Annotated in this window: 45 protein-coding genes and 2 pseudogenes (1 of these 47 running past the window's edge); 16 read left to right on the top strand and 31 right to left on the bottom strand. The window is 72.5% G+C overall.

What is annotated here, in order from left to right:
* The 16 genes from ABZY91_RS18145 to ABZY91_RS18070 form a co-directional block, all read right to left on the bottom strand.
* Positions 1-257 carry the 5' portion of an ABC transporter permease gene (locus tag ABZY91_RS18145; RefSeq protein WP_329874632.1) on the bottom strand. It extends 670 nt beyond the left edge of the window, so the window shows 257 of its 927 coding nt (coding positions 1-257); it begins with the start codon at positions 255-257; its stop codon lies beyond the left edge, outside the window.
* An 84-nt stretch (positions 258-341) separates the two neighbouring features.
* Positions 342-1,964 carry an ABC transporter substrate-binding protein gene (locus ABZY91_RS18140; RefSeq protein ID WP_329874634.1) on the bottom strand — a complete coding sequence of 541 codons (1,623 nt, stop codon included), beginning with the start codon at positions 1,962-1,964 and terminating at the stop codon, positions 342-344.
* Between the two features lie 173 nt (positions 1,965-2,137).
* Positions 2,138-3,154 (bottom strand): dipeptide ABC transporter ATP-binding protein, encoded by a 1,017-nt coding sequence (locus tag ABZY91_RS18135; protein ID WP_355403467.1) that lies wholly within the window; start codon positions 3,152-3,154, stop codon positions 2,138-2,140.
* Complete coding sequence (locus ABZY91_RS18130) at positions 3,147-4,196, bottom strand: ABC transporter ATP-binding protein (RefSeq protein WP_329876241.1); 1,050 nt, start codon at positions 4,194-4,196, stop codon at positions 3,147-3,149. The genes ABZY91_RS18135 and ABZY91_RS18130 overlap by 8 nt, the downstream gene beginning before the upstream one ends.
* A gap of 19 nt (positions 4,197-4,215) precedes the next feature.
* Positions 4,216-5,157: an ABC transporter permease gene (locus tag ABZY91_RS18125; protein ID WP_329876239.1), complete on the bottom strand. Its 942-nt coding sequence runs from the start codon at positions 5,155-5,157 to the stop codon at positions 4,216-4,218.
* The gene (locus ABZY91_RS18120) at positions 5,150-6,094 is read right to left on the bottom strand and encodes an ABC transporter permease (RefSeq protein WP_329876237.1); all 945 of its coding nucleotides are present in this window, start codon (positions 6,092-6,094) and stop codon (positions 5,150-5,152) included. Before ABZY91_RS18120 ends, ABZY91_RS18125 begins: the two co-directional genes overlap by 8 nt.
* Before the next feature lie 90 nt (positions 6,095-6,184).
* Positions 6,185-7,819: an ABC transporter substrate-binding protein gene (locus ABZY91_RS18115; protein WP_329876235.1), complete on the bottom strand. Its 1,635-nt coding sequence runs from the start codon at positions 7,817-7,819 to the stop codon at positions 6,185-6,187.
* Between the two features lie 442 nt (positions 7,820-8,261).
* Positions 8,262-10,166, bottom strand: coding sequence for a translational GTPase TypA (gene typA / locus ABZY91_RS18110; RefSeq protein WP_355403464.1), 1,905 nt, complete (start codon positions 10,164-10,166; stop codon positions 8,262-8,264).
* 477 nt (positions 10,167-10,643) lie between these two features.
* Positions 10,644-12,410, bottom strand: coding sequence for an ABC transporter family substrate-binding protein (locus tag ABZY91_RS18105; RefSeq protein ID WP_355403462.1), 1,767 nt, complete (start codon positions 12,408-12,410; stop codon positions 10,644-10,646).
* 171 nt (positions 12,411-12,581) lie between these two features.
* Positions 12,582-15,056: a SpoIIE family protein phosphatase gene (locus ABZY91_RS18100; RefSeq protein WP_329876249.1), complete on the bottom strand. Its 2,475-nt coding sequence runs from the start codon at positions 15,054-15,056 to the stop codon at positions 12,582-12,584.
* A gap of 392 nt (positions 15,057-15,448) precedes the next feature.
* Positions 15,449-17,899, bottom strand: a complete 2,451-nt coding sequence (locus ABZY91_RS18095) for a SpoIIE family protein phosphatase (RefSeq protein WP_329876229.1) — start codon at positions 17,897-17,899, stop codon at positions 15,449-15,451.
* 858 nt (positions 17,900-18,757) lie between these two features.
* A complete protein-coding gene (locus ABZY91_RS18090; RefSeq protein ID WP_355403460.1) occupies positions 18,758-19,189 on the bottom strand; it encodes a (deoxy)nucleoside triphosphate pyrophosphohydrolase in 432 nt (143 codons plus the stop codon).
* A gap of 32 nt (positions 19,190-19,221) precedes the next feature.
* Positions 19,222-19,404, bottom strand: a complete 183-nt coding sequence (locus ABZY91_RS18085) for an SPOR domain-containing protein (RefSeq protein ID WP_355403458.1) — start codon at positions 19,402-19,404, stop codon at positions 19,222-19,224.
* 184 nt (positions 19,405-19,588) lie between these two features.
* Entirely contained in the window at positions 19,589-21,196 is a 1,608-nt protein-coding gene (locus tag ABZY91_RS18080; RefSeq protein ID WP_355403456.1) for a DUF4190 domain-containing protein, read from the bottom strand.
* Between the two features lie 206 nt (positions 21,197-21,402).
* Positions 21,403-22,218: a methyltransferase domain-containing protein gene (locus ABZY91_RS18075; RefSeq protein ID WP_355403454.1), complete on the bottom strand. Its 816-nt coding sequence runs from the start codon at positions 22,216-22,218 to the stop codon at positions 21,403-21,405.
* 161 nt (positions 22,219-22,379) lie between these two features.
* A complete protein-coding gene (locus tag ABZY91_RS18070) occupies positions 22,380-23,711 on the bottom strand; it encodes a hypothetical protein (protein ID WP_355403477.1) in 1,332 nt (443 codons plus the stop codon).
* A 247-nt stretch (positions 23,712-23,958) separates the two neighbouring features.
* Between ABZY91_RS18070 and ABZY91_RS18065 the strand changes: the two are divergent.
* Positions 23,959-25,103, top strand: a pseudogene (locus ABZY91_RS18065) (dihydrofolate reductase family protein).
* A gap of 74 nt (positions 25,104-25,177) precedes the next feature.
* Positions 25,178-25,840, top strand: a complete 663-nt coding sequence (locus ABZY91_RS18060) for an HAD-IA family hydrolase (RefSeq protein ID WP_355403452.1) — start codon at positions 25,178-25,180, stop codon at positions 25,838-25,840.
* Positions 25,841-26,158: 318 nt separating this feature from the next.
* Here ABZY91_RS18060 and ABZY91_RS18055 read toward each other — a convergent pair whose 3' ends face one another.
* The 3 genes from ABZY91_RS18055 to ychF all read right to left on the bottom strand — a co-directional run bounded on the left by ABZY91_RS18055 (position 26,159) and on the right by ychF (position 27,938).
* A complete protein-coding gene (locus ABZY91_RS18055) occupies positions 26,159-26,413 on the bottom strand; it encodes a Txe/YoeB family addiction module toxin (RefSeq protein ID WP_355403450.1) in 255 nt (84 codons plus the stop codon).
* Positions 26,410-26,691: a type II toxin-antitoxin system prevent-host-death family antitoxin gene (locus tag ABZY91_RS18050; protein WP_355403448.1), complete on the bottom strand. Its 282-nt coding sequence runs from the start codon at positions 26,689-26,691 to the stop codon at positions 26,410-26,412. The genes ABZY91_RS18055 and ABZY91_RS18050 overlap by 4 nt, the downstream gene beginning before the upstream one ends.
* Positions 26,692-26,864: 173 nt before the next feature.
* Complete coding sequence (gene ychF, locus ABZY91_RS18045; protein ID WP_329876211.1) at positions 26,865-27,938, bottom strand: redox-regulated ATPase YchF; 1,074 nt, start codon at positions 27,936-27,938, stop codon at positions 26,865-26,867.
* 278 nt (positions 27,939-28,216) lie between these two features.
* Between ychF and ABZY91_RS18040 the strand changes: the two genes are divergently transcribed.
* Positions 28,217-28,867, top strand: coding sequence for a DUF6542 domain-containing protein (locus ABZY91_RS18040; RefSeq protein ID WP_329949335.1), 651 nt, complete (start codon positions 28,217-28,219; stop codon positions 28,865-28,867).
* Positions 28,868-29,007: 140 nt separating this feature from the next.
* Here ABZY91_RS18040 and ppgK read toward each other — a convergent pair whose 3' ends face one another.
* Complete coding sequence (gene ppgK / locus ABZY91_RS18035; RefSeq protein WP_329876207.1) at positions 29,008-29,754, bottom strand: polyphosphate--glucose phosphotransferase; 747 nt, start codon at positions 29,752-29,754, stop codon at positions 29,008-29,010.
* Positions 29,755-29,891: 137 nt separating this feature from the next.
* Positions 29,892-30,869, bottom strand: coding sequence for a 4-hydroxy-3-methylbut-2-enyl diphosphate reductase (locus tag ABZY91_RS18030; protein ID WP_355403445.1), 978 nt, complete (start codon positions 30,867-30,869; stop codon positions 29,892-29,894).
* A gap of 87 nt (positions 30,870-30,956) precedes the next feature.
* On the opposite strand from ABZY91_RS18030, the gene ABZY91_RS18025 reads away from it, so the two are divergent.
* The 4 genes from ABZY91_RS18025 to ABZY91_RS18010 all read left to right on the top strand — a co-directional run bounded on the left by ABZY91_RS18025 (position 30,957) and on the right by ABZY91_RS18010 (position 34,722).
* On the top strand, positions 30,957-32,300 hold the full coding sequence (locus ABZY91_RS18025) for an APC family permease (RefSeq protein ID WP_329876203.1): 1,344 nt from the start codon (positions 30,957-30,959) through the stop codon (positions 32,298-32,300).
* Positions 32,301-32,430: 130 nt separating this feature from the next.
* Positions 32,431-33,651 carry an exodeoxyribonuclease VII large subunit gene (gene xseA / locus ABZY91_RS18020; RefSeq protein WP_329949339.1) on the top strand — a complete coding sequence of 407 codons (1,221 nt, stop codon included), beginning with the start codon at positions 32,431-32,433 and terminating at the stop codon, positions 33,649-33,651.
* A gap of 70 nt (positions 33,652-33,721) precedes the next feature.
* Positions 33,722-33,997: an exodeoxyribonuclease VII small subunit gene (locus ABZY91_RS18015; protein ID WP_329876199.1), complete on the top strand. Its 276-nt coding sequence runs from the start codon at positions 33,722-33,724 to the stop codon at positions 33,995-33,997.
* A 122-nt stretch (positions 33,998-34,119) separates the two neighbouring features.
* Complete coding sequence (locus ABZY91_RS18010) at positions 34,120-34,722, top strand: malonic semialdehyde reductase (RefSeq protein WP_329876198.1); 603 nt, start codon at positions 34,120-34,122, stop codon at positions 34,720-34,722.
* A 132-nt stretch (positions 34,723-34,854) separates the two neighbouring features.
* On the opposite strand, the gene ABZY91_RS18005 is transcribed toward ABZY91_RS18010, so the two are convergent.
* A complete protein-coding gene (locus ABZY91_RS18005; RefSeq protein ID WP_355403441.1) occupies positions 34,855-35,391 on the bottom strand; it encodes a DUF4245 domain-containing protein in 537 nt (178 codons plus the stop codon).
* 217 nt (positions 35,392-35,608) lie between these two features.
* On the opposite strand from ABZY91_RS18005, the gene glpX reads away from it, so the two are divergent.
* Entirely contained in the window at positions 35,609-36,649 is a 1,041-nt protein-coding gene (gene glpX / locus ABZY91_RS18000) for a class II fructose-bisphosphatase (protein ID WP_355403439.1), read from the top strand.
* A gap of 173 nt (positions 36,650-36,822) precedes the next feature.
* Here the strand turns inward: glpX and ABZY91_RS17995 are convergent, their stop codons facing one another.
* Positions 36,823-37,164, bottom strand: coding sequence for a WhiB family transcriptional regulator (locus ABZY91_RS17995; protein ID WP_329876247.1), 342 nt, complete (start codon positions 37,162-37,164; stop codon positions 36,823-36,825).
* 366 nt (positions 37,165-37,530) lie between these two features.
* On the bottom strand, positions 37,531-38,229 hold the full coding sequence (locus ABZY91_RS17990) for a DUF1707 domain-containing protein (RefSeq protein ID WP_355403476.1): 699 nt from the start codon (positions 38,227-38,229) through the stop codon (positions 37,531-37,533).
* A 255-nt stretch (positions 38,230-38,484) separates the two neighbouring features.
* Here ABZY91_RS17990 and ABZY91_RS17985 point away from each other — a divergent pair, with 255 nt between their 5' ends.
* Positions 38,485-40,152, top strand: coding sequence for a fumarate hydratase (locus tag ABZY91_RS17985; RefSeq protein ID WP_355403437.1), 1,668 nt, complete (start codon positions 38,485-38,487; stop codon positions 40,150-40,152).
* A gap of 122 nt (positions 40,153-40,274) precedes the next feature.
* Here the strand turns inward: ABZY91_RS17985 and ABZY91_RS17980 are convergent, their stop codons facing one another.
* Positions 40,275-41,033 carry a GntR family transcriptional regulator gene (locus ABZY91_RS17980; protein WP_355403435.1) on the bottom strand — a complete coding sequence of 253 codons (759 nt, stop codon included), beginning with the start codon at positions 41,031-41,033 and terminating at the stop codon, positions 40,275-40,277.
* Between the two features lie 213 nt (positions 41,034-41,246).
* Here ABZY91_RS17980 and ABZY91_RS17975 point away from each other — a divergent pair, with 213 nt between their 5' ends.
* Positions 41,247-41,678, top strand: coding sequence for a hypothetical protein (locus tag ABZY91_RS17975; protein ID WP_355403433.1), 432 nt, complete (start codon positions 41,247-41,249; stop codon positions 41,676-41,678).
* A 261-nt stretch (positions 41,679-41,939) separates the two neighbouring features.
* Here ABZY91_RS17975 and ABZY91_RS17970 read toward each other — a convergent pair whose 3' ends face one another.
* Entirely contained in the window at positions 41,940-42,227 is a 288-nt protein-coding gene (locus tag ABZY91_RS17970; RefSeq protein ID WP_329876186.1) for a hypothetical protein, read from the bottom strand.
* A 197-nt stretch (positions 42,228-42,424) separates the two neighbouring features.
* Between ABZY91_RS17970 and ABZY91_RS17965 the strand changes: the two genes are divergently transcribed.
* The 3 genes from ABZY91_RS17965 (at position 42,425) to ABZY91_RS17955 (ending at position 48,891) form a co-directional block, all read left to right on the top strand.
* A complete protein-coding gene (locus ABZY91_RS17965) occupies positions 42,425-45,403 on the top strand; it encodes a BTAD domain-containing putative transcriptional regulator (protein WP_355403431.1) in 2,979 nt (992 codons plus the stop codon).
* A 602-nt stretch (positions 45,404-46,005) separates the two neighbouring features.
* On the top strand, positions 46,006-46,773 hold the full coding sequence (locus ABZY91_RS17960) for a class I SAM-dependent methyltransferase (RefSeq protein ID WP_329949346.1): 768 nt from the start codon (positions 46,006-46,008) through the stop codon (positions 46,771-46,773).
* 213 nt (positions 46,774-46,986) lie between these two features.
* Positions 46,987-48,891 (top strand): ATP-binding SpoIIE family protein phosphatase, encoded by a 1,905-nt coding sequence (locus tag ABZY91_RS17955; RefSeq protein WP_355403429.1) that lies wholly within the window; start codon positions 46,987-46,989, stop codon positions 48,889-48,891.
* Between the two features lie 99 nt (positions 48,892-48,990).
* Here ABZY91_RS17955 and ABZY91_RS17950 read toward each other — a convergent pair whose 3' ends face one another.
* Positions 48,991-51,240, bottom strand: a complete 2,250-nt coding sequence (locus ABZY91_RS17950) for an MMPL family transporter (protein ID WP_355403427.1) — start codon at positions 51,238-51,240, stop codon at positions 48,991-48,993.
* A gap of 157 nt (positions 51,241-51,397) precedes the next feature.
* On the opposite strand from ABZY91_RS17950, the gene ABZY91_RS17945 reads away from it, so the two are divergent.
* Positions 51,398-52,024, top strand: a complete 627-nt coding sequence (locus ABZY91_RS17945; RefSeq protein ID WP_329876176.1) for a TetR/AcrR family transcriptional regulator — start codon at positions 51,398-51,400, stop codon at positions 52,022-52,024.
* Positions 52,025-52,070: 46 nt separating this feature from the next.
* Here ABZY91_RS17945 and ABZY91_RS17940 read toward each other — a convergent pair whose 3' ends face one another.
* Complete coding sequence (locus ABZY91_RS17940) at positions 52,071-53,021, bottom strand: LysR substrate-binding domain-containing protein (protein ID WP_355403425.1); 951 nt, start codon at positions 53,019-53,021, stop codon at positions 52,071-52,073.
* Positions 53,022-53,213: 192 nt separating this feature from the next.
* Between ABZY91_RS17940 and ABZY91_RS17935 the strand changes: the two genes are divergently transcribed.
* Positions 53,214-53,765, top strand: a complete 552-nt coding sequence (locus tag ABZY91_RS17935) for a peroxiredoxin (protein WP_030397082.1) — start codon at positions 53,214-53,216, stop codon at positions 53,763-53,765.
* A gap of 3 nt (positions 53,766-53,768) precedes the next feature.
* Positions 53,769-54,311 carry an alkyl hydroperoxide reductase gene (locus tag ABZY91_RS17930; protein ID WP_329876167.1) on the top strand — a complete coding sequence of 181 codons (543 nt, stop codon included), beginning with the start codon at positions 53,769-53,771 and terminating at the stop codon, positions 54,309-54,311.
* 87 nt (positions 54,312-54,398) lie between these two features.
* On the opposite strand, the gene ABZY91_RS17925 is transcribed toward ABZY91_RS17930, so the two are convergent.
* The 3 genes and pseudogenes from ABZY91_RS17925 to ABZY91_RS17915 all read right to left on the bottom strand — a co-directional run.
* Positions 54,399-55,799 (bottom strand): AI-2E family transporter, encoded by a 1,401-nt coding sequence (locus tag ABZY91_RS17925; protein ID WP_355403422.1) that lies wholly within the window; start codon positions 55,797-55,799, stop codon positions 54,399-54,401.
* A gap of 526 nt (positions 55,800-56,325) precedes the next feature.
* Positions 56,326-57,081 (bottom strand): transglycosylase SLT domain-containing protein, encoded by a 756-nt coding sequence (locus ABZY91_RS17920; protein ID WP_329876163.1) that lies wholly within the window; start codon positions 57,079-57,081, stop codon positions 56,326-56,328.
* 446 nt (positions 57,082-57,527) lie between these two features.
* A pseudogene (locus ABZY91_RS17915) lies at positions 57,528-57,671 on the bottom strand (PhoH family protein); the annotation flags it as partial.

Below are 57,671 nucleotides of genomic sequence, written 5' to 3'. Positions count from 1 at the left end.
GGCCGGCCGGTGAAGCTGGTGCCGAAGTCCCCCTGGAAGAGGTTCCCCATGTAGTGCAGGTACTGCTTCCAGAGCGGCTGGTCCAGGTAGTACTTGTGCTTGAGGTTGGCCACCACGGCGGGGTCGGCGGCCTTGTCGCCGAACAGCGCCGAGACCGGGTCGCCCGGCAGGGTGTAGACCATCAGGAAGATCAGCAGCGTGGTGCCGAAGAACACCGGGATCATCTGCAGTACCCGACGCAGCACATAACTGCCCATCCGAGCCTCCTTCCTAGCTATCTGACCGAGTGCCCGGGCCCCGCCCTCCGTGCGGGGAGGGCGGGGCCGGCGCAGGGGGGCTGATCAGCCCTTGACCTCGACCTGGGTCCAGGCGGGGTTGCCGAAGGAGTCGAACTCGACGTTCTGCACCTTGGTGGAGTAGCCCGAGTTGGTGCGGTAGTACCAGAGCGGGACCGCCGGCATGTCGCCCGCCAGCACGGCCTCGGCCTGCTGGTAGCCGGTCACCGTGTCGGCCACGCTGGGAGCCTGGTCGGCCTGGTTCGCCAGCTGGTCGAACTGCGGGCTGCTGTAGCCGAAGTCGTTGGAGGCGGCACCGGTGCGGTAGACGTCCGCGAGGAAGTTGGCGTTCAGCGGGTAGTCCTGCACCCAGCCGGTACGGAACGCACCGTTGATCTGGTGGCCGGTGATCGCCGCGCGGGCGGTCTTGAAGTCGGGCTTCGGGTCGCCCACGCAGTCCACGCCGGTGCTCTGCCGGATCGAGTTGCAGACCGCGTCGACCCACTCCTTGTGGCCGCCGTCCGCGTTGTAGGTGATCGTCAGCCTGTTGCCGGGCACGCCGCCGCCCTCGGCGATCAGCTGCTTCGCCTTGGCCGGGTCGAACGTGCAGTTGGCACCGCACTGGCCGTCCTTGTAGCCCTCGACGCCCTCGGCGACCCAGGCGGTGGCCGCCTTGCGCGAGCCCTGCAGCACCGTCTTGGTGATGGTCTCGCGGTCGATCGCCATCGACAGGCCCTGGCGGACCTTGGCCTTCTCCGGCGGGGCCCAGTCCGGCTGGTACAGGGTGAAGCCGATGTTCTGGATGGCGCCCTGCGGCGCGTCGATCGCCCGGTCGCCGAGGTCGCTCTTGTAGGTGGCCAGCGCCGACGGGGGCACCTGGTCGATCACGTCCAGGTTGTTGGACTGGAGGTCCGCGTAGGCGGCCTCCGCGGTGCTGTACATCTTGAAGACGATGCCGCCGTTCTTCGGCTTGTCGACGCCCTGGTAGTCCGGGAACGCCTTGGTGACCACCTGCTGGTTGTGGTCCCAGCTCACGAACTGGTAGGCGCCGTTGCCGACCGGCTTCTGGCCGTACCCGGCCGGGTCGTTGAAGAAGGCGTCGGGCAGCGGGGAGAAGGCGATGTAGCCGAGCTTGTACTCGAAGTAGGAGACCTTGCCGTTGAGCTTCACGGTGAAGTGCAGGTCGTCCACGACGGTCAGCCCGGACATCTTGTTCGTGGCGGGCTGGCCGCTCGTCGGGTGGACGTCCTGGTAGCCCTCGATGTCGGAGAACCAGGAGCTGTTGATCTGGTTGTTGCTGGTGGTCGCGGCCCAGTTCCACGCGTCGACGAAGTTCTTGGCGTGGACCGGGGTCCCGTCGTGGAACTTCCAGCCGTCCTTCAGGGTGATGGTGAAGGTCTGGGAGTCGCTCGTCTCGATGGTGTCGGCGACCTGCATCCGGATCTTCGCGTTGGTGGGGTCGTAGTCGACCAGGCCCTTGAACAGGTTCTGCAGGATGCGCCCACCACCCGTCTCGTTGGCGTTCGCCGGCTGCAACGGGTTCTGCGGTTCACTGCTCTGGTAGCTGAAGGTCTTGGTGCTGTCCGACGAACCGCTGCTGCTGCCGCCGCCGCTGCTGCACCCGCTGGCCACCAGGGCCACGGATGTCGCTGCGGCGAGGACCCATCGAGCACGGGTGGCTGCGGGCATGGAGGTCCCTCCTCAAGGTGTGTGACGCATCACACCCCATGAGAAGCGCGCCCGTGCGGCGGCGCGAGTCGGGTACCCCCGGACGGGTGCACCGGGGGCCGGAGGAGTTGACGGAACGCCGGAAGGGCCCGCAGCACGGGGCTGCGGGCCCTTCCGGGCGGAGTGAAGCGGGATCAGGCCGCAGCCGGCTCCCGGACCTCGGCGAAGTGGCACGCCGACTGGTGCTTGGCCGCACCGGTCAGCACCTCGGGGACCGCCAGCAGCGGGACCTCGGTGGAGCAGCGCTCCTCGGCCTTCCAGCAGCGGGTGCGGAACCGGCAGCCGGACGGCGGGTTGGCCGGCGAGGGGATGTCACCGGTCAGGATGATCCGGTCGCGGGTCTCGCGCGCCGTCGGGTCCGGCACCGGCACCGCGGAGAGCAGCGCCTGGGTGTACGGGTGCGTGGCGTTCTCGTAGATCTCCTCGTCCGAGCCGATCTCGACCATCTTGCCCAGGTACATCACGCCGACGCGGTCGGAGATGTGCCGGACGATCGAGAGGTCGTGCGCGATGAACATGTACGAGAGCTCGAACTCGCTCTGGAGCTGCTCCAGCAGGTTGATCACCTGCGCCTGGACGGAGACGTCCAGGGCGGAGACCGGCTCGTCGCAGATGATGATCTCGGGCTTGAGCGCGAGGCCGCGGGCGATGCCGATGCGCTGGCGCTGGCCGCCGGAGAACTGGTGCGGGTACCGGTTGATGTACTCCGGGTTCAGGCCCACCACGTCCAGCAGGTCCTGGACGGCCTTGCGGCGGTCGCCCTTCGGGGCCACCTCGGGGTGGATCTCGAACGGCTCACCGATGATGTCGCCGACCGTCATGCGCGGGTTCAGCGAGGTGTACGGGTCCTGGAACACCATCTGGATGTTCCGGCGGACGGCCTTGAGGCCCGCGCCGGACAGCTTGGAGATGTCCTCGCCCTTGAACAGCACCTGACCGGAGGTGGCCCGCTCCAGGTTCATCAGCACCTTGGCCAGCGTGGACTTGCCACAGCCGGACTCGCCGACGATGCCGAGGGTCTCGCCCCTCGCCAGGTCGAAGGAGACGCCGTCGACGGCCTTGACCGCGCCGACCTGCTTCTTGAAGAGGATGCCCTGGGTCAGCGGGTAGTGCTTGACCAGGTCCTTGACCTCCAGGATGGGCTCAGCCATGGAGGGTCTCCTTCCAGAGGTGGCACGCGCTGCGGCGGCCGGTGAGCTCCTTGCCGTCCTTGTCGGTCACCTGGTGCAGCTTCGGGATCTCCGAGCGGCACAGGTCGGTGGCGACGTCACAGCGGGGGTTGAACGCGCAGCCGGCCGGGACCTTGAGCAGGTTCGGGGGCAGGCCCTTGATCGCGTACAGCTCCTGGCCCTTCTGGTCCAGGCGCGGGATGGAGCGGAGCAGGCCCTTGGTGTACGGGTGCGCCGGGTTGGCGTACAGCTCGTGCACCGGCGCCGTCTCGACGATCCGGCCCGCGTACATCACGGCGATCTTGTCCGCGACGTCGGCGACCACACCGAGGTCGTGGGTGATCAGGATCAGGCCCATGTTGTACTCGGCCTGGAGCTCCGCGAGCAGGTCCATCACCTGGGCCTGGACGGTGACGTCCAGGGCGGTGGTGGGCTCGTCCGCGATGATCAGGTCGGGCTCCATGGAGAGCGCCATGGCGATCATGATGCGCTGGCGCATACCGCCGGAGAACTGGTGCGGGTAGTCGCCGACGCGCTGCCGGGCGGCGGGGATGCGCACCCGCTCCATCAGCTCGATGGCCTTCTCCCGGGCCTCCTTCTTGGAGGAGCCGCGGTGCACCCGGAACATCTCGCCGAGCTGGGCGCCGACGGTCATCACGGGGTTCAGCGAGGAGAGCGCGTCCTGGAAGATCATCGCGATCTTCTGGCCGCGGATCTGCCGGCGGTCCTCCTCCTTCATGGCGAGCATGTCCTGCCCGCGGAAGAGGATCTGGCCCTGGCTGATCTTGCCGGGCGGCATGTCGAGGATGCCCATGATGGTCTGGGCGGTCACGGACTTGCCGGAGCCGGACTCGCCGAGCACCGCCAGGGTCTCACCGGCGGCCACGGAGTAGTTGACGCCGTTCACGGCCTTGGCGACGCCGTCCCGGGTGTGGAACTCCACGTGGAGGTCCTTGACCTCCAGCAGCGGGGTGCCAACCTCCAGGCGGCCGGTCTTCTGGTTCTTCTCGATCACGGTGGTCATCGGGTCGTCACCTCTTCTCTCAGCGGAGCTTCGGGTCGAGGGCGTCGCGGACCGCGTCGCCGAGCATGATGAAGGCCAGGACGGTGACGCTCAGTACCGCGGACGGGAAGAGCAGCACGTGGGGTGCGTCGAGGAAGCGGACCGACGCGTCGCTGATCATCAGGCCCCAGGAGATCTCCGGCGGCTGGACGCCGATGCCCAGGTAGGACAGGGCCGCCTCGGCGCCGATGTAGACACCCAGGCTGATCGCGGAGACGACGATGACCGGCGCGATGGCGTTCGGCACGATGTGCCGGAAGGTGATCCGGCCGGAGCCGGCGCCGAGGGCGCGGGCCGCCATCACGTAGTCGTTGTTCTTGTTCGACAGCACCGAGGCACGCATGATGCGGAAGATCTGCGGCCAGCCGAGCACGGTCATCACGACCGAGACCGTCCAGGCGTTGCCCTTGCCGAGCATCGACATGATCAGCATGCCGCCGAGCAGCAGCGGGATCGAGAAGAAGATCTCGGTGAAGCGCGAGAGGATGCTGTCGACGATCCCGCCCTTCCACCCGGCCAGCAGGCCGAGGAGGGCGCCCACCAGGGTGACCATGGTGGTGGTCAGGACGCCGACGATGATCGAGTTGCGCGCGCCCCACACCGTGCGGGTGTAGATGTCGCAGCCCTGGACGTCGAAGCCGAACCAGTGGTCGCCGCTCGGACGCTTCAGCGAGTCGGCCAGGTCGCAGGCCCCCGAGTCGAACGGGCTGCCGTCCGTGAACCACTGCGGCACGACGGCCAGCAGGAGCAGGAACGACACCAGCACGGCGCCGATGATGAAGACCGGGTTGCGGCGCAGGTCGCTCATCGCGTCCGACCAGAGACTGGCGACGCGCTCCGGCTTCTGCTTCTTCTCCGGGGAGGACTTCGGGGAGTTGTCCTCGGAGGGGGCCTCGGCGCCCTTGGTGATGGTCTCACTCATAGCGGATCCTCGGGTCGAGCACGGCGTACAGCAGGTCCACGAGCAGGGTGGTGACGAGGTAGATCATCACCAGCAGCGTGACGACGCCGACGATGATCGTGCCCTGCTTCTGGTACACGGCCTGGGCGAGCAGACCGCCGATGCCGTGGATGTTGAAGATCTTCTCCGTGATGACCGCGCCGCCCATCAGACCACCGAGGTCGGCACCGAGGAAGGTGACGATCGGGATGAGCGCGTTGCGCAGGGCGTGCCGGCCGATCACCCGACGCCGCTTCAGACCCTTGGCGACCGCGGTGCGCACGTAGTCGGCGCGCATGGTCTCCATGAGGCTGGTGCGGGTCAGTCGGGCCACGTACGCGAGCGAGGTCGACGCCAGCACGAAGGCCGGCAGCAGGTACGCCCGCAGACCGTCCTCCTCGTTGAAGGAGACGGAGAAGATCTCGAGACCGTAGTCGTTCTTGAGCTTGACGCCGAGCACGAGCTGGAGCACGAAACCGGTGACGAAGACCGGGATCGAAATCACGAACAGCGTGCTGATCAGGACCAGTTGGTCCAGGAACTTGCCCTTGCGCAGGGCCGCCATGACGCCCGCCAGCACACCGATGATCGCCTCGATGACGAAGGCCACGATGGCGAGGTTGACGGTGAAGGGGAACGCCTCGCTGATCATGTCGCTCACCGAACGACCGGTCAGGCTCTCGCCCAGGTTGCCCTGGAACACGCCGGAGATGTAGTTCCAGTACTGGAGCAGGAACGGGTCGTTCAGGTGGTACTTCTGGCGGATCATCTCCGCCACGAGCGGGTCGGCCTTCTTCTCGCCGGCCAGCGCCTGCACCGGGTCACCGGGCAGGCTGAAGCACAGCCAGTAGATCAGGAACGTCGCACCGATCAGGACAGGGATTGCCTGTATAAGTCGGCGGATGACATAGCGGCCCATCAGACCTCCATACTTTCGGACAAGGAAGGGAGGCGGGAGGACCCGGACTGTAGTCCGGTCCGCCCGCCCCCGTTCGTCTGATTAACCGGATCAGCCGGCGAGCTCGACCTCGTCCAGGTTCATGCGACCCTGGGCGTCGGTGTCGAAGTTCTTGATCTTCTTGCTGTACGCGGCGGAGGACATGTAGGTGTACACCGGGATGTACGGCAGGTCCTGGACCAGGATGTCGTCAGCCTGCTGGTACAGCTTCTGACCCTCCTCCGGGCTCTTCGCCTGGTCGGCCTGGTCCAGCAGCGCCTCGAACTTCTCGTTGACGTAGCCGCCGTAGTTCGAGCCGTTGTCGATCGCGACCTTGGAGAAGATCGGACGGAGGTAGTTCTCGATCGACGGGTAGTCCATCGACCACGCCATGCGGAAGCCGCCGGAGTACTGCTTGTCGCCCAGCGCGTCCAGGATCTTGCCGAACTTCTCGAACGGCTTGAGGGTGACCTCGACGCCCAGGTTCTTCTTCAGCTGGTTGGCGACGGCCTCGATCCACTCCTTGTGGCCACCGTCGGCGTTGTAGCCGAGCTCCAGGGTGTTGTTCGGGACACCGTTGGCCGCGGTGAAGATCTCCTTGGCCTTGGCCGGGTCGTACTTCGCCGCGTCGCCCATGGCGCCCTTGCGGTAGCCCGGGATCAGCGGGTTGACGAAGTCGTCGGCCGGGACGCGGGTGCCCGAGAAGATCGTCTTGGTGATCGCCTCGCGGTCGATCGCCATCGAGATCGCCTTGCGGATCTCCGGCTTGCCGTAGGTCTCCGGGTTGGTGGCGATCGGGAAGCCGATGTAGCCGACGCCGGACTCCGGCTTGTAGATGTAGCGGTCGCCGAACTCGCCCTTGACCGTGCCCATGGCCGAGATCGGGAGCTTGTCGGTGGCCTGGATGTTGTCGGCGCGCAGGTCGTTGTACGCCGTCTCCAGCTTGTCGTAGATCTTGAAGGTGACGCCCTGGAGCTTCGCCTTGCCGTCAGCGGCCGGGAAGCCCTCGAAGCGCTTGACCTTGATCTGCTGGTTGTGCTCCCACTTGCCGTCCATCTGGAACGGGCCGTTGCCGATGGGGGCCTCTTCGAAGGTCTTCTTGTCAGCGAAGAAGGCCTTCGGCAGCGGGTAGAACGCGTTGTAGCCCAGCATGGTCTTGAACTGGGAGAACGGCGCGGTCAGGGAGACCGTGAAGGTCTTGTCGTCGACGACCGTCAGGCCCTTGAGCTTGTCGGTGGCCGGCTTCTTGTCCTTGCCCGGGGCCAGGTCGGCGGAGCCGTCGATCTTGGCGAAGAACGGGAGGCCCTCGGCCGCGTTGTCCTGGTTGGCGCCCCAGTTCCAGGCGTCCACGAAGGACTGCGCGGTGACCTTCTCACCGTTGTGGAAGGTGTAGCCGTCCTTCAGCTTGATCGTCCAGACCTTGCTGTCGGGGGACTCGATCGACTCCGCGACGCGCAGCTTCGGCTCGTTGGTCTTGTTGTCGTACTCGACCAGGCCGGCGAAGAGGGCGTTCAGGACCTCGGCACCCTCGGACTCCGCGGTGTTCTGCGGAATCAGGCCGTGCTGCGGCTCACCGAGCTGAACGGCGATCGTGCCGCCGCCCGAGGCAGCCTTGTCGCTGCTCTTCGAGCTGGTGCTGCAAGCGGTCGCCGCAAGGGCGATCGCGGTCGCCGCGACGAGCCACTTGGTCTGGGTTGCACCACGCATGGGGGGATGCCTCCTGAATTCGACTTTCCAACGAGGAGAGCACCGCGGTTGGTCGGGACCGGATCCGCTGTGCCGTCCGCGCTCGTGGTTTCGGCGCGCACCCCTGCGCGTTAACCCTTGACCCGAGCCTGACTGCACCCACTATGTGTCACGCACGGACACGAAAGTGACCACTACCGATCTCAATTAGGTCACATGAACGGTCGGTAAGTTTCGAAAATCGGACATATGAGACATACTCAGACAGGCATTAAACGGACAGTCGTCATGAATGACGGACTGTCACGTTCGCTCAGCGGACACCTTGCCGTGGTAAGCGCTATTCCGTTTATACGCGCGTCGACAGCATGGAGTAGTTGAAAAAGTTCGCCCCCCTCTCCATCGGAAAGGGGGGCGACGGTTTCCGGCCAAAGCACGGCCGGAAGGCCTCAGAAGGCGGTGATCAGACCTTCTTGGCGCGCGAGGCGGTACGACCACGGTCCTTCTGGTCCAGCACGACCTTACGGATGCGAACAGTCTCCGGGGTCACCTCGATGCACTCGTCCTCGCGGCAGAACTCCAGCGACTGCTCCAGGGAGAGCTTCCGCGGCGGGACGATCGACTCGGCAACATCGGCGTTCGACGACCGCATGTTGGTGAGCTTCTTCTCCTTGGTGATGTTGACGTCCATGTCGTCGGCGCGCGAGTTCTCGCCGACGATCATGCCCTCGTACACCTCGGTGCCCGGGTCGCAGAAGAGCACGCCGCGCTCCTGCAGGTTGGTCATCGCGAAGGCGGTCACCACACCGGCCCGGTCGGCGACCAGCGAACCGTTGTTGCGGGTCGTCAGGGTGCCGAACCACGGCTCGTGGCCCTCGTGGATCGAGTGCGCGATACCGGTGCCGCGGGTGTTGGTGAGGAACTCGGTCCGGAAGCCGATCAGGCCGCGGGACGGCACCACGAACTCCATCCGGACCCAGCCCGAACCGTGGTTGGACATGTTGTCCATCCGGCCCTTGCGGATGCCCATGAGCTGGGTGACGGCACCCATGTGCTCCTCGGGGACGTCCACGGTGAGGCGCTCGACCGGCTCGTGCGTCTTGCCGTTGACCTGCTTGGTGACCACCTGCGGCTTGCCGACGGTCAGCTCGAAGCCCTCGCGACGCATGGTCTCGATCAGGATGGCCAGCGCCAGCTCACCACGGCCCTGCACCTCCCAGGCGTCCGGGCGCTCGGTCTCCAGGACGCGCAGCGAGACGTTACCGACCAGCTCGCGGTCCAGGCGGTCCTTGACCTGGCGGGCGGTGACCTTGCGGTCGACCCGGCCGCTGGACTTGGCGTCCGCGCCCTTGCCGCTGCCGCCACGGCCGACCAGCGGCGAGGTGTTGGTGCCGATGGTCATCGAGATGGCCGGCTCGTCCACCGTGATCAGCGGCAGCGCGATCGGGTTCTCCGGGTCGGCGAGGGTCTCGCCGATCATGATGTCGGAGATGCCGGCGACGGCACAGATGTCGCCCGGGCCGGCCACCTCGGCCGGCTTGCGGGTGAGCGCCTCGGTCATCAGCAGCTCGGAGATGCGGACGCTCGAAATGGTGCCGTCGCGCTTGATCCAGGCCACGGTCTGGCCCTTGCGCAGCTCACCCTGCTCGACGCGGAGCAGGGCGATACGGCCGAGGAAGTTGTCCGCGTCGAGGTTGGTGACGTGGGCCTGGAGCGGCGCGTCCTCCTCGAACGTCGGAGCCGGGACGTGCTCCAGGATGGTGGAGAAGAACGGCTCCAGGCTGTCGCTGTCCGCGGGGACGGACCCGTTGTCCGGCTTGGTCAGCGAGGCCACGCCGTCACGCGCACAGGCGTAGACGATCGGGAACTCGATCTGGTCCTCGTCGGCGTCCAGGTCCAGGAACAGGTCGTAGGTCTCGTTGATGACCTCGTCGATCCGGGCGTCCGGGCGGTCCGTCTTGTTGATACAGAGGATGACGGGGAGCCGCGCGGTGAGCGCCTTGCGGAGCACGAAGCGGGTCTGCGGAAGCGGACCCTCGGAGGCGTCGACCAGGAGGACGACCGCGTCCACCATCGAGAGACCTCGCTCGACCTCGCCACCGAAGTCGGCGTGGCCCGGGGTGTCGATGATGTTGATGGTGATCGGAGCGCCACCATCCTTCGGGTGGTACTTGACCGCGGTGTTCTTCGCGAGAATGGTGATGCCCTTCTCGCGCTCCAGGTCGTTGGAGTCCATCATGCGGTCGTCCAACTGCTGGTGGGCAGCGAAGGCGCCGGCCTGCTTGAGCATGGCGTCGACCAGGGTGGTCTTGCCGTGGTCGACGTGGGCGACGATGGCGACGTTACGGATGTCGTTGCGCGTGGGCATGCCTAGCAGATTCTCCCGGAATCGTGGGTTTCGGCGCCCGGCTGCGTGACGCGCACTTGCGACCACTGTTGGTCGCCGCCGCCCGTTCCGCCTGCTACTACCGGTCCACCCGCCGGGCAGGACATGCCACGGCTTCCTCCTATGGTACGGGGAACCGCCCAGCTCGGCCGAAACGAGCAGGTCGGGCGGGATCAAGATCACAACTCGGACACCGGCTCTTCACTCTGTGGACGCCCGGCGGCACGCTCCGGACCCGTCCCCGACCCGTCCACCGACCCCTCCGACGGTCCCTCCGGCGGTCCCCTCAGCCGCGCCCGGCGACGGTCCACGGACCGGTCCGGTCGCACGGCGATCGGGTGATCGCGTCCGCCCGCCCTGCCCGCCGGGACCCGGCCCCTGTCTCACGGCTCCTGCCGGACGCACGAGACCCGGGAGAGAGGGCCTGACGGAGGGACTGACGGAGGGCCTGACCGCGACCTAGCCGACCGACCACCCCACGTCCTGGAAGCGCGGCCGGCCGAAGCCCCAGACCCCCGCACCCGCGAGCCCCGCCCGGACGGCCGTCAGCTCGGGGCGCTGGAACAGCGGCACCGAGTGGCCCAGCTGCCAGATCCGGACGTCCGCCTCCTGGAGGAGGGCCTGGCGGGCGGCGGGGTCCGGTTCGGCGCCGGCACGCTCGAAGAGGCGGTCGATCTCCTCGGTGCCCGCGCGGGCGAAGTTGGTACCGGCCCGGAGGGCTCCGTCGGGGCCCGGCCGGGGCTTGGCGTAGACGGGCTGCTGCTCGCCGGCCGGGTCCGGCCCGGCCGGCCAGGAGAAGAGGGCGAGGTCGTAGTCCCCGGCGGCCAGGTGGTCGCGGACGAAGGTGTCCGCCGGCGCCTCCGTCACCCGGACCGCGATCCCGGCCGCGCCGAGGTCCGCCACCACCGCGTCCGCGGTGCGCCGGGCGGTGGCGGAGCCGGCCGGGGCCAGGAGGGTGAGGGCGAGCTCGCGGCCGTTCCGGGCCCGGGTGGCGCCGGTGGCGGGGCGCTTCCACCCGGCCGTGTCCAGCATCCGCCCGGCGTCGGTGGCGCCGAGCGCGTCGGAGTTGTCGCGGTAGCCGTCCTGGTCGCCGGTGAGCAGGTGGTGGCCGTGCGGGGCGGCCGGCAGCCCGAGCGGGGTGAGTGCGGCGTCGGCGGTGTGCCGGCGGTCGACCGCACGGGCGACCGCACGCCGCAGGACCGGGTCGGTGAGGAGGTCGTGGGCCGCGTTGAGGGTGAGCTGGGTGAGGGCGGCGCCGGCGGCGCGGTGCAGGGTGACGCCGGGCAGGGTCTCCGCCCGGTGGAGCGCCTGGGCGGCCCCGCCCCCGGCCGGGGCGCCGGCCCCGCCGGCCGCGTGGTCGACGGCGGCCGTCAACGGGGCGATGTCCACCCGGTTCTGTTCGAGCGCGTCGGCGCGTTGTTCGGCCGGGACGGCGAGGAAGTCGATCCGGTCGGCCTTGGCCGGCGCGCCCCACCAGTACGGGTTGCGGACGAGGGCGGCCCGTCCGCCGGCCGGGTCGTACCCGGAGACCAGGAACGGCCCGGCGGTCGGGTGGGCGGTGCCACCGGGCAGCGGGCGGCCGAAGGCGGCGGCGGTGGCGGTCTCGGCGGCCGGGTAGAGCGGGCCGAACAGGGCGCGCCACTGCGCGCAGGGCTGCCGGAAGGTGACCTTGACCTCCTGCGGGCCGGCGCCCTGGACGATCGAGTCGATCGTGCCGTAGCCGGCGGGGCGGGCGGAGGTGTAGGCCGGGTCGAGGCCGGAGAGCGCGGCCCGCTGGGCGATGAAGTCGGCGGCGGAGAGCGGGGTGCCGTCGCTCCAGACCGCCCGCGGGTTGAGGCGGTAGGTCACCACCTGCGGCAGCTGCCCGGGCGGCGTGGACTCGGCGGCGGCCAGGTAGTCGGGGTCGGCCTCCCAGCCGCCGTGCGCACCGGGCCGGAACAGCGCGGGGTAGAGGGCGTGCGCGAGCAGCGCGGAGTCGGCGGTGGCGGCCGGCTGGTAGACGTTCAGGGTGGCGGGGACGGCGTCCACCGCCCAGCGCAGGGTGCCGCCGTCCCGCACGGTGGAGCGGTCGACCGGGAGGACGTCCCCGGTCACGGTGGCCGGCGCGGGCGGTGCGGGGACGGGCGTCGGGGCGGTGCCGGCCGGGAACGGGCCGCCGGAGCAGCCGGCCGAGGCGGCGAGGGCGAGCAGCAGCGCGGCGGCTGCGGCGGGGAGGCGGGCGCGCATGGCGGCCATGGAACGCCGCCGCTCCGGGCCGGGCCGCGCCGACACGGCGGCTGCCCGGGGACTGCACCCGGTCGGCCGAGCCTCCGCCGCCCGTGCCGCGACGGCGCGGGGGGACGGCGTGCGGGGGCGGCGTGCGGCGGCGGCCCCGGTGGGCCCGCGGCCCGGGCCCGTCTACAGCCCGAGCTCGAACCAGACGATCTTGCCCTTGGGCGTCCGCCGGCTGCCCCAGCGTTCGGCGAGCAGGCTGACCAGCTGGAGCCCCCGCCCGCCCTCGTCGGTCTCCTGGGCGCGCCGCTGCCTGGGCTGGGCGTAGCCGTCGTCCCAGACCTCGCACACCATGGTCCGGTCGCGCAGCAGACGGAGCCGGATCTCGCCCCGGCCGTGCCGCAGGGCGTTGGTGACCAGCTCGCTGACCAGCAGCTCGGTGGTGTCGACCAGCTCGTCGAGGCCGCGGGCCAGCAACCAGCTGCAGGCGAGTTCGCGGGCCTTGGCGACGGAGGTCGGCTCGGGCGGCAGGAACCAGTTGCCGACGGCGTCCTCGGGGAAGGCGTGCACCCTGGCCATGAGCAGGGCGATGTCGTCCTCCCCGTGGTGCGGGTTGAGCTCGCCGAGGACGTGGTCGCAGAGATCCTCCAGGCCCTTGCCCTCGGCGGAGAGCGCGACGCGGAAGGCGCGGAGCCCCTCGTCGAGCTGGTGCTTGCGGCTCTCCACCAGGCCGTCGGTGTAGAGGCCGAGCACGGCGCCGTCCGGGAGGGTCAGCTCGACCTCCTCGAAGGGCTCGCCGCCGACGCCGAGCGGCAGGCCGGGCGGGACGTCCAGCATCCGGGCCGGTTCGCCGGGGCCGAGCAGGACGGGCGGCAGGTGGCCGGCGTTGGCGAAGGTGCAGCGCCGGGTGACGGCGTCGTACACCGCGTAGACGCAGGTCGCCAGGTAGACCTCGCGGGCCTCCTCGTCGGCGGTCGAGGTGAGTCGCCCGTACGGGGCGGGCACGACGGCCGGCGCGGTGTCGTCGCCGAGGCCGCGGGCGATCTCGTCGAGGGCGGTGAGCACCTCGGCGGGGTCGAGGTCGAGCATGGCCAGGGTGCGGACGGCGGTGCGCAGCTGCCCCATCGCGACGGCGGCCCGCAGGCCGCGGCCCATCACGTCGCCGATGACCAGCGCGGTGCGGTTGCCGGGCAGCGGGATGACGTCGAACCAGTCGCCGCCGACCTCGGTGTTGTTGTTGCTGGGCAGGTAGCGGCAGGCGATCTCCAGGCCACTGGCGGCCGGGTTGCCCGGGGGCAGCAGGCTGCGCTGGAGGATCAGCGCGCGCTCGTGCTCGCGGCGGTAGAGCCGCGCGTTGTCGATGCAGACCGCGGCCCGGGCGACCAGTTCCTCGGCGATGGCGACGTCGCGGGCGTCGAACGGCTCGCTGCCGATCGCGCGGGAGAGCTGGACGAGGCCGAGCACCTGGTCGCGGGCGACCAGCGGGACGATCAGGGTGGAGCGGAGCAGCGGGTCGGGCCCGGGCTCGGGGACGACGCTGCGGCCGGTGCGCAGGGCCCGGGCGTGCGGGGAGCGGCGCGGGTAGCAGAGGGTGCCGCCGGCCTCCGCGATGGGCAGGCCGGTGACCGAGCCGAGCACCGAGGAGGCGCCGCCGACCACGCTGGAGACGGCGACCCGGCGCAGTTCGCCGCTGCCGTCGGTGAGCACGCCGTCGCCGTACCGGCCGGCGCTGGGGACCGTCTCGCCGGAGAGCAGCGCGGTGTAGAGGTCCACGGTGGCGAGGTCGCAGAACGGCGGGACGACGACGTCCAGCAGCTCCTTGGCGGTGGTCTCCAGGTCGAGGGTGGAGCCGATGTGGGCGCTGGCCTCGTTGAGCAGGGCGAGGTTGCGGCGGACGCCGTCGGCCTCGCGCTCGGCGACGTGCCGGCTGGTGACGTCGGAGACCTGTCCGGCGACGCCGGTCGGCTGGCCGGCCGCGCCGTTGAGGCGGTAGAGCGAGACGGCCCAGAGCCGGTTGCCCTCGCGGGTCGGGACGGTGGAGTGGAAGCGCAGGTCGAAGACGGGCTCGCCGCTGGCGAGGACCTTGCGCAGGGCGGCGGTGAGCCGGTCGGCCTCGGAGCCGGGGAAGAGGTCGTGCGGGGTGAGCCCCTCCAGGTCGGTGGGGGCGAGGCCCATCCCGGAGGCGAAGGCGTCGTTGACCCGCTGGAGCCGGAGCCGGTCGTCGAAGAGGATGAACCCGGTCGGAGTCTGGCCGAAAACCGCCTCGGAGGCGGCGAGGTCGGTCTCGATCCGGCGGAGCCGGCCGAGGTCGACGGCGAGACAGGTGGCGCCGGCGGTGGGCAGCGCGCTGTCGGGCATCAGGTAGAGCTCGGCGAGGCCCTCGCCGCCGTTGGCGTCGCGGTACGGGGTGGTGCCGACCCACTCCTCGCCGGCCAGGGTCCGTTCGAGCCGGGCCCGGCCGCGCTGCCAGAGCTCGCGCGGGACGAAGGTGGTGACCGGGTCGGCGCCGACCGCCTCGGAGGCGGGGACCCCGAAGAACTCGGCGGCGCGCTCGCTCCACTGGCTGATCCGGCCGTCGGGGCCGATCGCGAAGGTGGCGACCCGGATGTAGTCGTAGATCGATCCCGGGTCCCCGGCGCCCCAGCGGTGTGCCTCGGCCACCCGGTGGGCGGCGGGACCGACGGTCGGGGCCGCCGCGCGCGCGACCGAGCGGGGCACGGCGGGCGCGGACACGTGTTGGGCACCGGCCTGCCCGGGTACAGCGGCATGACCGCTGCTGCTCGGCGCGTTACGCGCCGGGGTGCTGTTCAACGGACCGACCCCTCCAAACCCGCGACCGTCCGGATGTCGAGAAGACCGAGTATTCATCATCGAGGGGTACGTTCACACGCCCTCAACATCACAACATCAGATCGGGCGAAGGTTTTTGTCCTACCGCCCGCGCAACCACAATGCCACGCTCGCGCCCCCTGCCGGAGCGCGCGCTCCCCCTGGCCGCCTCCCGGCATATGCAGCACCGTTCTCCTCGCCGTCCGCTCGTCCGCCCGTCGGGCCTACTCGGCTGCCGACTCGTGGGGCTCACTACCCGGCAGCGCCTGCTCGAACCAGACCACCTTGCCCATCCCCTCGGCCCGGGCCCCCCAGCGCAGCGCCAGCCGGCGGACCAGCTCCAGCCCCCGGCCGCCCTCGTCGGCCTCGGCCGCGTGCCGCTCGCGCGGCGGATCGGGCAACGGGTCGGAGATCTCCACCAGCAGCGTCTCCCCGAGCGTCAGCCGCACGCCGATCGGTGCGCTCGCGTACCGGACCGCGTTCGTGACCAGCTCGCTGACCAGGAGCTCGGCCGTGTCGGTGAGCTCCTCGACGCTCCACTCGACCAGCGTCGCGCGGACCAGCCGGCGGGCCCGGGAGACGGCGGTCGGCTCGGCGGGCAGCGTCCAGCCCGCCGTCGGGGTGCCGGCCTGCCCGTGGCCGAGCCGGGCCAGCAGCAGCGCCACGTCGTCCGGCTCGCGGCCCTGCTCCATGGTGTCCAGCACCGCCTCACAGGCGGCCTGGATCGACGCGTACGGCGCCTCCAGGACGGTGAGCAGCCGGCCCAGGCCCACGTCCAGGTCCTTGTCCCGGGACTCCACCAGCCCGTCGGTGCAGAGCGCCAGCAGGCTCCCCTCCGGGATCTTCAGTTCGACCGACTCGAACGGGACTCCGCCGACCCCGAGCGGGGCTCCGGACGGCAGCTCCAGGATCCGTCCGACGCCGCCGAGCAGCGGGCCGCCGGTCCGGGTCGGTTCGTCGGTCCCCTCCGCCGGCACCACCAGCACCGGCGGGATGTGGCCGGCCTTGGCGACGGTCATGGTGGCGGTCGCCGGGTCGAACACCGCGTACACGCAGGTGGCCAGCAGCGCCTCGTCCGGCCCTTGGGCCAGGTCGTCGGCCAGCTCGTGGACGTGCCGCAGCAGCACGTCCGGCGGCAGGTCCAGGGCGGCCAGCACGCGGACGGCGGTGCGCAGCCGCCCCATCGTCGCGGCCGCCCGGAGTCCGTGGCCCATCACGTCCCCGACCACCAGCGCGGTGCGGTCGCCGGGCAGCGGGATGACGTCGAACCAGTCGCCGCCGACCTCGGTGCCGCTGCTGCCCGGCACGTAGCGGTAGGCGACCTCGACGCCGGTCGGCTGGGGGACCTGCTGCGGGAGCAGCGTGCGCTGCAGGGTCAGCGCGGCGGTGCGCTCACGGGCGTAGAGCCGGGCGTTGTCCAGCGAGGAGCCGGCCCGGTCGGCCAGCTCCACGGTGAACGCCAGGTCGTCCCGGTCGAAGCCCTCCCGGTAGCCGGCCCGGCTGACGAGCAGCAGGCCGATCACGATGCCCCGGGCGCGCAACGGCACCACCAGCATCGAGTGCACGCCCAGGTCGTGCGCCGCCTGCATCTTCGGGTCGCCCGGGTACGTGACGTCGCTCAGCTGGTCGGCGCCGGAGAGCAGCTCGGGAACGCCGGTGCGCAGCACCCGGCCGCAGGCCGAGTCCTCGGCGAAGGTGATCCGGGCACCGCGCCGGAGCATCGTCTCCACCTCCGGGCCGTCCTGGACGGAGGCGGTGCCCAGCTGGAGGAGCGAGGTGCGGCGGTCGTGCCCGTGCCGGGGCAGGTCGTCACCGTGCGCGACCGCCTGGAGCAGGATCACCGCGGCGTGGTCGGTCAGCCGGGGAACGACCGCGCCGGCCAGCTCCTGGGCGATCCGGGAGGCGTCCAGCAGGTCACCGACCCGGGAGCCGAACTCGTTGAGCAGTGAGAGCCGGCGGCGGGCGTGCTCGACCTTGGCCACCGCCCGGTAACGCTCCGTCACGTCCATCACCGTGCCGGAGATGCCGAGCACCCGGCCGGCCCGGTCGGTCATCCGGCTGTAGGAGATCGAGCGGTAGCCGGAGCGTGCGGTGATCGGGGAGGCGAGGGTGACGTCGATGACCGGCTCGCCGGTGGCCAGCACCTGGCGCTGGATCGCGGTGATCTCGTCGGCCGCCCGCTCGGGGAGGGTCTCCCCCGTGGTCCGGCCGACGTGGTCCTCCGGCACGACGCCGTTCATCTCGGCGAGGGTCTGGTTGACGGCGGTGTAGCGCAGGTCGGTGTCGAGGATCGCGATGCCCAGCGGGGACTGCTCGAACAGCGCGTCACGGACGGCGAGGTCGCGCTCCACCGCCCGGACGGCGGCCGCCTCGGCCAGGTTGACCTGGAGGAACGGGGTGCCGTCGCCGTCGACGAGCAGCGAGATCCGGGCGTCGACCAGCACCGGATCGCCCTCCCGGTCGCGCAGCTCGGCCAGACCGGACCAGCGGCCGTGGCGCAGGGTGTCCTGGATCGCGGCCCGGATCCGGACCACCTGGTCGGCGTCCGGGATCAGCTCGTCGATCCGGCGGCCGACCAGCAGCTCGTTCGGCCAGCCGAGCAGTTCCTCGGCGGCCGGACTCCAGAGCACCACGCGGCCGGCGGTGTCGAGGATCGCGATGGCGACCTTGACCACGTCGAAGAGGGTGCCCTCGGGGTGGCCGGCCGTACCGGGACCGGGGCGCCCCCCGAGTGCCGTCCGGGCGTCTGCGGTGCCGCTTCCCGGCCCGCCCGGGGCGTCTCCCCGGCCGCCTCCCCCGGCACCTGCCGGAGCCTGCGCCTGGGTGTTCCGCGGTCCGCCGGGGAACGGCCGGCCGGGTCTGCTCCGGACGCCGCCCGGCGGCGCCGCGTCGGGCACCACCAGGGACGGTGCGGGCTGCGTCGGCACCGGCCCCTCGGGCGGACCGCCGCCCTCGCTCCGGCCACGACCGGCCGGCGGGTACGCGGCCCGGTTCTCGCCGCGCACGTCGGCCCGGCTCGCGCCACGGCGCAGCCGGGCCCGGGCGGCGGCGCTCCCCCCGGCGCCCGCCCGTCGCGCTCCCCCGCCACCGTTACCGGTATTCGACACCGACGGGGCCTCCGGCTCTGGTCGGGATCGGCGTCGCCGGCTGGGGGCGGCTCACCGATGGTGACGAATAGTGCCGAAAAGTGACATACCCAGCAGAACCAAGGCTATCCCGGTCAGCGCGTCGACTTTTCCGATTGCCCGGCCCACCGCCCCACGCGTCGCGCGGGAGCCGCCCCGCGCGTCCCCGCTCCGGGGCAGGGACGCGGACGGGGGGCGGCCTGCTGGGACGGCAGGGGGCGGCCCGGGGGGCGGGGTCGGCGAGGCGGTCCGCAGCTCGTCCGGAGACGGTGAGGGCGGGCGGGAGCACGGGCGGGCACGCGTCCGGACGGGGCGCCGGGGTTCAGGTCACCGGCCTCGGGGCGCGGGGGTTCAGGTCGCGCGGTTCGGGGCGCGCGGTTCGAGGCGCCGGGGTTCAGGGCGCGGGGTTCAGGGCGCCAGGCGGCGGGCGACGTCCGGGAGCACGGCGCGGTCGTGATCGAGCCAGTCGACGTCCGACAGCTCGGCCGGTCCGAGCCAGCGGAGCTCGTCGTGGTCCTCCAGCGGGCGCGGATCCCCGGAGAGCAGCTCGGCGGCCCAGAACCGCAGCTCCAGGCCCGGCCGGACCAGCCACGAGCCCGGCAGCCGGGTGACCGCCCGGGCGCGTACGCCCAGTTCCTCCATCAGCTCGCGTTCGAGCGCCTGGCTCTCGGTCTCACCGGGCTCGGCCTTGCCGCCGGGGAACTCCCAGCGGCCGGCCACCTCGGCGGGCGCGCTCCGGCGGGCGGCGAGCACCCGGCCCCGGTGGATCAGCGCGCCGCCGACGACGATCCGATTCTCTGCCGTGCCGCCCGCGGCCGGCCGGTCGTTGGGCTTGTCCATGGCCGGAGACCCTAGCCGCCCGCCCGGCCGTGCTACTCGTCCGGTCCCCGCGTCCGCGACGCACCGGCGGGCTCGGCCTCGACCCAGTACAGCTGCTTGTGACCACGCGCCTCGAACTCGGCCGCCAGGCGATCGGCCGCCTCCCGCCCGACGCCCCCGGCGACCACGAAGCGGTTGCCGTTGTCGTCCTGCCGCATCACCCGAAAGGTGTCCATGGCGGCCAGCGTAGGCCGGTCCCCGGCCCGCGTGGGGGTCGGGCCGGGGCGGGCCTCCTCGGGACGCTACGCCCGGTTCGCTTCCGGCAGGTACGGGCGCGGTTAACGGCCGGTAAGCCGGGCGCCGCCGGGGCCGCGGCGACCGGCGGACCACCCCGGCGACCGGTCGCCGGGGCCCGCGGCGTCAGACCTGGTACTTGGCGATGTGCTCACCGGTCTGCAGGCCCAGCTCGCGCCGGATCTCCACGGTGCCCTTGTCGCTCCTCGCGAGCAGCGCGTCGGCGCGCCGCACCTCGCGCTGCAGCGTGGCGTCGTCGACGGACCTGCCCGCCGCGTCCCAGATGTTGGCGGCCTCCAGCTGTACCGCCGCCAGCTCGGCCAGCTTCGGCTTCGCGCCCGCCGGCCAGACCGCCGTGGGGCTGACGACGTCCGCGGCCTCCTTGCGCGACGCCGCGGCCATCTGCACGGCCCACGCCCGGTAGGCGGCCGGCTGGAGGGAGACCTCCGCGGGCGGCCGCTTCGCGTACACCCGCTCGTAGGCCCGGGCGGCTTCGAGGTAGGCGAGCTGGGCCGGGTTCAGACTGCCCCGGTCGGTGCGGACGGTGCCGAGGTGCTCGGCGCGGGCGTCCTCCAGGACGCAGATGACCTCGTGGTCGCCCGCCTGCCAGTTGTCCCGGCCCGGGTAGTACTCGGACGGGTTCATGCCCTCGGGCACCGCCCAGAAGTCGAGGGCGTACGCGTCGCGGACCGGCAGGCAGAGCTCGATCGCGCGGTCGCGCACGGCGGTCTCGCCCGGGTACTCGGAGCTCCCCTCGTCGGGCATCGGGACGATCCCGGCCACCTCGCCCTGGTGCGGGGCCGAGCAGGGCTTCTTGAGCACCCAGTAGACGACGCCCGGGGAGCCCTCCGCCGCGTCGGACCCGGGATCCGCCCGGGTGAAGCAGTCACCGGTACGCAGCGACCCCCAGGACACCGCGCCGGCCGGCCGTGGCGGCTGGTCCCTCTCGCGTTCCTCGGCCTGGATCCCGAGGACGGCGAACCCGATGAACGCGACCAGGGTGACGATCGCACCGAACACGCCGAGGACCAGGCCGGTGACCGCCATGCCCCGGCCGCGCTGGTTCCGCTTCGATATCCGGACCAGCGCGACGATCGCGAGGACGAGGGCGGGCGGCCAGAGGCAGAACAGACCGGTGACCAGGGCGGCGACGGCGAACCCGCTGGTGCCCGTGGGGGCCGGCGTGTAGGCGAACCCGGGCTGGTACCCGGAGATCGCGCCGGGCGGGACGGCCCCCCAGCCGGACGGCTGCGGGGCGGCGGGCGGCAGGTCCGTACCGGGGGCGGCCGGAGCGGCCGGCGTGGTCGCGCGGGCGCCGCTTCCCGGGGCGGCCCACGGGTCGGCGGGGGCGACCGGAGCCGCCCAGGGGTCGGCGGAGGCGTCGGGGGCGGCAGCGGCCGGAGCCGCCCACGGGTCGGCGGGGACCGTCTCCTGCGCCGGCGGGCCGGCGGCGGCCAGGGGCTTCATCAGTTCGACCCGCGGGTCCGCGGGCCGAGCCGCGGGCGGGGCCACCGGTTCGGCCGCCGGTTCGGCCACCGCGCCATCCGCCGCCTCGGCCGGGAGCCCGGCCGCAGGCGAGACCGCGGTCTCGGGCCCGGCTGCGACCGCGCTCTCGGGCCCGACCGCGGGCTCGGGCTCGACCGCCGGTCCGGCAGCCGCACCGGCCGTCGGCTTGGTCAGCTCAACCCGCAGGTCCGCGGGCGGCGGAACGTCGTCGGGCTCGGGCTTGGACACGTACGACTCCCCCGGCCCGCAGGTCACGGGCCCTACTCGGCAGTTCGGTCGGAAGGGCCCACGGGGCGAACCGCCGCGATCGGAGAATCGCCGCAGTCACGGCGGATCCGTGGGAACAGGCGCGCGACTCTACCCGATCTTGAGGAACGGCAACCCGTGCGCGTCCCGCCCGCCGCCCCTGCCCCTCGGGCCGGCCGCCCGGGGGCTCACCCCCGGGCCAGGACCTCGCCGTGCAGCATCGCGAACCAGCCGTCCTCGGCGGCCACCCACGCCCGCCACCCGGCCGAGATCCGCTCCAGCTCGGCCTGCTCCGCGTACCCGTCGGCCACCGCCGTCCGCGCGATACCGGAGGACACGACCCGGTCGGCCCACAGCCCGCCCCACCACTCGCGCTGCTCGGGCGTCGCGTACGTCCAGGTGCCGGACGTGGCGGCGACGTCGGTGAACCCCGCCTGCCTCGCCCAGGACAGCAGCCGCCGACCGGCGTCCGGCTCGCCGCCGTTGGCGCGGGCGATCCGCCGGTACAGGTCCAGCCAGCGGTCCAGTTCGGGCGACTCCGGGTACCAGGTCATGGTCGCGTAGTCGACGTCCCGGACCGCGACCACGCCGTCCTCGGCGACGACCCGGCGCATCTCCCGCAGCGCTCCCACCGGATCGGTGACGTGCTGCAGCACCTGGTGCGCGTGGACGACGTCGAACTCCCCGTCCGTGTAGGGCAGTCGGTGGACGTCTGCGACCTCGAAGACGACGTTGGCCAACCCGCGTCCGGCGACGTGCCGGGCGGCCTCCTCCAGCACCTCGGCGGAGGTGTCCACGGCCACCACCCGGCCACCGGGGCCGACCAGTTCGGCCAGGTCGGCGGTGATCGTGCCGGGCCCGCAGCCGACGTCCAGCACGGCCTGACCGGGCCGCAGTTCGGGCTGCAGGTAGGCGGCGGAGTTGGCGACGGTCCGGGAGCGGTGCGAGCGCAGCACGGGCTCCTGGTGGCCATGGGTGTAGACGGCGGGCTTCGGTGCGGTCATGGTGACGTCCCCTTCGGGTGCGGTCGGCTCCTCGACGCCTCCGACGCTACTCCTCGTCCCGCATGACGAGAAGAATCGTCTCACATCGCGAACGCCTCTCGACGCACGGAGGCCCCCGTCCGCACGCGGCGAACGGGGGCCCGATCGGGCTGCGGAACAGGTCAGTTGAGGGCGAACCAGGTGGTCCGGGACTTCTTCCACTCCGGGTGGGAGAGGTCCTTCGCCTCGGTGCCGTCGCCGTACAGGTCGGCCGAGCCGTCGTCGGTGATCAGCTGCGCCCGGGCGCCGGGGAGGGTGAGGTCCGGGACGTCCACCACGGCCTCCCAGCCGCCCGCGTCGGTGGTCGGCAGGTCGAGCAGCTTGACCGGCTGCGAACCGGGCTGCCCGTCCCAGCGGTAGAGCGCGTACGGGTCGGAGTCGTCGTCCGCCGCCCAGGATCCGGCCACGATCAGGTACTGGCCCAGGGCGTTGCGCCGCAGGTCTCGGACGGCCAGCCCCCCGAGGTTCAGCTCGATCGGCTCGCCGAACGTCGCGTGCACCGAACCCCCGGGCAGCGAGGAGAAGTTGGTGACCGGCACGATCAGCGCCCGGCCGCCGGTGACCGCCGGGGTGAGCGGCGCGCGGAAGCCCACGTAGGCCGTGGTGCTGCTGCCCGGCGCGAACTCCAGCCCCTCCACGTTGAACCCGTCGATCTGCTTGGGCACCTCGCCGGACGCCGCGCCCGCCGCGAAGCCGTAGCGGTCGCCGTGGGCACGGTCCCAGGCGATCAGGTCGGCCCGCAGGCCCTTGTACGAACCGGCGAGCGCCAGCTGGGTGCCGGCACCCGAGCCGGTGACGGTGGTGGCGAAGACGGTGTGCCGGTCCGCCTTGATCTCGCCGTCCTTGTTGTTGCCCAGCGAGCCGGTCCAGTAGATCGTGTTGCCGACCCGGGTGGCGCCCTCGATGTCGATCTCCTTGGAGACGCCGAGCGCCGAGCCGAAGTCCCAGGTGCGGACCGGCGCACCGGAGGCGTTCCGGTCGTACAGCCGCAGCACGTTCGACTCGTCGTCGGCCACCACCACGTACCCGCCGCCCGCGTCCACCGCCGCCGAGGCGTCGCTGGAGCCGGTCAGGTAACGGCTCCCGGACGCGAACTGCACCGCCGGCGAGGCCGCGTAGTGCAGCGTCTTCGACGCGGTCTTGCCGCCCAGGCCGGTCACCTTCACGGTCAGGTCGGTGTAGCCGACGCCCCGCGCGGCGACCGCGAGAGTACGGGCCGCGCCGGTGCCGGCGACGGTGACGTCGCCGGTCCGGGCCACGGTGCTGCGGGTGCTCGCGGTGGCGGCCACGGTCAGGGCGGAGGCCGCGGCGCCGCTCTGGGCCACCGTCACGGTGACGGTCGGGTCGCCGGCCGCTCCGACCGCGCCGGACAGGTAGGCGGCGGAGAGCGTGATCGTCGGCGTGCCGTAGGACGCGGCGGAGACGGGCCCGGCCGGCAGGGCGAGCAGCGGCAGCCCGGCCGCGGCGACGGCGAGCGGCAGCAGGCGGCGGGAGGAACCGGACGGACGGCTGGAGCGGGACGGACGGGACACGGTGACAGCCCTTCGACGTGGGGCGGTGCGAGGTCCGGACCAGGGTGGGGCCCTTCGGCGAACGGCGCCCCGACAGCAGCGGGCCACCGGGCGAACACCGCCCCTCGCGCGGACCCTCCCGCCCGCCGGGGCCGTACCGTGGACGGGCACCCGACAGAACGGTTCCACGATGCCCGCCCCGCGCCCCTTCGTCCTGCTGAGTGCCGCGATGTCACTCGACGGGTACCTCGACGACGCCTCCCCCGAGCGGCTGCTGCTCTCCGGCCCGGCCGACTTCGACCGGGTCGACGCGGAGCGCGCCGCGTGCGACGCGATCCTCGTCGGCGGCAACACCCTGCGGGCGGACAACCCCCGGCTGCTGGTCAACGACCCGGACCGGCGGGCCGCCCGGCGCGCGGGCGGCCGCCCCGAGTACCCGCTGAAGGTGACGCTCAGCGCGAGCGGGCGGCTGGACCGGTCGCTCCGGTTCTGGCACACCGGCGGCGAGCGGCTCGCCTACACCACGGACCGGGGCGCCACCGCCCTGCGCCCGGAGCTGGCCGGGCTGGCCGAGGTCGTGGCACTCGGTCCGACGGTGGAGCTGGGCACGGTGCTGGACGACCTCGGCGCGCGCGGGGTCCGCCGGCTGATGGTCGAGGGCGGCAGCGGGGTGCACACCCAGTTCCTGGCCCAGGGCCTGGCCGACGAGCTCCACCTGGTGGTCGCCCCCCTGCTGGTCGGTGACACGGACGCCCCGCGGTTCGTCGGCCCGGCGGCGTTCCCCGGCGGATCGGCGCACCGGATGCGACTGCTGGAGGCCCGTACGGTGGGCGACGTCGTCCTGCTCAGGTACGCCCCGAAGGAGCCCGCCCCGTGACCGACACCCGCCCGTCCGCCGACCTCGCCTTCCTCCGCCGGGCGGTCGAGCTCTCCCGCCGCTGCCCGCCCTCCGCCACCGCGTTCTCGGTCGGCGCGGTGGTCGTCGGAGCCGACGGCACGGTGCTGGCCGAGGGCTGGAGCCGCGAGACGGACCCGCACGACCACGCCGAGGAGGCCGCGCTCGGCAAGCTCCCGGCCGGCGACCCCCGGCTCCGCGGCGCGACCGTCTACAGCTCGCTGGAGCCCTGCGGGCAGCGCGCCTCCCGCCCCGTGCCGTGCGCCCGGCGGCTGATCGCGGCCGGGGTCCCGCGAGTGGTGGTGGCCTGGCGCGAGCCGTCCACCTTCGTCGCCGACACCCGGGGCGCGGCGCTGCTGGAGGCCGCGGGGATCGAGGTCGTGGAGCTGTCCGAGCTGGCCGAAGAGGCACGGGCGGTCAACGCCCACCTGGTGAGCTAATCTTTTGTATCCTTATTAAACAATCAGCTCACCTTTCTCGGTCCTGACCGATCCGCCCCGCGAGGAGCCGCCCCATGCCCGCCGCCCCCGTCTCCTTCACCACCCGCGCCCTCCTGCTCGACATGGACGGCACCCTGGTCAACTCCGACGCCGTGGTCGAACGCTGCTGGCACCGCTGGGCCGCCGGGCAGGGTCTCGACCCGGCCGAGGTACTCGCCGTCGCCCACGGCCGCCAGGGCCACGCCACCATGGCCGCCCTGCTGCCCGAACGCCCGGTCGAGCTCAACCTCGCCGACAACGACCGGATGCTCGCCGAGGAGAAGGCCGACACCGACGGCGTCGTCGCGATCCCCGGCGCCCCCGCCTTCCTCGCCGCCCTGGCCGGCCTCCCGCACGCCCTCGTCACCTCCGCCGACGAACCGCTCGCCGCCGTCCGGATGGCCGCCGCCGGCCTGCCGCTCCCGGCCGTCCGGGTCACCGCCGAATCGGTCGGCGCCAGCAAGCCCGACCCGGAGGGCTTCCTCAAGGGCGCCGCCGCCCTGGGCTTCGCCCCCGCCGACTGCCTCGCCTTCGAGGACTCCGGGGCCGGCATCGCCGCCGCCCGGGCCGCCGGCGTCCCCGTCGTCGGCATCGGCCCGCGCGCCGGCGCCCACGGCCCCGCCGCCCACGCGGCCACCCTGGAGACGGTCACCGTCACCCCCGGCCCGGACGGCACGATCACCGTCACCGTCGGCTGACGAGGGCACCCGCCCGGGCCCCGTCCGGGAGGGGCAAGGGATCGGCCCCCGAAGCCGGCCCCTCGCGACCTCGGCGGTCACCACGCCGCAGACACGCCGCCACCCGGGGAGATCGGCACCGGGTCGGCGCGGGAACCAGCCAGGGGCCCGCCCCCGAGAGAGCGGACCCCGTCCGACCTGCGCATTCGACAGGTCAAGCCAGCTCAAAGCACTGCGCTCACACGTTGAAGCGGAACTTCCACCACAACGCTGTGACCTGCGAAAACGTTGATCCTGGCGGCCCGAGTCAGCACGGTGAATCGAACTCGCAGCCAGCCATCAGTAGTGGTAGCGGGCAGCCAGAACGATGATCTCCCGGTCCGTCACCAAGTAGACGAGGCGGTGCTCATCGTCGATCCGCCGCGACCAGGCCCCCGGCAGGTGGTACTTCAGCGGCTCGGGCTTGCCGATCCCGGCGAACGGGTCGCGCAGGACGTCCTCGATGAGCTTGTTGATCCGGGCGAGCATCTTGCGGTCGTTCTTGAGCCAGGACGTGTAGTCCTCCCAGCCGCCCTCTTCGAAGACGAGCCTCACGCGGCACCCTTCCCGCCATCCGCCGCATCAGGGTCGATGAGCTCCCGCTCGGAAAGCCCTATGCCGCCAAGGGCGTTCTCGTACGCCTTGAGCAAGCGGCGGGCGTTCACCGGCGAGCGCAACAGGTAGGAGCCTTCACGCAAGGCGGCATAGTCCTCGGCCGAGACGAGTACGGCATTTCCGTGCTTGGAGACGATCTCAATGGCCTCGTGATCGTCGTTGACCTTCTTGATCAACGGGAAGAGAGCCTTGCGCGCCTCGCTGGCAGTGATCGACATCGACTGAACTCCCTCCATGACTGGTACCACATAACGTACCACTCAGGCAGGCGCGACGGGCCGAAGAAGTCAGCACCAAGTCAGCACGGAAAAGAGATCGGGGCCCGCCTCAAGGAGGCGGGCCCCGTCCGACCTGCGCATTCGACAGATCAAGCTAGCTCAAAGCAGTGCGCTCACACGTTGAAGCGGAACTCCACGACGTCGCCGTCCTGCATGAGGTATTCCTTGCCCTCGATGCGGGCCTTGCCCTTGGCGCGGGCCTCGGCGATGGAGCCGGTCTCGACCAGGTCGGCGAAGGAGATGATCTCCGCCTTGATGAAGCCCTTCTGGAAGTCGGTGTGGATCACACCGGCCGCCTCGGGGGCGGTGGCGCCCTTCTTGATGGTCCAGGCGCGGGCTTCCTTGGGACCGGCGGTGAGGTAGGTCTGCAGGCCGAGGGTGTCGAAGCCGACCCGGGCGAGGGTGGCCAGGCCGGGCTCCTCCTGGCCCATGGACTGGAGGAGCTCCAGGGCCTCGGCGTCGTCCAGCTCGATCAGCTCGGACTCGATCTTGGCGCTGAGGAAGATGGCCTCGGCCGGGGCGACCAGCGCGCGCTGGGCGTTCTTGAAGTCCTCGTCGGCCAACTCGTCCTCGTCCACGTTGAAGACGTAGAGGAAGGGCTTGGCCGTCAGCAGGTGCAGCTCGCGGATCGGGGTGGTGTCGAAGCCGGCCTCGAAGAGGGTCTTGCCGGTCTCCAGGATCGCCTGGGCGGCCTCGGCGGCGGCCAGGACGGGGGCGGTCTCCTTCTTGAGGCGCGCCTCCTTCTGGAGCCGGGGCAGGACCTTCTCGACGGTCTGGAGGTCGGCCAGGATCAGCTCGGTGTGGATGGTCTCGATGTCGTCCTTGGGCGACACCTTGCCGTCCACGTGCACGACGTCCGGGTCGGTGAAGGCGCGCACGACCTGGCAGATCGCGTCGGACTCACGGATGTTCGCGAGGAACTTGTTGCCGAGGCCCTCGCCCTCGCTGGCGCCGCGGACGATGCCCGCGATGTCGACGAAGTCGACGGTGGCCGGGAGGATGCGCTGCGAGCCGAAGATCTCGGCGAGCTTGGTCAGCCGCTCGTCCGGGACGCCGACGACGCCGACGTTCGGCTCGATGGTGGCGAACGGGTAGTTGGCCGCCAGCACGTCGTTCTTGGTCAGGGCGTTGAACAGGGTCGACTTGCCGACGTTCGGCAGGCCGACGATTCCGATCGTGAGCGACATGAAGCGCAGTCCCGTGGGCTTGGAGGAGTTGGGCCGGCCCCGGACGGGCCGATCCCCCAGTCTACGGGCAGCGGGTCAGGCGTCGGCCGCCGCCGGCGAGGGCCCCGGCGGGGACGTCGAGCCGCACGTGGTGGAGCCGTTCGAAGCCGAATCCGCCGCTCGTACGAACCCCCGGTGAAGTTGAGCGACGATCACATCAGTACTCCGTCCGGAGACACGGAACAAGGCCCGGAGACCCATTACACAGTGTGGCGATGATCGGACCGTACGTTGGGTGGGTGGAGCAGCGCATCCGTACCCAGCCGCCAGGGCCCAGACGCCGACCGCCGAACGGCGCGGCCGGGGCCGCCGTCCCCGGGCCCGGGCGGGCCCCCGAGACCGCCGACGGGCCCGCCGGGAAGCCGGACGGGAGGGGCGGCGGGAAGCCCTCGGCGAAGGGCACCGGGAGGGCCGCCGGGAAGGCCGCGCTCTCCTCCCGACTACGCCCCGTGTCCGGCCCCCCGGGGCGCGCCCGGATCGCCGGCCGGCTCTACGGACGGCGGCGGACCGGCCGGCCGACCCGGCTGACGGCCGTCGGCACCGGGGTGGCCGCGCTGGTGACGACCGTCGCGGTCGCCGGCCTGGACCGGCTGGCCTTCGGCGGTCTCGGCGTCCTGTTCGGCCTCGGTTACCTGGCGATCTGCTTCCAGCTGGCCGTCCGGGTCCGGTTCGCCGACCTGCTGGCCGCCCCGATCAGCGGCCCGATCGCCTTCGCCGTCGCGATGCTGCTGTTCGGTCCCGTCACCTCGTCCGGCGTGACGGCCCAGGTGGTGGCGCTGGCGACCAACCTGGCCACCCGGGCCGGCTGGCTGTTCTCCGGCACCGGCCTGGCCGCGGTGATCGTGCTCGCCCGGTTCGTGGCCCAGCACCGGATCCACCGCGCGCGCTGAGGAGTGGGAAGCCGATTCCCACCGGTTTCCCACTTCTCAGCCCGCCTCCCGCACGGTCCCCGGCACGAGCTCCCGGCCCGCCTTCCCGGGCCGCCTTCACCGCGCGGGCGGCCGGTTCGCGCGGCGGCCGGTCCGGGCGGTCAGGCGGAGGCCCGCGCCGCCGCCATGGCCGCGCCGACGATCCCGGCGTCGTTGCGCAGCTCCGCCGGGACGACCCGCGCCTCGCGCCCGCGCAGCAGCGGCAGGAACTTCTCGTGCTTGCGGCTCACCCCGCCGCCGATCACGATCAGCTGCGGCGAGAACAGCATCTCCACCACGTCCAGGTACTCGTCGACCCGCCCGGCCCACTGCTCCCAGTTCAGCCCGTGCCGCTCCTTGGCGGCCGAGGAGGCGCGCCGCTCGGCGTCCTTGCCGCGCACCTCCAGGTGGCCGAGTTCGGTGTTGGGCACCAGGGCGCCGTCCACGAAGAGGGCGCTGCCGATGCCGGTGCCGAAGGTCAGGACCAGCACCACGCCCTCCTGGTCGCGGCCGGCGCCGTGCGTGGTCTCGGCGAGACCGGCCGCGTCGGCGTCGTTGAGCACCACCGCGGGCAGGTCGAGCGCCTCGCGGAAGAGGCCGGCGGCGTCCACGCCGATCCAGCCCTTGTCGACGTTGGCGGCGGTCCTGGTCTGTCCGTTGACGACCACCCCGGGGAAGGTCAGGCCGACCGGTCCCCGGTGGTCGAAGTGTCTGACCACCTCGCGGACGGCGGCGACCACCGCCTCGGGCGCCGAGGGCTGCGGGGTGAGGACCTTGTGCCGCTCCTCGGTGAGCACCCCCCGGCCGAGGTCGACCGGGGCCCCCTTGATGCCCGATCCGCCGATGTCCACACCGAATACCGCCGTCATGTCCGACTGCCCTCCGCCGAAGTTGTCCACAGACCTGTGCATGGTTGTGCACAAAACTACGAGAGGCCCACCCGCCCCGCACAGCAAAGACCCGGTACCCGTCCGGGTACCGGGTCTCCCGGGCGTGCTGCGGTCGGTCAGAGCTTGCCCGCGGCCTCCGCGCGCAGGTCGCGGCGGAGCTCCTTGGGCAGCGAGAAGATCAGGTGCTCCTCGGCGGTCTTGACGGTGGAGACGTCGTCGTAACCGCGCGCGGCCAGGTACTCCAGGACGCCGTCGACCAGGATCTCCGGCACCGAGGCGCCGCTGGTCAGGCCGACCGTGGTGACGCCGTCCAGCCAGGACTCCTGGATCTCCTCGGCGAAGTCCACCAGGTGGGCGGCCTTGGCGCCGTACTCCAGCCCGACCTCCACCAGACGGACGGAGTTGGAGGAGTTCTTGGAGCCGACCACGATCAGCAGGTCGGTCTCGGGGGCCAGCTGCTTGACGGCCACCTGGCGGTTCTGGGTGGCGTAGCAGATGTCGTCGCTGGGCGGGCTGACCAGCAGCGGGAAGCGCCGCTTCAGCTCGCCGACGGTGGCCATGGTCTCGTCCACGGAGAGCGTGGTCTGGGAGAGCCAGACGACCTTGGACTCGTCGCGGACCCGGACCTGGGCGACGTCCTCGGCGCCGTCCACCAGGTGGATCCGGTCCGGGGCCTCCCCCATGGTGCCGACGACCTCCTCGTGACCCTCGTGGCCCACCAGCAGGATGTCGTAGCCCTCGTCGGCGAAGCGCACGGCCTCCTTGTGCACCTTGGTGACCAGCGGGCAGGTCGCGTCGACGGTGGCGAGCTTGCCGGCCCGGGCCTCGTCGTGGACGGAGGGTGCGACGCCGTGTGCCGAGAACACCACGATCGAGCCCTCGGGCACCTCCTCCGTCTCGTCGACGAAGATCGCGCCCTTCTTCTCCAGGGTCTGCACCACGTACTTGTTGTGGACGATCTGCTTGCGCACGTAGATGGGTGCCCCGTACTGCTCCAGGGCCTTCTCGACGGCGATCACGGCGCGGTCGACGCCCGCGCAGTAGCCCCGGGGGGCGGCGAGCAGGACACGGCGCTGCGCGGTGTTGGACGACATGGCTCCATCGTACGGGCGGAGCCGTGCCGCGCCGACGTGAGCCGCCTTCCGGCCGGATTCGGTCACGGGTGCTCAAATGTGGAAGCTATGAGCGAGCGAGTCGAGTCCGGCGGGCTGCGGCGCAGCCTGAGCGTCCGCGATCTGATGGTCTACGGGCTGCTGTTCATCGCCCCGATGGCCCCGGTCGGCGTGTTCGGGGTGCTGGACGCCAAGAGTCACGGCGCGGTCGCCGCCGTCTACCTGGTGGCGACCGTCGCGATGGGTTTCACCGCCTTCTCGTACGCCCAGATGGTGCGGGCGGTGCCGCAGACCGGGTCGGTGTTCGCCTACGCACGGGCCGGGCTCGGCGAGGGGCCGGGGTTCATCGCCGGCTGGATGGCGATGCTCGACTACCTGCTGATCCCCGCGGTCGCGTACCTCTTCTCCGGCATCGCGCTGAACTCGCTGGTCCCGGACGTCTCGCGCTGGGTGTGGACGGCGCTGGCGGTGGTGGTGACCACCGCGCTGAACCTCGCCGGGGTGCGGACGGCGGCGGTGGTCGGCTTCGCGGTGCTGGCCATGGAGATCGCCGTGCTGGCGGTCTTCGTGGTCGCGGCCGTGGTGGTCCTCGTCCGGGACGGCGCGCAGCGCGGCTGGGCGACGCCGTTCACCGCGGTCGGCGACTTCTCGGCGGCGGCCGTGCTCTCGGCCGTCTCGGTGGCCGTCCTCTCGTACCTCGGCTTCGACGCGATCGCGACCTTCGTGGAGGAGGCGGTCGGCGCCTCGGCGGCGGTGGCCAGAGCGGTGCTGTGGTGCCTGGTGGTGTCCGGGGTGCTGTTCGTGACGCAGACCTACCTGGCGGCGCTGCTGGAGCCGCTCGCCCCGCAGCAGCTGGCGGCGGACCCCGCGGCCCAGGGGTCGGCGTTCTACGACACGGTGGAGAGCGGGGTCGGGCACTGGCTGCACGTCCTGGTCGCGGCGAGCAAGGCGATCGGCGCGGCCTTCGCGGCGCTCGCCGGGCAGGCCGCGGCCGCCCGGCTGGTCTACGCGATGGGCCGGGGCGGGCGGCTGCCGCGCTTCCTGGGCGTCGTCGACCCGAAGACCGCGGTGCCGCGCCGGGCGCTGCTGGTGGCGGCGGCGATCACCCTGGCGGCGGCGGTCTGGGCGGCCGGGCGCGACGACGGGCTGGACCGGCTGACCTCGGTGGTGGACATCGGGGCGCTCACCGCGTTCGCGCTGCTGCACGCCTCGGTGGTGGGCTGGTACGCGGTCAAGCACCACTCGCGGGACTGGCTGCGGCACGTCGTGGTGCCGGTGCTGGGCGTGGTGGTGATCGGGGCGGTGGTGTTCGAGGCTTCGGGGACGGCCCAGGTGGTGGGGCTGGTCTGGCTGGCCGTGGGATTCATGGTCCTCGTCGTCCAGGGCGCCTCCGGCGCGGGCATCCGCCGCTGAGTCCCGCGCCCGGCCGGGGGCGCGGTGTGCCGGCGCGGTGTCCCGGCGGGGGCGCGGTGCCGGCGGCGGTCCGGGCGGCCGGACGCGACGACGGGGTGCGGTGTCGCCGGGCGCCGCTAGCCTCGTACGCATGGCCAACCCCAGTTCCCCCGAAGCACCGATCCCGGTCGGCAAGGTCTCCGCGCTGATCGGGAGCTGGATCGACCGGCTCGGCGCGGTCTGGGTGGAGGGGCAGATCACCCAGCTCAGCCGGCGTCCGGGCGCGGGCGTGGTGTTCCTGACGCTGCGCGACCCGCAGGCGGACGTCTCGCTCACCGTGACGTGCTTCCGCTCCGTCTTCGACCAGGTCGCGGACGCCGTGCAGGAGGGGTCGCGGGTGATCGTGCACGCCAAGCCGGAGTGGTACGCCGCGCGCGGACAGCTCTCGCTGCGGGCGGCGGAGATCCGGTTGGTCGGGCTGGGCGAGCTGCTGGCCCGGCTGGAGCAGCTGAAGCGACGGCTGGCCGGCGAGGGCCTGTTCGCGGCGGACCGGAAGAAGCCGCTGCCGTTCCTCCCGCAGTGCGTCGGGCTGGTCACCGGCCGGGGCTCGGCGGCCGAGCGGGACGTCCTGGAGAACGCCCGGCGACGCTGGCCGGCCGTCCGCTTCGAGGTCCGCAACGTGCCGGTGCAGGGCGTCAGCGCGGTCGAGCGGGTGAGCGCGGCGGTGCGCGAGCTGGACGAGCACCCAGAGGTCGACGTGATCGTCGTGGCCCGGGGCGGCGGCAGCGTGGAGGACCTGCTGCCCTTCTCGGACGAGGGACTGGTCCGGCTGGTCGCCGCCGCCCGGACACCGGTGGTCAGCGCGATCGGGCACGAGCCGGACCAGCCGCTGCTGGACTTCGTCGCCGACCTGCGCGCGTCCACGCCGACCGATGCGGCCAAACGGGTGGTCCCCGACGTCGGCGAGGAGCTGGCCAGGATCCGGCAGCTGCGCGACCGGGCGCGGCGGCACGTGGTCGGCCGGGTGGACCGGGAGCAGCACGGGCTGGACGGCGTGCGCAGCCGCCCGGTGCTGGCCGCGCCGCACCGGATGCTGGACGGCCGCGGCCAGGAGGTGGCCGGTCTGCTGGAGCGGGCCCGGCGCACGCTCGGGCACCGGCTCGACCACGCGCAGACCGACCTCGGGCACACCCTGGCCCGGGTGGTCGCGCTCTCCCCGTCGGCCACCCTGGAGCGCGGTTACGCGGTGCTGCAGCGCGGCGACGGCACGGTGGTGACGGATCCGGCGCAGGTCGCGGCCGGGGAGGGACTGCACGCGCGGGTCGCGGGCGGCGGGTTCGACGTCACGGCGGCGGGCGGCGCCGGGGGGTAGCGGCGCGGCGGGCGGGGGACGCGGCGGGCGGGTCCCCGCGCTGTCGGCCCGGCCCCCTACGCTGGCTCCCATGGCAGATCAGGAGCAGGACGCGACGACGTCTCCGGCCGCGGCCCCCGTCGCGGACGACGCGCTGGGGTACGAGCACGCGCGGGACGCGCTGCTGGAGGTGGTCCGGCAGCTGGAGAACGGCGGCACCTCGCTGGAGGAGTCGCTGGCGCTGTGGGAGCGCGGCGAGCAGCTGGCGAAGGTCTGCCAGCGCTGGCTGGACGGCGCCCGGGCCCGGTTGGACGCCGCCCTGGCGGCCGGGGAGGACGCCCCGGAGGGCCCGCCGCCCGGGGAGTGACACAGGTCACCTGAAACCCGGGGAACAGTTGAAACTTCACTCATGTTGGGACCGAATGACCGGCGGGAGCCGGTCACGCGACACGGACCCCGTTCCTTCCTCCCCATGAGGTGCAGAAGCACATGACCACCGACGCCCTGGTTCTCGACGCCGCCGCTCAGGACCTCCTGTTCCGCGAGGCCCGCACCGCCAACACCTTCACCGACGAGCCGGTCTCCGACGAGCAGATCCAGGCCATCTACGAGCTGGTCAAGTTCGGCCCGACCGCGCTGAACCAGCAGCCGCTGCGCGTCGTCCTGGTCCGCTCCACCGAGGGTCGCGAGCGCCTGGTCCAGCACCTGTCGGACGGCAACAAGGCCAAGACCGCCGCCGCGCCGCTGACCGCGATCCTGGCCGTGGACAACGAGTTCCACGAGGAGCTGCCGACCCTGTTCCCGCACTTCCCGCAGGCGAAGGACGCCTTCTTCGGCGAGCGCCCGGTCCGCGAGGCCTCCGCCCTGATGAACGGCGCCCTGCAGGCCGGCTACTTCATCGTCGGCGTCCGCGCCGCCGGCCTGGCCGCGGGCCCGATGACCGGCTACGACGCCGAGGGCATCAACAAGGAGTTCTTCTCCGACGGCGAGCACTCGGTGCTGGCCGTGGTGAACATCGGCAAGCCGGGCGAGGACGCCTGGTACCCGCGCTCCCCGCGCCTCTCCTTCGAGCAGGTCGTCACCACCGTCTGAGCCTGACGGAGACGACGAGAAGGGCCCCGCACACCGGTGCGGGGCCCTTCTCGTCGTCCGGGGAGGCCCTGCGGCCCGCGGCCCCACCGCTCCGGGTGGAGCGGGGCCGACGGGGCGGGGCCGGCCGGCGGGCTACTTGAGCGCCTGCGCCAGCTCCGCCAGCTCCTCGTAGGAGGCGGTGCCGGTCAGGACGGTGGTGCCGCCGCCCTCCTGGACGGCGATCGCACGGGACTTGGCGCCCTGCAGCCGCTCCCAGGTCCGGCCGGCGACCTCCGCGGTGCCGTCCGGCTTGCCGCCCGCCACCGCGGAGTCGAGCACCGCGTCACGCGGGGCGTCGCTCTGCTCCACCGCCGCGTACTGGCCGGACGGGGTGACGAAGCCCAGGTGCCAGGCGTTGCCCTTGCCGCCGCCGAGCGACGCCGGGCTGTAGGACACCGACGTGGCCCGCCACTGCGCGGGAAGGCCCTCCGGGGAGAGCAGCGGGTACGGCGCGGCGCGCTTCGCCGAGGCCGCGGCCACCTTGTACTCGACCGTCCGCACCCCGTCGCCGCCCGCGTCGTGCGGGAGGAACAGGTACCCGACCCAGACCACCGCGCCGACCGCCAGCATCGACAGGACCATGTCCCGCACGGTCTGCCGGCCCCTCATGCCCTTGCTCTCTCCTGCCACCCCCACATGGTGACTCATCGACCCCCCGCGGGCACCACCCGGGGGTATCCGCGTACGGGTGAACGGGGGCCGGACCTGCCGGTCCCGTCGGCCCGTGGCGACCCGCGCCACAGACAGTCATCTCGTGGGCAGATACGATCGCAGGACCCTCACCACGGCGTTCGACCAGGCAGTAGTCGGGCGCTCACTGGCCGTCGCGTACAGAGAGGTAACGACGATGACCACGCAGTACCCGCACAACCTTCCCAGCTCCCTCGAGGTGGCGCCGGAGGCGCCCGACCGGAACCTCGCACTCGAACTCGTCCGGGTCACCGAGGCGGCCGCGATGGCCGCCGGCCGCTGGGTCGGCCGTGGCGACAAGAACGGCGCCGACGGCGCCGCCGTCAAGGCCATGCGCACCCTCGTCTCCACCGTCTCGATGAACGGCATCGTCGTCATCGGAGAGGGCGAGAAGGACGAGGCCCCGATGCTGTACAACGGCGAGCGGGTCGGCGACGGCACCGGCGCCGAGTGCGACGTCGCGGTGGACCCGGTCGACGGGACCACCCTCACCGCGAAGGGCATGAACAACGCCGTCGCCGTGCTGGCCGTCGCCGACCGCGGCACCATGTTCGACCCGAGCGCCGTCTTCTACATGGACAAGCTCGTCACCGGGCCCGAGGCGGCCGACTTCGTCGACATCACCGCCCCGACCGCCGTCAACATCCGCCGGGTCGCCAAGGCCAAGGGCATCGCCGTCGAGGACGTGACCGTGGTCGTCCTCGACCGCCCGCGCCACCAGGGCCTGATCCGGGAGATCCGCGAGGCGGGCGCCCGGATCAAGTACATCTCCGACGGAGACGTCGCGGGCGCCATCATGGCCGCCCGCGAGGGCACCGGCGTCGACCTGCTGATGGGCGTCGGCGGCACCCCCGAGGGCATCATCGCGGCCTGCGCGATGAAGTGCATGGGCGGCGTGATCCAGGGCCGCCTCTGGCCCAAGGACGACGCCGAGCGCCAGAAGGCCGTCGACGCGGGCCACGACCTCGACCGCGTGCTCAGCACCGACGACCTGGTCAGCGGCGAGAACGTGTTCTTCGTCGCCACCGGCATCACCGACGGCGAGCTGCTGCGCGGGGTGCACTACCGCCAGGAGACCGCCACCACCAGCTCGCTGGTCATGCGCTCCAAGAGCGGCACCATCCGGGAGATCCACTCCACCCACAAGCTGTCCAAGCTGCGGGCCTACAGCGCGATCGACTTCGACCGCGCCAACTGATCCCCCGGCTCCCCGCACGCGGCGCAGCGCGACGCGGCGCGGGGAGCACCGAGCCGCGCCGCACGACACGGCTCAGCGCCCGGCGACGCGCCGGAACACGACGTCGCACGCCCGCGGCCTCGGCGAAATCCCCCTTCGCCGAGGCCGCGGGCGTTCGCGGTCCCGACCGGGCGTCAGCCCGCGATCCGGCGGCGCGGAGCAGGCACCCGGGCCGTCTCGCACAGTTCCACGTCACGGCGGCGGCGGCGCGCCAGCACGACCCGCCGCTCGGCCGCCGTCAGACCGCCCCACACCCCGTACGGCTCCGGCTGCGCCAGCGCGTGCTCCCGGCACTCCAGGAGCACCGGGCAGCGGGCACACACCTGCTTCGCCTGCTCCTCGCGCGACAGCCGGGCGGCCGTCGGCTCCTTCGACGGTGCGAAGAACAGGCCCACCTCGTCCCGCCGGCAGGCCGCGGCGGTGTGCCACGGATTGTCCTCACCCGCAGGCTGCGGAGCCGGACGCCGTTCCAGCAGCCGGGCCGCCGCGACCACCGGAGAGGCGGCGGCGGACGGCGGCGTGGCCGACGACGGGGCGGCGGGCGAGGTGGTGCGGGACTCGATCGGATGCAGCACGGCCGTACTCCTGACGAGGCTCTCGGACACGGGGAAGCTCGCTCCCCTGCGGGCTGCGGGCCCCCGTTCCTCACACCCCCCGGGCCGGCCTCAGGCCGCCTCCGGTACGCAGCCGTACAAGAAGCGATGTGCCAGAGGAACTACCCCACGGCGCCGCGATTCATGCACACTGCACGCAATCGACTACAGCGTGCACCCGAGGCAACGTCGAGTGCCCGGCCGGGAGTTGACTCCGGCCGGGCACACGGAACGCGCTCCGTACGCGAATCAGTCGGCGCCGAGCTGCTTGCGCACCCACTCCTTGAGCTTCTTGCCCTTGCGCGGCTTCGCCTCGCAGCCGCCGAAGACCGCGGTGCCCTTCACCCGCACCACCGGCGCGTAGGGATCGGCGGCGGTCTGCTCCTTGACGTCGAAGCCCCCGAAGATGCCGACGCCGCTGCCGTGCAGGCTGACGTTCTCCGGCACCTTGATCTCCACCCCGCCGAAGATCGCCACCACCTCGATCACCACCTCGGGCGACTCGAAGACGGCGTCGGTCAGGTCGATCTCCACCCCGCCGAAGATCGCCACCGCCCGCAGGTTCGACCCCACCCGCCAGCGGCCCTTGCGGGACGATCCGCCGAAGACCGCCAGCATCGTCGGCGCCTCCGTCCGGGCCGGCAGCCGCACCGGGCCGTTCTGGCGCGGGGCGCCGCCGGCCGCGGAACCCAGCGGCGGCTTCTCGAAGGAGACCTCCGTGTGCACCGGGAGGTCCCGGGTGAGCGGCACGAGTTCGCCGACGGTCTTGGCGGAGTAGGCCGCCTCGATCCGCTCGGCGTGCTCGTCGACGTCCAACCGCCCCTCGGCGTAGGCGTCGCGCAGCAGCTCCGCCACCCGTTCGCGGTCGGCGTCCGAGGCCCGCATCTCGGCCTGCGCCACCGGCGCGTGGCCGGCTCCGGCGGGCGGCTTCGCCGCCGGCTTGGTCATCGGTATCGGCGACTGCCCCCGCGGCACGGGCGACGCCCCCCGGTCGTCCTTCTGATCGTCCATCGACGGCGAGTTGTCCACGGGGCAAGCCTAGCCACCGGGGCAAGCCTCGTACGCACGTGCGGGTGACGCCGGTCACGCAGGCTTACCTGTCCGCGTGCTTCGTTCGCGCGGGTCCTACCCTTGAGGGTGCTTCCGCCCTTGAGGGTGCTTCGCCGACGCAGCCGGAACACTGGATACCTAAGGACCGCCCCGATGGCTCCCACGCCAGACTTCGAGTACAGCGACCTGCTCCCCCTGGGCGCTGACCCGACCCCCTACCGCAAGCTCACCTCCGAGGGTGTCTCCACCTTCGAGGCCGGCGGGCGCACCTTCCTCCAGGTCGAGCCCGAGGCCCTGCGGCTGCTCACCGCCGAGGCGATGCACGACATCTCGCACTACCTCCGCCCCGCCCACCTCGCCCAGCTGCGCCGCATCCTGGACGACCCGGAGGCCAGCCCCAACGACCGCTTCGTCGCGCTGGACCTGCTGAAGAACGTCAACATCTCGGCCGGCGGCATCCTGCCCATGTGCCAGGACACCGGCACCGCCATCGTCATGGGCAAGCGCGGCCAGAACGTGCTGACGTCCGGCGGCGACGAGGCCGCCGTCGCGCGCGGCGTCTTCGACGCGTACACCAAGCTCAACCTGCGGTACTCCCAGATGGCCCCGGTCACCATGTGGGACGAGAGGAACACCGGCAACAACCTGCCGGCCCAGATCGAGCTGTACGCCACCGACGGCGACGCCTACAAGTTCCTCTTCATGGCCAAGGGCGGCGGCTCCGCCAACAAGTCGTACCTGTACCAGGAGACCAAGGCGATCCTCAACGAGGCGAGCATGCTCGCCTTCCTGGAGCAGAAGATCCGCTCGCTCGGCACCGCGGCCTGCCCGCCGTACCACCTGGCGATCGTGATCGGCGGCACCAGCGCCGAGTTCGCGCTGAAGACCGCCAAGTACGCCTCCGCGCACTACCTCGACCAGCTGCCGACCGAGGGCGACGCGAAGACCGGGCACGGCTTCCGGGACCTGGAGCTGGAGGCCAAGGTCACCGAGCTGACCCAGAAGATCGGCATCGGCGCCCAGTTCGGCGGCAAGTACTTCTGCCACGACGTGCGCGTCGTCCGCCTGCCGCGCCACGGCGCCTCGCTGCCGGTCGCGATGGCCGTCTCCTGCTCGGCGGACCGCCAGGCGCTCGGCAAGATCACCGCCGAGGGCGTCTTCCTGGAGCAGCTGGAGACCGACCCGGCCAAGTACCTGCCGGACACCACCGACGACCACCTCGACGACGACGTGGTCCGCATCGACCTCGACCAGCCGATGTCCTCGATCCGGGCCGAGCTGTCCAAGTACCCCGTGAAGACCCGGCTCTCGCTCACCGGCACGCTCGTCGTCGCCCGCGACATCGCGCACGCCAAGATCAAGGAGCGCCTGGACGCCGGCGAGGGCATGCCCAAGTACCTCCAGGACCACCCGGTGTACTACGCCGGCCCGGCCAAGACCCCCGAGGGCTTCGCCTCCGGTTCGTTCGGCCCGACGACCGCCGGCCGGATGGACTCCTACGTCGACCAGTTCCAGGCCGCCGGCGGCTCGATGGTCATGCTGGCCAAGGGCAACCGCTCCAAGCAGGTCACCGACGCCTGCGCCGAGCACGGCGGCTTCTACCTGGGCTCCATCGGCGGCCCGGCCGCCCGCCTCGCCCAGGACTGCATCAAGAAGGTCGAGGTCCTGGAGTACGCCGAGCTGGGCATGGAGGCCGTCTGGCGGATCGAGGTCGAGGACTTCCCGGCGTTCGTCGTGGTGGACGACAAGGGCAACGACTTCTTCCGGGAGACCACCGAGGGCCCGCTGATCACCAGCCTGCGGGTCCGCTCCAAGGAGTAGACGGACACCCGGACACCCGGACACCCGGACGACGCCCCGGTCGCGCACCCCGCGACCGGGGCGTCGCCGTCGGCGTGCCGCCGGTTCCGGCGGTTCCTGTGCCGCCGCCGGGGCCGCCGGGGTCACGCGTCGAAGTCGTACTCCAGCACGTAGGACGCGGCGTCGAGGATCATCTCGTTCAGCTCGACGACCTGGCCCTCGTCGGCGAAGGCCGTCCGGCAGATGAGGATCACCGGGGTGCCCGCCGACAGCTCCAGCCGCGCGGCCTCCTCCGCGCCGGGCATCCGGGACCGGACCTCCTCGCGGAAGTGCACCGGCTTGGCCCCGATCTCCGCCAGCCGCGCGTACGTGCCGCCCGGGCCGGTGTCCTCGCGGGTGATCGCCGTCCCCGCGACCAGGCCGGCCGGCAGGTAGGACGTCGACAGCAGCACCGGCTTGCCGTCCAGGACGAACCGCCGGTGCCGCACGCACATCGGCGCACCCGGGTCGACGCCCAGCACCCGCGCCACGTGGTCCGGCGCCCCCTGCTCGGTGACCGAGACCTGGTCGACGACCAGGTTCCGCCGGTCGATGTCCGCCGACCATATCGAGCGGCCGGACCCCCACTGCCCCTGCGCGAGCCTTTGGATCCCGCGCCGCCGCAGCGGCCGGAAGTCCCGGACGAACACCCCCGAGCCCCTGCGCGCCTCCACGATGCCCTCGCTCTGCAGGACGCCGAGCGCCTGACGGGCCGTCATCCTGGCCACGCTGTACGCGTCCATGAGGTCGTTCTCGCCCGGTAGCCGGTCGCCGGCGCGGTACTCGCCCGCGTCGATGGCCGCCTTCAGGGTGTCGGCGATCCGTTGGTACTTGGGCTGTTTGTCGCCACTGCTGCCGGCCATCGCCTGCTCCCTCGTCCTCGCCGGAAATCGTAGGCGCGTTCGCGGCCTCCGGTAAGCCGATCGGACCGGTCAGGCCGTTGACATCTCTAGAGATATTAGCTTCTCTAGAGATGCTGGGTAGTCGCCGAGCAGAGCCGAACCGAGCCAAGCCACGACAGCGACCAGGGGCGGCCGCACCGGCGCCGCGCCCGCACCGGAGCAAGGAGCACTGCGGTGAGCACCCGTAAGCGCAATGCCGCGGCCTACCGGCCGCGAGTGGGTGAACTCGTCCTCGACACCAGGACCGGACGCACCGGCATCTACATGGACACCATCGGCGGGGAGCACTATCTCCGCCCCCCGGACGGCGGCTGCGAGTGGACCGCCGACCCCGGGCACATCGGCCCGGCCGGCGCCGGGGCGTCCCTCGCGGCGCTCGGGGCGCTCGGGGCCGCCGGACACGAACGACCCTGCGGTACCGGGGCCGGGGACACCGGACCGGCGGTCCGGGGCCGGATCGGGCGGCAGGCCGAACGGACCGGCAGGACGGACGGTGAGATCCGGCCACGGGGCACCGGCAGACACGCCCCCGAACCCGACCGCGGGCGCCCGCCGGAGCACCGGACGGGGCCGGGCGCCTCAACCGCCGCCGCGGGCGGCTGGTGACCTCCACCGGCCGGCCCGGCACCCGCGCCGGCCGGAGCGGTCACGGGCGGGACGGCGAGTGCCCCACCCCGTCCTGCGGGGTGGGGCACTCGGGTGCTGGTGGGCTACGGGTGACCGGTGATGATGCCGGCGGAGGCGCCGGCGGCCGTCACGACACAGCCGGTGGTCACCACGATCGTCGAGACGGCGACGACCGCGAGGCGACGGAGCCTGTTCACGCGGGTTCCCCCCTGGTGAGCGGCGGGTGCGGAGCGTCCGCGCCTACGGGTGGCTGGAGATGATGCCCTGCGGCTCGCGGTCCGTGCCGTGCACGCCGTCGGCCGAAGCGTCGGGCTCCACCACGTACGCGGCCTCGTCGCCGAAGAGGTCGTCCTCCAGGTCCGCCTTCTGCGCGGCGGTCGGCTCGGTGTACTCGGCCGGGTTCGAGGTCGCGGCCACCGCGCCCTCGACGGCCTCGCCCGCCTCCACGGAGACGGCGTCCTCGGCCGGCGTCGTCGGCGCGGGGGTCTCGCTCTGGTTGTTGGCCATGGGCGGCTGCCTTTCGGTCATCACATGTCTTCTGCCCCACCGGCTTGGCGCGGGCCCGCGGTCAGTATCGTAGGGTTGATTAAATGTCCGATAAACATCGTGCGGCTTACCGTGCCGTCCGGCAGAGTCGGCCCTCCGCCTAAGCTGAAGCCACCACACAACGGCGGACCGCCGAGCGCCCTACCGGGATCATCGACACCAGGCCATCGGGGGACTTCATGGAGTTTCGGGAGACGCCGCCTGCACCGGCGCTGCGCTTCCAGGTACTCGGTCCGGTCCAGGCCTGGCTCGACGGCAAGCAGCTCGCACTCGGCTCTCCCCAGCAACAGGCCGTCCTCACCACCCTCCTGCTGCACGCCGGACGCCCGGTCACCACCCAGGACCTGGTGGACGGCCTCTGGGGCGACCGGCCGCCGGCCCAGGCCATCGCGGCGCTGCGGACCTACGTGTCCCGGCTGCGCACGGTCATCGAGCCCCGCCGCGAAGTGCGCGCGCCCGCCGAGCTGCTGATCTCGGTCGCCGACGGCTACGCCCTGCACATCCCGGGCCGGGCCCTCGACCTGACCGTCTTCGAGCAGCTCGCCACCGAGGCCGCGACCGCCCGCGCCGGCGGCGACCTCGACAAGGCCCACCACCTCCTGGTCCGCGCGCTCGGCCTGTTCGCCGGCCGCCCGCTCACCGGCGTCCCCGGCCCGTACGCGGACGCGCAGCGACTCCGGCTCGCCGAGCGGCAGATCGCCGTCACCGAGGACCGGTGCACGATCGCGCTCGACATCGGCCTGCACGCCGAGGTGGTCGGCGAGTTGAACTCGCTCACCGCCGAACACCCGCTCCGGGAGCGGCTGCGCGAACTGCTGATGCTCGCGCTCTACCGGTGCGGGCGGCAGGCCGAGGCGCTCGGCGTCTACACCGACACCCGCAAGCTGCTGATCGACGAACTCGGCGTCGAGCCGGGCTCGGGGCTCTCCGCGATGCACGCCCGCATCCTCGCGGCCGACCCGGCGCTGACCCTGCCGGCCGTCACCGCACCCGTGCCCGTCGCCCGCGAGGACGGCCCGGCCGCACAACCCGCCCCGGCCCAACTGCCGGCGGACGTCTCCGACTTCAGCGGACGCTCGGAGATGGTCGCCGACCTCTCCACCGTCCTCATGAACGCCACCGGCCAGGCGGTGGTCGTCACCTCGCTGGCCGGCATCGGCGGCGTCGGCAAGACCACCCTCGCCGTGCACGTCGCCCACCGGGTCCGCGCCGAGTTCCCGGACGGGCAGCTGTACGTCGACCTCCGGGGCGCGGGCGCCTCGCCCGCCGATCCGGCCGTGGTGCTCGGCGACTTCCTGCACGCCCTCGGCGTCACCGAGAACCCCGACTCGCTGGAGCAGCGCGCGGCCCTCTACCGGTCGCTGCTCGCCAGCCGGCGGATGCTGATCCTGCTCGACAACGCCCAGGACGCCGAGCAGATCCAACCGCTCATCCCGGGCGTCTCCGGGTGCGCCGTGCTCGCCACCAGCCGTTCCCGGCTGGCCGGCATCCCCGGCGCGCACCTCGTGGACGTCGAGGAGCTGACGCCCGAGGAGGCGCTGGCGCTCTTCTCCGCGATCGTCGGCGACCAGCGCGTCGCCGCCGAACCCGACGCGGCCATGGCGGTCGTGACCGCCTGCGGATTCCTTCCGCTCGCCGTCCGCATCGCCGCCGCCCGGCTCGCCAGCCGGCCCCGGTGGAGCGTCTCGGACCTCGCCCGCCGCTTAGCCGACCAACGGCGCCGCCTGGACGAACTCCAACTGGGCAACCTCGCCGTGGAAACCACCATCGGCCTCGGCTACGGGCAACTGTCCGCCGCCGAGGCCCGCGCCTTCCGGCTGCTCTCGGTCGTGGACTCGCCCGACCTGCCGCTGGCGGCGGTGACGGCGCTGCTCGGCGTCGAGGAGACCGAGGCGGAGGACCTCGCCGAGGCCCTCGTCGAGGCCAACATGCTGGAGACCTTCTCGCCGGGCCGCTACCGGTACCACGACCTGCTCCGGCTGTACGCGCAGCGGCAGAACGAGCGGGCGGACGACACCGGGGAACAGCAGGCCGCCCTCCGGCGCCTGCTCGACCTGCTGCTCGCGACCGTCCGCAACGCGGCGCAGGCCGTCGAGCCCGACGACCAGCTGCCCGAGCCGCTGAACCCGCCCGCGTCGATCGGCATCCCGCTGATCACCAGCGACTTCGCCCAGGAGTGGCTGCGGACCGAGACCGCCCTGCTGCTCAGCTCGGTCGAGGCCGCCGTCCAGGGACCGAGCGAACTGCTGCGGCCCGCCGTCGACCTGCTGATCGTCCTGAACAGCCTGGTCGAGGACCCGACGCACGGCTCCCGGGTGCGCCACATGCTGGAAGCCGCCGACCGGAACGCCACCTCGCACGCGGACTCCGCCGCCCTCGCCCGGGTGCACTTCGCCTTCGGCACGCTGCAGTCGATCACCAACGACTTCCAGAGCGCCGAGCAGTCCCTGCGCAAGAGCCTGGACCTCCAGGACGCCGAGGACATGACCGTCCTGCGCTCCGCCGCCGCCAACGACCTGGGGATCATCCTCAGCCTGGCCAACCGGCCCGCCGAAGCGCTGCCGTTCTTCGAACTGGCCCTCGCCATCAGCCGCGTGGTCGGCGCACCGATCGGCGAGGCCCGGCTGCTCGGCAACATGGCCCGGGCCCAGCTCGGTCTCGGCATGCTCGAAACGGCCGTCCGCTCCGTCACGGACGCCGTCGGCACCGCCCGCGCGTCCAAGAACGGCCCCTGCCTGGCCGACACGCTCTACCAACTCGGTGTCGTCCTCTCCTCCGCCGACGACCCGGCCACCGCCGCCGAGCACCTGCGCGAGTCGCACCGGCTCTACCAGTCCCAGCAGAACCGGCTGCGCGAGGGCTACACCCTCGCCCGCCTCTCCTCGTCCCTCCTCGCCGCCGGCCAGCAGGCCGAGGCGGCCGAGACGGCGGAGGAGTCCCTCGCCATCGGGCACGAGATGGACTCCGCCTACTGCCAGGGCCTCGCCAACGCCGCGCTGGGCGGGGCGCTGCTCGGCCTCGCCCAGCCCGCCCGTGGACTGGCGTGCCTGCGGGAGGCCCACGCCGTCTTCACGCGGCTCGGTGTGCCCGAGGCCTCCCCCGTGGCGGACCTCATCTCCCAGCAGCACACCGAGCCCCTCTCTCCCCCCGCGCCGTAGGTCTCCAATCCCCCGATCGCCCCCCTGGAGACCTTCCCGTAGGCGTTCGGCGCTCCCGCAGCCCCCCGGCTGCGGGAGCGCCTTCAACGCTTCCCCGGCGCTGACACCACTGTGCACCGGACCGATTGACGTTCGATAAACGCCCGGAAGTCCGCTCACGGATCGACGAAGTCCCAGGTCGGCGCGGTCGTACGGCCGAACTGCCCGGCGCGCGGGGTCGCACCGCACCACCCCGGCCCGCAACCCCGCGCTCCCGGGGTGGGGGGCAGCTCCGGCCAACCACCACGAGTTGGCCGAAAACGGACCCCATGGCGGAGTGATCACGCATATTCTCGGATGCCAGTACACACACGAGTGCACTTCTCCGGTGGAGCATCCGGAAAAGGCAGCGCGGCGACGCTCCCACGGTGCAGAGTGTCCCTGTGCAAAGAGTCTGTGCAAAGTGTCAGAGGGCAGTCAACGTGACAGTGTGACGCGGGGAGCGTGACGTACCGCCACCGGCAGCAGGCCGGCGGGGCAGCGCGGGCGCCGGGAGGACGGCAGCCCGGCCTCGCGCCTCGTCCAGCCGACCGGAGGCCCGGGTGGAAAGGTGCCTCTCAATCGTGACGACCGGACAGATATCCGATCCGTTCCCCGTCGACGGGGACGCGGACGGCGACGGCGGACCCGACGTCCTGCGCCGTCGTGCCGAACGCGCCCTGCAGGCTGTCGCCTTCGACACCATCGGCTCCGGCTACGGCGAGGCGTTCCCCGCGAAGGACGGCCAGCTGGCCTGCGGCGCCCGCCTGCTGGCCCGGCTCGAACCGGGCGCCGCCGTCCTGGACGTCGGCTGCGGCAGCGGCGAACCGACCGTCCGGCAGCTGGGCGCGGCCGGCATGCGGGTCACCGGAACGGACCTGTCGGACGTCATGCTGGCCCTGGCCCGGGAGTCGCGCTTCCCTGGGCCGCACCCGCCGGTCCTCCACCGCATCGACATGTACGACCTGGCGACCGACCGCGCCGACCGGGCCTGGAACGCACCGGAGCTCGGCCCCCGCGGGCAGGGCACGTTCGACGCCGTCACGGCCTTCTTCTCCCTGATCCTCCTCCCCCAGGACGAGATCCCCACCGTGCTGACCCGGCTGCGCACCCTGCTGCGTCCCGGCGGGGTCCTCGCGCTCGGTATGGTCGAGGCCGACCTGGACCACGTTCCGCTGCCGTTCCTGGGGCGCGAGCTACGGATCAGCGGATACCTGCGGGAGGATCTCGAACGGGTCCTGGTGGCGTCCGGCTTCGCCGTCGAGGAGCAGGTGGGGCACCCGTACGCACCCGCCAGCACCTCGCTGCCGCCGGAGGAGCAGTTGTTCCTCTGCTGTCGGCGGGTCGGCTGACACGCGGTCGGGGCCGGCAGGTCGGGACGGGCACGGTCGGGGCGGCGCAGGAGACGGGCGGGACAGGAGACGGGCGGGACGGGAACCGGCGGACCGGCCGCGAACGACGAGGATGAACGAGGGCCGAGGACCTGCGGCCCGGGACCGGGACACCCCGGAAGCGTCACACCACAGACAGACCAACAGACCGAACCGATCCCAGGACAGGCACCCGTGCGCGACCAGCTCAAATCCGAGGCCGGACAGCCGCCTGCCCTGCCCAGCCCGCGCCGGTCGCCGCCGGCCCAGCCGGATCCGGGGACCGGACCCGCGACGGAGACGGGGACCGGGCCGGAGGCGGGACCCGGAACCGGATCGGACGGCCACGACCGGGTCGCCGAGCGCCTGGCCTACCTCGACTCCGCGACCCGGCGGATCAACAGCGCGCTCGACCTGGCCGCGACCCTGCGCAACGTCTGCCGCGTCCTCGTGCCGACCCTCGCCGACGCCGCCGTCGTCCACCTGCGCGACCCGCTGCCCAACGTCGAGCGCGAACCCGGCTTCCCGGAGCAGCTCCGGATCCACCACAGTCACGGCACCCGGCTGGGCCGCCGCGGCCGCCCGGCCGGCGACGACCGCCGCGACTCCCGGTACGGCTCGCACTACGGCAGCCGGTACGGCGCCCGCTCCACCGCCGACACCGGGCCGGCCACCCCGGTCACCCGCGGCGGCGCGCTCGCCCACACCCTGCTCAGCCGCCGCCCGGCCGAACCGGTCGTCCTCGGCGCGACCGACGACTCCGGCAGCGCCCGCACCACGGAGCTGCTGCGCGAGCTGTACGGCGCGCGCGGTCTCTCCCGGCTCGGCCCCGGGACGTCCGTCCTCGCCCTGCCGCTGCGCGGACGGAAGGCCGTGCTCGGCCTGCTGGTGCTCATCCGCCGGCCTCCCGAACGGACCGGCCGGCCCTCCTTCGACGCCGCCGACACCGCGACCGCCGCCCACCTCGCCACCCAGGCCGGGCTGGCCGTCGACACCGCGCTCCGGTACGCCCGCGAATGGGAGATAGCCAACGAGCTCCAGCGCAGCATGCTGCCGTTGCGCCTCCCCCAGCCGCACGGCGTCCGGCTCGCCCAGCGCTACCTGCCCGGCGAGCGGGGCGCCCAGGTCGGCGGCGACTGGTACGACGCCGTGCCGCTGCCCGGCAACCGGGTGGCGCTGATCGTCGGCGACGTGATGGGCCACTCGCTCACCTCGGCCGCCATCATGGGCCAGCTCCGCACCAGCGCCCAGACCCTGGCCGCGCTCGACCTGCCGCCGCACGAGGTGCTGTACCACCTGGACGAACAGGCCCAACGGCTCGGCCGCGAACAGCACCTGGCCACCTGCGTCTACGCGGTGTACGACCCGATCGCCAACCGGGTGGTGCTCGCCAACGCCGGCCACGTGCCGCCGGTGCTCGTCCAGCCGGACGGGACGGCCGAACTCCTCGATCTGGAGTCGGGTGCGCCGATCGGCGTCGGCGGTGTCGACTTCTCCTCCGTCGAACTCCCCGCACCGCCCGGCTCGGCCCTGCTGCTGTTCACCGACGGCCTGGTGGAGACCCGCAGCCGGCCCCTCAGCGACGGACTGGAACTGCTCCGGGCCCGGCTCGCCAACGCCCACCGGCACACGCCCGAGAACCTCTGCCAGGAGGCGTTGCGCATCCTGCCGCCGGGCGACCGCGGGGACGACATCGCCCTGCTGGCCGCCTGCTTCGACGGCATCCCGGCCGGGGACGTCGCGCACTGGTACCTCCAGCCGCGCAACGAGACACCGGGGCGGGCCCGCCGGCTGGTCGCGCACACCCTGCGCCGCTGGGGTCTGGAGAAGCTCACCGAGGCGACCGAGCTGATGGTCAGCGAGCTGGTCACCAACGCCGTCCAGCACGCGACCCGCCCGATCACGCTGAGCCTGGTCCGCACGTCCCGGCTGCGCTGCGAGGTCGGGGACGACAGCCCGCTGCTGCCCCGGCCGCGCCGGACCGGGCCGGAGGACGAGCGCGGACGGGGACTGCAGATAGTGGCCCGGTGCGCGGAGCGCTGGGGTGCCACCCGCCTGGGCACCGGCAAGGTCGTCTGGTTCGAGCAGCGACTGCCGTAGCCCGGGGCCGTCCGGCCGCCGCGGCGACTCCCGGCCGGTTACGCCGGGAGCCGCGTGCGCACGGGCCGTTCGGACCCGTCGGGCCCGTGCGCCGGGCGATCAGACCCGCGCGGCCGGCCGGCCGGCGTCGTCGGCCGCCCCGCCGGCCGCACCGCCGTTCTCGTCGCCGATGTCGCCGTTCGCACCGCCGTTCGCGGGCTTCTCCAGTCGGGCCAGCAGCTGCTCACCCTCCATGTCCACCCGCGGCACCACCCTCTCCAGGCTCTTCGGGAACCACCACGCGGCCTTGCCGAACAGCGCCATCGCGGCCGGCACCAGGGCCATCCGCACCACGAAGGCGTCCACCAGCACGCCCACGGCGAGCGCGAAGCCGATCGGCTGGACGATCGGGTCGTGGCCGAAGACGAAGGACCCGAAGACCGCGATCATGATCAGCGCGGCGGCGGTGACCACCCGGGCCCCGTTCTTCACCCCGGCCACCACGGCCTCCCGCGGGGCCATGCCGTGCACGTGGTGCTCCTTCATCCCGGAGACCAGGAACAGCTCGTAGTCCATCGCCAGCCCGAACAGCACGCCGATCAGCAGGATCGGCACGAAGCTCACCACCGGGCCGACCTTCGGCACGTCGATCACGCCGTCCAGCCAGCCCCACTGGTAGACGGCCACGACGGCGCCGAGCGAGGCGGTGATGGAGAGCAGGAAGCCGGCCACCGCCTTGAGCGGCACCAGGACGGAACGGAAGGCCAGCGCCAGCAGCACCATCGCGATGCCCGCGATCACGGCGACGAACGGCGGGAGCGCGTCGGTCAGCTTGGCGGAGACGTCGATGTTGGCGGCCGTGGTGCCGGTGACGTCGATCCGGGCCCCGGTCGCGGCCTTGAGGCCGTCCCGCTGGTCGCGGATCTCGGTGACCAGGTCCCGGGTGTCCGCGTGGTCCGGGCCGGTCTTCGGGATGACGGTGAGCAGGGTGGTGCCGCTCGGCTCGTCGACGGCCGGCGGAAGCAGGGTCCGGACGCCGTCCAGGCCGGAGAGCTTCTCGGCGACGCCCTGCACGGCGGCGTCCGGCCGGGCGGCGCCCCCGGTGTCCACGACGACCACCAGCGGCGCGTTGAAGCCGGGCCCGAAGCTTCGGTCGATCAGGTCGTAGGCCGTGCGGGCGTCGGTGCCCCTGGCCTGGGAGCCACCGCCCGGCAGGCCGAGGGTGAGGCTCGCGGCGGGCACCGCGAGGGCGACCAGGGCGGTCAGTCCGGTGAGCAGGACGACCAGCGGGCGGCGGACCACCAGTTCCGCCCAGCGCTCGCCGAGCGTGGTCCGGTCGGGGGCCCGGAGCGCGCGCCGCCAGACCGGCAGCCGGTCGATGGCACGCCCGGCGAAGCCGAGCAGCGCGGGCAGCAGGGTGATCGCGACCAGTACCGCGACCACCACGGCGCCGGAGGCGGCGAGGCCCATCACGGTGAGGAAGGGCACGCCGGCGACGGCCAGCCCGGCCAGCGCGACGACGACGGTCAGGCCGGCGAAGACCACCGCGCTGCCGGCGGTCGCGTTGGCGCGGGCGGCGGCCTCGTCCGGCTCCAGCCCCTCGGCGAGATGGCGCCGGTGCCGGGAGACGATGAACAGGGCGTAGTCGATGCCGACCGCGAGGCCGACCATCAGGGCCAGCACCGGCGCGGTGGAGATGATCTCGAACGAGCCGGCCAGCGTGAGCAGCCCGGCGAGTGCGACCCCGACCCCGACCAGGGCGGTGACCAGCGGCAGCCCGGCCGCGACCAGCGAGCCCAGGGTCATCACCAGGACCAGTCCGGCCACCGCCAGACCGACCGCCTCGCCGCCCTCGACCTGTGCCATCCGGTTGTACGCGTCGCCGCCGAAGGCCACGGTCAGCCCGGCCGCGCGGGCCGGCTCGGCGGCCTCCCTGACCGCGTCGCGCTGCTGGTCGGTGATGTCGCCGAGCTCGCGGTCGAAGGAGACCAGGGCGAGCGCGACCCGGCCGTCCGGGGAGAGCGCTCCGGTGGCGTACGGGTCGGGCGCGGCCGAGACGCCGGGGACGGCGGCGATCCGGCCGACCGCCTCGCCGACGGCCCTGGCGGTGTCCGGGGCCGCGACGCCGCCGGCGCCGTCGGTGGCGAAGACCACCTGGGCGGAGCCGTGGCCCTGCTCGGGGAAGGTGTCGGTGATCCGGTCCAGGGTGGCCTGTGCCTCGGTACCGGGGACCTTGAACTCGTCGCTGGTCTTGCCCGCGAACGCCCCCGCGGCGCCGCCGACGGCGATCAGCAGGGCCAGCCAGACGGCGAGCACGGTGCGCCTTCGGCGGAAGCAGAGTCGGCCCAGGCGGTACAGGTACGTGGCCATGCGTGCACCTTCGATCGGGTCGGTCGAGGCAGGCGGCTGCCTGAACAGGTCTCGGACCACCGTACGCGCAAGTTTGTCGGGCGACAAAGTCGCTCGACGCGAACCTGTGACGCATTCGTCCGATCAGGTTGTCTGAACATGGCGATACCCTGGCCCAATGGCACATGTCCCCGCCTCCGAAAGGCGCCCCCAACTGATCCAGGCCGCCATCGACCTGATGGCCCGGGAGGGGATCGCCGCCGGCAGCACCCGGGCGATCGCGGCCGAGCTGGGCGTGGCACAGGCGACGGTGCACTACACCTTCGGCACCAAGAAGGACCTCTACCGCTCCGTCGTCGAGGAGCTGACCGCGGAGTTCATCCACCAGGTCCGCGCCGCCTCCCCCGGCGACGGGTCGTTCGGCGAGCAGGTGCGGACCATGGTCTACGCACTCTGGGAGAGCGCCGTCGCCGAGGGCGGACGGTGCGCGCTGATCACCGAGTTCACGGCGCTGTCACTGCGCGACCCGGATCTCCAGGAGATCATGCGCGCGGTCCAGCACGAGATCGAGAGCACCGCCGCCGAGCTGCTCACCGCGCTCGCCGAGGCGCACGGCCAGACCCTGGCCGTGCCCGCCGACGAGATCGCGGTCCTGTTCCTGGTCGGCTTCAACGGGCTGACCGACCGCTACATGGTGCTGCGCCGGGCCGGCGAGCGGCCGGACGCCGTGGCGCTGCACACCCTCGACCTGCTGATCGCCACCACGATCGGACTCTGCCTGGGGGCACCGGCCCGCCTGCCCTGACGGGCGCCCGACGGGCCGGCTCGCGATCCGCGGCCCCCTCGGAGCGTCAGAGCACCAGGCGGACCGGCAGCTCGGCCAGCACCTCGCGCAGCGAGACGGCGAACCGGTCGTACTCGGCGCTGCGGGCCGAGCCCGGCCGGGTGGCGAGCCCGATCCGCCGCCCCGGCGCCGGGGCGGCGAAGCGCACGGCGGCCAACCGGTCGGTGCGGCTCGTCTCGACGTCCAGCGCCGTGGCGGGCAGCAGGGTCACCCCGAGGCCGCCGGCGACCAGCTGGACCAGGGTGGAGAGGCCGGCCGCCCTGGTGGTGGCGCCGGCCGGGTCCGCGCCGACCTCGCGGCAGATGTCGAGGGCCTGGTCGCGCAGGCAGTGCCCCTCCTCCAGCAGCAGGACGTCCAGGTCGAGCAGGACGTCGCGCGGCACGTCGACCCGGCCGGCCAGCTCGTGGTCGGCCGGGGTGACCAGGACGAAGTCCTCGTCGAACAGCGGGATGTCCCGGGTCGGCGCGGCCCCGCCGGCCGGCAGCGCCAGCAGCAGCACGTCCAGCCGCCCGGCGGCCAGGCCCTCCAGCAGCGACGACGTCCGTTCCTCGTGGACGTGCAGCTCCAGGTCCGGGTAGCGGTCCCGGACCAGCCGCAGCACCGGCGGGAGCAGGTACGGCGCGACGGTCGGGATGACGCCCAGGTGCAGCGGCCCGGTGAACGGGCGGCGGGCGGCCTCCACCTCCTCGGTCAGCCCCTGCAGGGAGGCGAGCACCCGGCGCGAGTGTTCGAGCACGCGCTCCCCCAGCTGGGTGATAATCACCTTCCGCGTCGTACGCTCGATCAGCTGCGCGCCCAGCGACTCCTCCAACGCCGCGACCGCCGCGGACAGCGCCGGCTGGCTGGTCCCGGTGGCCGCCGCGGCCTCCCGGAAGTGCCGGTGCTCGGCCACCGCGACGAAGGCCCTGAGCTGGGCGACCGTCGGCGTGCGGGGGGCGCGGGCTGTGGCACTCGCCACAGCGCCCTCGGGTTTGCGGGCGGGAGCCCTGCGCCCCGTGGGGCGGGAGGGGGGCTTGGGGGTATTGATAACTCTCTCCGATCAGACACATCGAGTGTAGCTATTTCCCTGATCAGTCCACGATGTGGAATGGTAGAGACCGTTCCGCAAAACGGACAAACCCCCCTCAGTCTCACTTCAGGAGAAGCGAACGTGCTCACGATCGGTGACAAGTTCCCCGAGTTCGAACTCAACGCCTGCGTCGACCTGGACGCCGCGAACGCCTTCGCCGAGATCAACCACAAGTCCTACGAGGGCAAGTGGAAGATCGTGTTCTTCTGGCCGATGGACTTCACCTTCGTCTGTCCGACCGAGATCGCCGCGTTCGGCAAGCTGAACGACGAGTTCGCCGACCGCGACGCCCAGATCCTCGGCGTCTCCGGCGACTCGGAGTTCGTCCACCACGCCTGGCGCAAGGACCACAAGGACCTCCGCGACCTGCCGTTCCCGATGCTGGCCGACGTCAAGCACGACCTCATGCGCGCCTGCGGCGTCGAGGCCGCGGACGGCACCGCCCAGCGCGCCGTCTTCATCGTGGACCCGAACAACGAGATCCAGTTCGTCATGGTGACCGCCGGTTCCGTCGGCCGTAACCCCAAGGAGGTCCTGCGGGTGCTGGACGCCCTGCAGACCGACGAGCTGTGCCCGTGCAACTGGACCAAGGGCGAGGACACCCTCGACGCCCAGGCCCTGCTGGCCGGCTGACCCATGGCCCTCGACGACCTGAAGTCCGCCCTCCCGGACTACGCCAAGGACCTCAAGCTCAACCTGGGCTCGGTCATCGGCAACTCCGACCTCCCCGCCCAGCAGCTCTGGGGCACCGTGCTCTCCTGCGCGATGGCCACCCGCAGCGCCGCCGTGCTGCGCGAGCTGGAGCCCGAGGCCAAGGCCAACCTCTCCCCGGAGGCGTACACCGCCGCCAAGGGCGCGGCCGCGATCATGGGGATGAACAACGTCTACTACCGGACGCTGCACCTGCTCTCCGACAAGGAGTACAGCAGCATGCGGGCCGGTCTGCGGATGAACATCATCGGCACCCCGGGCGTCGAGAAGGTCGACTTCGAGCTCTGGTGCTTCGCGGTCTCCGCGATCAACGGCTGCGGCCAGTGCCTCGACTCGCACGAGGGCGTCCTCCGCAAGGCCGGCGTCGACCGCGACGTCATCCAGGCCTCGATGAAGATCGCCGCCGTGCTCCAGGCCGTCGCCGGTGTCCTCGACGCCGAGGCCGCGCTCGCGACCGTCAACGCCTGACGACGCACCCGCACCACCCCCGAACGGGCCCCCGCGCCGGACACCACGTCCGCCCGGGGGCCCGTTCGCGTACCGGGAGGGCGGCGACTACGACGCCGGTGGTGCCGGGGCTCGGGTCGCGGCCTCGCGGGCGGCCTCCAGGGCGGTGAAGACCGCCTGGCCCGCCTCGTTGCGGCGGCGAAGGTGGGTGACCACGGTGTTGGTCACCGCGATCAGCGGGACGGCGACGATCGCACCGCCGATGCCGCCGATGATGGAGCCGGCGGCCACCCCCAGCACCACGCCGAGCGGGTGGACGCGGACCGCCCGGCCGAGGATGAGCGGCTGGAGGATGTGTCCCTCCAGCTGCTGGACGGCGATCAGCACCACCAGCACCATCAGCGCGGTCCACGGCGTGGTGGTGACCAGGGCGATCAGCACCGCGACGGTCCCGGTGACCAGCGCACCCACCAGCGGGACGAAGGCGCCCAGGAAGATGATCACGGCGAGCGGCAGCGCCATCGGCACCCCGAGCAGCTGGATGCCGATGCCGATGCAGACCGCGTCGATGAAGGCCACGCAGACGGTGCCGCGCACGTAGGCGGTGAGCGTCGCCCAGGCCTTCGGCCCGGCCCCGGCCATCGCGTACCGGGAGTGCCGGGGCAGGCCCCGCAGCGCCCAGTTCCAGATCCGCTCGCCGTCGTAGAGGAAGAAGAAGGTGGTGAAGAAGGCCAGCAGCACGGCGGTCAGCACCTCGACGGCGATCTGCGCGCCGGTCAGGCTGGCCGAGGTGATCTGCTCGGTGTTGGTGCTGATCGCCTTGGTGATCTGGTTGGCGAAGTCGGTGATCTGCTGCTCGGTCAGGTGCAACGGCCCGGTGATCAGCCAGTCCCGGAGCTGGTCGACGCCCGCCTTGACCTTGCTGGTGACGGTCTCCAGGTTGGTGGTCACCTGCCAGACCACGAACCAGCCGACCAGGCCGATTCCGGCCAGGCCGCTCATGAACACCCCGCCGGCGGCCAGCGAGCGCGGGACGCCATGCCGACGCAGCCAGGAGACGGTGGGCTCCAGCAACGCGGAGATCAGCAGCGAGGCGAGCACCGCGAAGGCGACCAGCCGCAGCATGTCGACGATGTAGAAGACGACGTACAGCGCGGCTCCGAGCAGCAGCAGCCGCCAGGTGGACTCGGCGGCCACCCGCAGGCTCCACGGCACCGCCTCGGCGGGGGTGGCGGGCCGCCCGAAGTGTCCGTGGGACCCACCGGACCCGCCGGACGCGGCCGGCGGGACCGCGGCGACCGGTGCGGCGGCGGCGACAGGCGCCGCCTCCTCCCGGGGAGCCGGCAACGGCGCCGGGAGCTCCGCGGCGGCGGGCGCCGCCGGGAGCAGGGATTCGTGGAAGTCGGCCGCCATCGCGGCCCGTCGGCGCCGCTCGATCACGGCGGCCGCGCTCGCCACCACGGCCATGCCCTTGGCCGCGGCCTTGAAAGCCTTTCCGCCCCGCGCCATGCTCGTTACCACTTCTCCCCGCCGGACCCGCCGTGTCCGGCGGGACGCCGTGGGTCCCGCCACGGCCGTCAGGGATGACGCTACCCGGCCGGGGCACGCCGAGTCCGCCGGGCGGGCGGGTTCTTCGTACCCACCGGCGGAGAACGAGCCACGGCCGGAGTGGGGATACCGGGGCGAAACCACGCAGTTCGGGTGGTTTCAGGCGTCGGGCAGCGGGGAGGAGTCGGTCGGGACCGGAGCCAACTGTCGGCGGACCGGCCGGTGCGGAGAGCTACCAGGACCCCTCTCCGCGCCCCGCGTCCGCACCCAGGACCGCACCGCCCGTGGGCGCACTGGTCAGCGCAGCCCGGGCGGCGCGGCCCGCTCGCGCCGGGGCCGGGCGCCGGGGCCGGATCGCCCCCGGGTAGGGCCCGGCGGATCACGGTTCGCAGCGGTTCGCGGACGACACAGCACGGCCCCCGGTCGCGCTGTCCGCGCGGCCGGGGGCCGTGGTGAAGCCGGTGGACCCGGTACTCGGCCGGTGGGCCTAGTACCAGTGGTGCGACTGCCAGAACGACCAGGCGCCACAGGGGCTGCCGTAGCGGCTGTTCATGTAGCTGAGGCCCCACTTGATCTGCGTGGCCGGGTTGGTACGCCAGTCGGCGCCCGCCGAGGCCATCTTCGTCCCGGGCAGCGCCTGGACCAGGCCGTACGCGCCGGAGCTCTTGTTGGTGGCGGTGTAGTTCCAGCCGGACTCGCGCTTCACGATCTGGCTGAAGCACTGGAACTGGGCGTCGTTGCCGACGATCTGCTGGGCGAGCTCCTGGACGGAGCCGGGGCTGACCGAGACCGGCGGAGCCGCGTTGTCGGTGGCAGCCATCGCCGAGCGCGACTTGGAGCGGTTGGCGGCGGCCTCGTCGGCCTTCCGCTTCTCCTCGGCCGCCTTGGCGGCCTTCTCCGCGTCGGCCTTGGCCTGCGCCTCCTTGGCCTGCGCCTCGGCCTTGGCCTGGGCGTCGGCCGCGGCCTGCTGGCGCGCGGCCTCCTCGGCGGCCTTCTGCTCGGCGGCTGCCTTGGCGGCGGCGTCGGCGGCGGCCTGCTGGGCGGTTGCCTGCGTGCCGATGTTGTCGCTGATGGTCTGCGCCTGGGCGCCAGAGGGGACTTCGGCAAGCAGGGTCGCACCGGCGACATCGACCGTCTGCGTCGTCTTGCCCTCGCTGCCCGAGGCCATGCCCACGACGGCACCAACAGCGGTGACGGCGGTGGCGGAGGCGACAGCAACTCCCCGGACCGAGATCCGAGTCACATGGTTTCCTTCCAGCATCGCCCACGCGTGACCGTACGGGCGCAACATGCCCCTTGGCGCTGCCCTCCGGACGTGCTGGTCACGGGAGGTACTGACCCGGCGTCCGGCCGACGTGAGGCGACCGGGCGTTGAGATCGGGCGGCGTACGGCTCATCGGTGTTCAATTGTGCGTCCACTGACCGGAGTTGGTGGACCGTCCGGGCCGGACTTCCGGGTGTCCGGAAGCCATGCCATGCCGTACGCGGGGCCTGACAGAACCCTCACCATGCCGCAAGGGGCACTGTCGACGCAATTCCCTGTTGCGTGGCGGATGTCACATTCACCGTGCCGGAGTTCTCCGGACAGAAAGCACTCGATGTGATGAAAGGGACGAGACCCGCTCCGTCAGGAGCGGGTCTCGCGACGCGAATTGACCTTTTTGTCCCGCTATGACCGGATCACCCCGATCAGGGGTGGATGTCCTCCAGCATCTCGGTCACCAGGGCCGCGATCGGCGAACGCTCCGACCGGGTCAGCGTGATGTGGGCGAAGAGCGGATGGCCCTTCAGCTTCTCCACCACGGCGACGACGCCGTCGTGGCGGCCGACCCG

The sequence above is a fragment of the Kitasatospora sp. NPDC002965 genome, assembly GCF_040611255.1.
Lineage (GTDB): Bacteria > Actinomycetota > Actinomycetes > Streptomycetales > Streptomycetaceae > Kitasatospora.
This window is presented reverse-complemented; position numbering and strand designations above follow the sequence as displayed.

What these genes read in the sequence shown, in the direction of transcription:
- ABZY91_RS18140 (WP_329874634.1), bottom strand. Translation starts at nt 1,964, where the DNA reads ATGCCCGCAGCCACCCGTGCTCGATGGGTCCTCGCCGCAGCGACATCC.
- ABZY91_RS18135 (WP_355403467.1), bottom strand. Translation starts at nt 3,154, where the DNA reads ATGGCTGAGCCCATCCTGGAGGTCAAGGACCTGGTCAAGCACTACCCG.
- ABZY91_RS18130 (WP_329876241.1), bottom strand. Translation starts at nt 4,196, where the DNA reads ATGACCACCGTGATCGAGAAGAACCAGAAGACCGGCCGCCTGGAGGTT.
- ABZY91_RS18125 (WP_329876239.1), bottom strand. Translation starts at nt 5,157, where the DNA reads ATGAGTGAGACCATCACCAAGGGCGCCGAGGCCCCCTCCGAGGACAAC.
- ABZY91_RS18120 (WP_329876237.1), bottom strand. Translation starts at nt 6,094, where the DNA reads ATGGGCCGCTATGTCATCCGCCGACTTATACAGGCAATCCCTGTCCTG.
- ABZY91_RS18115 (WP_329876235.1), bottom strand. Translation starts at nt 7,819, where the DNA reads ATGCGTGGTGCAACCCAGACCAAGTGGCTCGTCGCGGCGACCGCGATC.
- typA (WP_355403464.1), bottom strand. Translation starts at nt 10,166, where the DNA reads ATGCCCACGCGCAACGACATCCGTAACGTCGCCATCGTCGCCCACGTC.
- ABZY91_RS18105 (WP_355403462.1), bottom strand. Translation starts at nt 12,410, where the DNA reads ATGCGCGCCCGCCTCCCCGCCGCAGCCGCCGCGCTGCTGCTCGCCCTC.
- ABZY91_RS18090 (WP_355403460.1), bottom strand. Translation starts at nt 19,189, where the DNA reads ATGGACAAGCCCAACGACCGGCCGGCCGCGGGCGGCACGGCAGAGAAT.
- ABZY91_RS18085 (WP_355403458.1), bottom strand. Translation starts at nt 19,404, where the DNA reads ATGGACACCTTTCGGGTGATGCGGCAGGACGACAACGGCAACCGCTTC.
- ABZY91_RS18075 (WP_355403454.1), bottom strand. Translation starts at nt 22,218, where the DNA reads ATGACCGCACCGAAGCCCGCCGTCTACACCCATGGCCACCAGGAGCCC.
- ABZY91_RS18060 (WP_355403452.1), top strand. Translation starts at nt 25,178, where the DNA reads ATGCCCGCCGCCCCCGTCTCCTTCACCACCCGCGCCCTCCTGCTCGAC.
- ABZY91_RS18050 (WP_355403448.1), bottom strand. Translation starts at nt 26,691, where the DNA reads ATGTCGATCACTGCCAGCGAGGCGCGCAAGGCTCTCTTCCCGTTGATC.
- ychF (WP_329876211.1), bottom strand. Translation starts at nt 27,938, where the DNA reads ATGTCGCTCACGATCGGAATCGTCGGCCTGCCGAACGTCGGCAAGTCG.
- ppgK (WP_329876207.1), bottom strand. Translation starts at nt 29,754, where the DNA reads ATGACGGCGGTATTCGGTGTGGACATCGGCGGATCGGGCATCAAGGGG.
- ABZY91_RS18030 (WP_355403445.1), bottom strand. Translation starts at nt 30,869, where the DNA reads ATGTCGTCCAACACCGCGCAGCGCCGTGTCCTGCTCGCCGCCCCCCGG.
- ABZY91_RS18025 (WP_329876203.1), top strand. Translation starts at nt 30,957, where the DNA reads ATGAGCGAGCGAGTCGAGTCCGGCGGGCTGCGGCGCAGCCTGAGCGTC.
- xseA (WP_329949339.1), top strand. Translation starts at nt 32,431, where the DNA reads ATGGCCAACCCCAGTTCCCCCGAAGCACCGATCCCGGTCGGCAAGGTC.
- ABZY91_RS18015 (WP_329876199.1), top strand. Translation starts at nt 33,722, where the DNA reads ATGGCAGATCAGGAGCAGGACGCGACGACGTCTCCGGCCGCGGCCCCC.
- ABZY91_RS18010 (WP_329876198.1), top strand. Translation starts at nt 34,120, where the DNA reads ATGACCACCGACGCCCTGGTTCTCGACGCCGCCGCTCAGGACCTCCTG.
- glpX (WP_355403439.1), top strand. Translation starts at nt 35,609, where the DNA reads ATGACCACGCAGTACCCGCACAACCTTCCCAGCTCCCTCGAGGTGGCG.
- ABZY91_RS17990 (WP_355403476.1), bottom strand. Translation starts at nt 38,229, where the DNA reads ATGACCAAGCCGGCGGCGAAGCCGCCCGCCGGAGCCGGCCACGCGCCG.
- ABZY91_RS17985 (WP_355403437.1), top strand. Translation starts at nt 38,485, where the DNA reads ATGGCTCCCACGCCAGACTTCGAGTACAGCGACCTGCTCCCCCTGGGC.
- ABZY91_RS17980 (WP_355403435.1), bottom strand. Translation starts at nt 41,033, where the DNA reads ATGGCCGGCAGCAGTGGCGACAAACAGCCCAAGTACCAACGGATCGCC.
- ABZY91_RS17970 (WP_329876186.1), bottom strand. Translation starts at nt 42,227, where the DNA reads ATGACCGAAAGGCAGCCGCCCATGGCCAACAACCAGAGCGAGACCCCC.
- ABZY91_RS17965 (WP_355403431.1), top strand. Translation starts at nt 42,425, where the DNA reads ATGGAGTTTCGGGAGACGCCGCCTGCACCGGCGCTGCGCTTCCAGGTA.
- ABZY91_RS17950 (WP_355403427.1), bottom strand. Translation starts at nt 51,240, where the DNA reads ATGGCCACGTACCTGTACCGCCTGGGCCGACTCTGCTTCCGCCGAAGG.
- ABZY91_RS17945 (WP_329876176.1), top strand. Translation starts at nt 51,398, where the DNA reads ATGGCACATGTCCCCGCCTCCGAAAGGCGCCCCCAACTGATCCAGGCC.
- ABZY91_RS17930 (WP_329876167.1), top strand. Translation starts at nt 53,769, where the DNA reads ATGGCCCTCGACGACCTGAAGTCCGCCCTCCCGGACTACGCCAAGGAC.
- ABZY91_RS17925 (WP_355403422.1), bottom strand. Translation starts at nt 55,799, where the DNA reads ATGGCGCGGGGCGGAAAGGCTTTCAAGGCCGCGGCCAAGGGCATGGCC.